Annotated in this window: 39 protein-coding genes and 2 pseudogenes (2 of these 41 only partly in view); 35 read left to right on the top strand and 6 right to left on the bottom strand. The window is 41.6% G+C overall.

The genetic code is table 11. The annotated features are described in order from the left end of the window. The 11 genes from ispG to BQ5364_RS12575 form a co-directional block, all read left to right on the top strand. Nucleotides 1-448, top strand: partial view of a flavodoxin-dependent (E)-4-hydroxy-3-methylbut-2-enyl-diphosphate synthase gene (gene ispG, locus BQ5364_RS12625; protein WP_071144766.1) — the 3' end only. 608 nt of this gene lie to the left of the window's left edge; only the last 448 of its 1,056 coding nucleotides appear in the window; its start codon lies off the left edge, out of view; its stop codon occupies nucleotides 446-448. A gap of 15 nt (nucleotides 449-463) precedes the next feature. Continuing rightward, nucleotides 464-4,939 carry a PolC-type DNA polymerase III gene (locus BQ5364_RS12620; protein WP_071144408.1) on the top strand — a complete coding sequence of 1,492 codons (4,476 nt, stop codon included), beginning with the start codon at nucleotides 464-466 and terminating at the stop codon, nucleotides 4,937-4,939. Between the two features lie 149 nt (nucleotides 4,940-5,088). Further along, nucleotides 5,089-6,399: a phenylacetate--CoA ligase family protein gene (locus BQ5364_RS12615; RefSeq protein ID WP_022251161.1), complete on the top strand. Its 1,311-nt coding sequence runs from the start codon at nucleotides 5,089-5,091 to the stop codon at nucleotides 6,397-6,399. A gap of 10 nt (nucleotides 6,400-6,409) precedes the next feature. Then, nucleotides 6,410-8,158, top strand: a complete 1,749-nt coding sequence (iorA, locus tag BQ5364_RS12610; RefSeq protein ID WP_071144765.1) for an indolepyruvate ferredoxin oxidoreductase subunit alpha — start codon at nucleotides 6,410-6,412, stop codon at nucleotides 8,156-8,158. Further along, nucleotides 8,158-8,727, top strand: a complete 570-nt coding sequence (locus tag BQ5364_RS12605) for an indolepyruvate oxidoreductase subunit beta (RefSeq protein WP_004611026.1) — start codon at nucleotides 8,158-8,160, stop codon at nucleotides 8,725-8,727. The genes iorA and BQ5364_RS12605 overlap by 1 nt, the downstream gene beginning before the upstream one ends. A gap of 10 nt (nucleotides 8,728-8,737) precedes the next feature. Then, entirely contained in the window at nucleotides 8,738-9,157 is a 420-nt protein-coding gene (locus BQ5364_RS12600; protein WP_004611025.1) for an ACT domain-containing protein, read from the top strand. A 15-nt stretch (nucleotides 9,158-9,172) separates the two neighbouring features. After that, nucleotides 9,173-10,489, top strand: coding sequence for a phenylacetate--CoA ligase family protein (locus BQ5364_RS12595; RefSeq protein WP_071144407.1), 1,317 nt, complete (start codon nucleotides 9,173-9,175; stop codon nucleotides 10,487-10,489). A gap of 13 nt (nucleotides 10,490-10,502) precedes the next feature. Then, entirely contained in the window at nucleotides 10,503-10,934 is a 432-nt protein-coding gene (locus tag BQ5364_RS12590; RefSeq protein WP_022251158.1) for an ACT domain-containing protein, read from the top strand. Between the two features lie 196 nt (nucleotides 10,935-11,130). After that, complete coding sequence (locus BQ5364_RS12585; protein WP_071144406.1) at nucleotides 11,131-15,858, top strand: discoidin domain-containing protein; 4,728 nt, start codon at nucleotides 11,131-11,133, stop codon at nucleotides 15,856-15,858. 40 nt (nucleotides 15,859-15,898) lie between these two features. Further along, on the top strand, nucleotides 15,899-22,435 hold the full coding sequence (locus tag BQ5364_RS12580; protein WP_235837168.1) for an endo-alpha-N-acetylgalactosaminidase family protein: 6,537 nt from the start codon (nucleotides 15,899-15,901) through the stop codon (nucleotides 22,433-22,435). A 287-nt stretch (nucleotides 22,436-22,722) separates the two neighbouring features. Beyond that, on the top strand, nucleotides 22,723-29,178 hold the full coding sequence (locus BQ5364_RS12575; protein WP_071144405.1) for a discoidin domain-containing protein: 6,456 nt from the start codon (nucleotides 22,723-22,725) through the stop codon (nucleotides 29,176-29,178). Nucleotides 29,179-29,323: 145 nt separating this feature from the next. On the opposite strand, the gene BQ5364_RS12570 is transcribed toward BQ5364_RS12575, so the two are convergent. After that, the gene (locus BQ5364_RS12570) at nucleotides 29,324-29,524 is read right to left on the bottom strand and encodes a cold-shock protein (protein WP_004611017.1); all 201 of its coding nucleotides are present in this window, start codon (nucleotides 29,522-29,524) and stop codon (nucleotides 29,324-29,326) included. A gap of 165 nt (nucleotides 29,525-29,689) precedes the next feature. Here BQ5364_RS12570 and BQ5364_RS12565 point away from each other — a divergent pair, with 165 nt between their 5' ends. The 12 genes and pseudogenes from BQ5364_RS12565 to BQ5364_RS12510 all read left to right on the top strand — a co-directional run bounded on the left by BQ5364_RS12565 (nucleotide 29,690) and on the right by BQ5364_RS12510 (nucleotide 42,359). After that, on the top strand, nucleotides 29,690-30,118 hold the full coding sequence (locus BQ5364_RS12565; RefSeq protein ID WP_004611016.1) for an RrF2 family transcriptional regulator: 429 nt from the start codon (nucleotides 29,690-29,692) through the stop codon (nucleotides 30,116-30,118). A gap of 56 nt (nucleotides 30,119-30,174) precedes the next feature. After that, nucleotides 30,175-30,609, top strand: a complete 435-nt coding sequence (locus BQ5364_RS12560) for an RrF2 family transcriptional regulator (RefSeq protein ID WP_004611015.1) — start codon at nucleotides 30,175-30,177, stop codon at nucleotides 30,607-30,609. 14 nt (nucleotides 30,610-30,623) lie between these two features. Next, nucleotides 30,624-31,556: a cysteine synthase A gene (cysK, locus tag BQ5364_RS12555; RefSeq protein ID WP_022251155.1), complete on the top strand. Its 933-nt coding sequence runs from the start codon at nucleotides 30,624-30,626 to the stop codon at nucleotides 31,554-31,556. A gap of 175 nt (nucleotides 31,557-31,731) precedes the next feature. After that, on the top strand, nucleotides 31,732-32,484 hold the full coding sequence (locus BQ5364_RS12550; RefSeq protein WP_004611013.1) for a DeoR/GlpR family DNA-binding transcription regulator: 753 nt from the start codon (nucleotides 31,732-31,734) through the stop codon (nucleotides 32,482-32,484). After that, the gene (gene pfkB / locus BQ5364_RS12545; RefSeq protein WP_004611012.1) at nucleotides 32,481-33,401 is read left to right on the top strand and encodes a 1-phosphofructokinase; all 921 of its coding nucleotides are present in this window, start codon (nucleotides 32,481-32,483) and stop codon (nucleotides 33,399-33,401) included. Before BQ5364_RS12550 ends, pfkB begins: the two co-directional genes overlap by 4 nt. Before the next feature lie 12 nt (nucleotides 33,402-33,413). After that, nucleotides 33,414-35,338, top strand: a pseudogene (locus tag BQ5364_RS12540) (PTS fructose transporter subunit IIABC). A gap of 66 nt (nucleotides 35,339-35,404) precedes the next feature. Continuing rightward, entirely contained in the window at nucleotides 35,405-35,662 is a 258-nt protein-coding gene (locus tag BQ5364_RS12535; RefSeq protein WP_004611009.1) for an HPr family phosphocarrier protein, read from the top strand. Between the two features lie 28 nt (nucleotides 35,663-35,690). Beyond that, nucleotides 35,691-37,313 carry a phosphoenolpyruvate--protein phosphotransferase gene (gene ptsP, locus BQ5364_RS12530; RefSeq protein ID WP_022251151.1) on the top strand — a complete coding sequence of 541 codons (1,623 nt, stop codon included), beginning with the start codon at nucleotides 35,691-35,693 and terminating at the stop codon, nucleotides 37,311-37,313. A gap of 159 nt (nucleotides 37,314-37,472) precedes the next feature. Next, entirely contained in the window at nucleotides 37,473-38,864 is a 1,392-nt protein-coding gene (locus tag BQ5364_RS12525; RefSeq protein ID WP_004611007.1) for an NCS2 family permease, read from the top strand. A 98-nt stretch (nucleotides 38,865-38,962) separates the two neighbouring features. Then, nucleotides 38,963-39,880 (top strand): alpha/beta hydrolase, encoded by a 918-nt coding sequence (locus BQ5364_RS12520; protein ID WP_071144404.1) that lies wholly within the window; start codon nucleotides 38,963-38,965, stop codon nucleotides 39,878-39,880. A 3-nt stretch (nucleotides 39,881-39,883) separates the two neighbouring features. Then, nucleotides 39,884-41,689 carry a DUF6320 domain-containing protein gene (locus BQ5364_RS12515; RefSeq protein WP_071144403.1) on the top strand — a complete coding sequence of 602 codons (1,806 nt, stop codon included), beginning with the start codon at nucleotides 39,884-39,886 and terminating at the stop codon, nucleotides 41,687-41,689. Nucleotides 41,690-41,708: 19 nt separating this feature from the next. Next, nucleotides 41,709-42,359, top strand: coding sequence for a hypothetical protein (locus tag BQ5364_RS12510; RefSeq protein ID WP_071144402.1), 651 nt, complete (start codon nucleotides 41,709-41,711; stop codon nucleotides 42,357-42,359). Nucleotides 42,360-42,427: 68 nt separating this feature from the next. Here BQ5364_RS12510 and BQ5364_RS12505 read toward each other — a convergent pair whose 3' ends face one another. Continuing rightward, nucleotides 42,428-43,471 (bottom strand): ABC transporter substrate-binding protein, encoded by a 1,044-nt coding sequence (locus BQ5364_RS12505; protein WP_004611003.1) that lies wholly within the window; start codon nucleotides 43,469-43,471, stop codon nucleotides 42,428-42,430. Nucleotides 43,472-43,554: 83 nt separating this feature from the next. Next, entirely contained in the window at nucleotides 43,555-43,755 is a 201-nt protein-coding gene (locus tag BQ5364_RS12500) for a hypothetical protein (protein WP_071144401.1), read from the bottom strand. 90 nt (nucleotides 43,756-43,845) lie between these two features. Here BQ5364_RS12500 and BQ5364_RS12495 point away from each other — a divergent pair, with 90 nt between their 5' ends. The 3 genes from BQ5364_RS12495 to BQ5364_RS12485 all read left to right on the top strand — a co-directional run bounded on the left by BQ5364_RS12495 (nucleotide 43,846) and on the right by BQ5364_RS12485 (nucleotide 46,055). After that, nucleotides 43,846-44,571, top strand: a complete 726-nt coding sequence (locus tag BQ5364_RS12495; RefSeq protein ID WP_004611001.1) for a phosphatase — start codon at nucleotides 43,846-43,848, stop codon at nucleotides 44,569-44,571. A gap of 61 nt (nucleotides 44,572-44,632) precedes the next feature. Further along, on the top strand, nucleotides 44,633-44,935 hold the full coding sequence (locus BQ5364_RS12490) for a YerC/YecD family TrpR-related protein (RefSeq protein ID WP_004611000.1): 303 nt from the start codon (nucleotides 44,633-44,635) through the stop codon (nucleotides 44,933-44,935). 49 nt (nucleotides 44,936-44,984) lie between these two features. Beyond that, complete coding sequence (locus BQ5364_RS12485) at nucleotides 44,985-46,055, top strand: DUF3810 domain-containing protein (RefSeq protein WP_159431690.1); 1,071 nt, start codon at nucleotides 44,985-44,987, stop codon at nucleotides 46,053-46,055. A 22-nt stretch (nucleotides 46,056-46,077) separates the two neighbouring features. Here BQ5364_RS12485 and BQ5364_RS12480 read toward each other — a convergent pair whose 3' ends face one another. Then, on the bottom strand, nucleotides 46,078-46,695 hold the full coding sequence (locus BQ5364_RS12480) for a DUF1836 domain-containing protein (protein ID WP_004610998.1): 618 nt from the start codon (nucleotides 46,693-46,695) through the stop codon (nucleotides 46,078-46,080). A gap of 220 nt (nucleotides 46,696-46,915) precedes the next feature. Between BQ5364_RS12480 and BQ5364_RS12475 the strand changes: the two genes are divergently transcribed. The 5 genes from BQ5364_RS12475 (at nucleotide 46,916) to BQ5364_RS12455 (ending at nucleotide 52,315) form a co-directional block, all read left to right on the top strand. Further along, nucleotides 46,916-48,088, top strand: a complete 1,173-nt coding sequence (locus BQ5364_RS12475; RefSeq protein WP_004610997.1) for a CD0519/CD1768 family membrane protein — start codon at nucleotides 46,916-46,918, stop codon at nucleotides 48,086-48,088. A 65-nt stretch (nucleotides 48,089-48,153) separates the two neighbouring features. Beyond that, nucleotides 48,154-49,104: a PH domain-containing protein gene (locus BQ5364_RS12470; protein ID WP_071144400.1), complete on the top strand. Its 951-nt coding sequence runs from the start codon at nucleotides 48,154-48,156 to the stop codon at nucleotides 49,102-49,104. Next, entirely contained in the window at nucleotides 49,101-51,326 is a 2,226-nt protein-coding gene (pcrA, locus tag BQ5364_RS12465) for a DNA helicase PcrA (protein ID WP_071144399.1), read from the top strand. The genes BQ5364_RS12470 and pcrA overlap by 4 nt, the downstream gene beginning before the upstream one ends. 110 nt (nucleotides 51,327-51,436) lie before the next feature. Further along, complete coding sequence (locus tag BQ5364_RS12460; RefSeq protein ID WP_022251143.1) at nucleotides 51,437-51,679, top strand: hypothetical protein; 243 nt, start codon at nucleotides 51,437-51,439, stop codon at nucleotides 51,677-51,679. Nucleotides 51,680-51,745: 66 nt separating this feature from the next. Then, nucleotides 51,746-52,315 (top strand): CDP-alcohol phosphatidyltransferase family protein, encoded by a 570-nt coding sequence (locus BQ5364_RS12455; protein WP_004610993.1) that lies wholly within the window; start codon nucleotides 51,746-51,748, stop codon nucleotides 52,313-52,315. A 71-nt stretch (nucleotides 52,316-52,386) separates the two neighbouring features. Here the strand turns inward: BQ5364_RS12455 and BQ5364_RS12450 are convergent, their stop codons facing one another. Next, nucleotides 52,387-52,803: a hypothetical protein gene (locus tag BQ5364_RS12450; protein ID WP_004610992.1), complete on the bottom strand. Its 417-nt coding sequence runs from the start codon at nucleotides 52,801-52,803 to the stop codon at nucleotides 52,387-52,389. Between the two features lie 155 nt (nucleotides 52,804-52,958). On the opposite strand from BQ5364_RS12450, the gene rlmD reads away from it, so the two are divergent. Continuing rightward, nucleotides 52,959-54,638: a 23S rRNA (uracil(1939)-C(5))-methyltransferase RlmD gene (rlmD, locus tag BQ5364_RS12445; RefSeq protein WP_071144398.1), complete on the top strand. Its 1,680-nt coding sequence runs from the start codon at nucleotides 52,959-52,961 to the stop codon at nucleotides 54,636-54,638. A 76-nt stretch (nucleotides 54,639-54,714) separates the two neighbouring features. Here rlmD and BQ5364_RS12440 read toward each other — a convergent pair whose 3' ends face one another. Then, nucleotides 54,715-55,215, bottom strand: coding sequence for a hypothetical protein (locus BQ5364_RS12440; RefSeq protein WP_235837167.1), 501 nt, complete (start codon nucleotides 55,213-55,215; stop codon nucleotides 54,715-54,717). Between the two features lie 639 nt (nucleotides 55,216-55,854). On the opposite strand from BQ5364_RS12440, the pseudogene BQ5364_RS18865 reads away from it, so the two are divergent. The 3 genes and pseudogenes from BQ5364_RS18865 to BQ5364_RS12425 all read left to right on the top strand — a co-directional run. Then, nucleotides 55,855-56,283, top strand: a pseudogene (locus tag BQ5364_RS18865) (sigma-70 family RNA polymerase sigma factor). Between the two features lie 228 nt (nucleotides 56,284-56,511). Then, nucleotides 56,512-57,135, top strand: coding sequence for a TetR/AcrR family transcriptional regulator (locus BQ5364_RS12430; protein ID WP_004611459.1), 624 nt, complete (start codon nucleotides 56,512-56,514; stop codon nucleotides 57,133-57,135). Between the two features lie 110 nt (nucleotides 57,136-57,245). Continuing rightward, a protein-coding gene (locus BQ5364_RS12425) for an ABC transporter ATP-binding protein (RefSeq protein WP_004611458.1) crosses the window boundary here: on the top strand, nucleotides 57,246-57,671 show its 5' end (the start). 1,347 nt of this gene lie beyond the right edge of the window; only the first 426 of its 1,773 coding nucleotides appear in the window; its start codon is at nucleotides 57,246-57,248; its stop codon lies beyond the right edge, outside the window.

The raw sequence follows: 57,671 nt of genomic DNA, 5'->3' as shown, positions 1-57,671 counted from the left end.
ATCCGGAACAATTTTATCTGGAAATATCAAATCCTCAGTCGGGCTTGGCATTATCCTGTATGAAAGAATTGGAGATACGATCCGCGTATCTCTGACAGGAGATCCGCTCGAAGAGATCAAATCAGCAAAACTCATCTTAAAGACACTGGGGCTTCGCAAAGGTGGAATAGAAGTAGTGTCCTGCCCGACTTGCGGAAGAACAAAGATTGACCTTATCGGACTTGCGAATCAGGTGGAGAATATGGTCGCAGATATCCCGCTTGACATCAAGGTAGCGGTGATGGGATGCGTTGTGAACGGACCGGGAGAAGCAAAAGAGGCAGATATCGGAATCGCCGGTGGAATCGGGGAAGGACTTTTGATCAAGAAAGGTGAAATTGTGAAAAAAGTAAAGGAAGAGGAACTTTTAGATACTCTTCGGAATGAATTATTAAACTGGGAAAAATAGAGATGGAGAAATATGATGACAAAGCAATTCTTTGATGTGTTTCCGACTTTAAAAGTAAATAGTGATTGTAAAGTACTGTTTGAAAATGTGGAAGTGACGAAAGTTACGACAAATTCAGACAGAGACTACCTGCACGTCCATTTATTCAGTACGCATCTGCTTGCGAAGAGCTGGATTTATAAGATGGAAACAATGATTAAAGAACAGTTATTTGGGCGAAACCGGATTCGGATCAGGATTTATGAGGATTATCAGTTGTCCGGTCAGTATACACCGGAAAATCTGATGAATGAGTACAGGGAAAGTATTTTGCTGGAATTGAAAGAACGAAGTGTTGTCGAGCACAATATGTTCCTGAATGCGAAGTATCATTTTGAAAACGAAAACCATCTGTATCTTAAGCTGGATGACACAATTGTGGCGCAGGGAAAGCAGGACTCGATTGTAGGTTTGTTGAATGAAGTGTTCGAGGAACGGTGCCATGTTCCGATTCAAATTCATGTGGAATATCAGCAGGCAAAGACAAGCAAGATGCAGGAGCACAATGCCCGTATGCTTCAGCAGGCGATCAATGCGATTGTGGAAGAGAATGCAGCAAAACTTGAGACAAAAGAAACGAAGGAAGAGGTAAAACAAGAAAAGAAAGAACACAAGGAGACAGCGAAAACATCTGCAAAAGCTCCGGCAAAAGAGATGCCAAAGAAGAAAGAGTTTTATCGCCCGCTTAAGAGATCGGACGATCCGAATCTAATCTATGGACGTGATTTTGAGGATGAGACGATTGAACTGTCACAGGTGGTCGGAGAGATGGGAGAGATCACATTCCGCGGACAGGTGACAAGCTTTGATACACGTGAGATTCGAAACGAAAAGACCATTGTCATGTTTGCAGTGACCGATTTTACAGATACGATCATGGTAAAACTGTTTGTGCGAAATGATCAGCTTCCGGAGTTGCTTGGAGAGGTGAAAGCGGGAGCGTTTTTGAAAATCAAAGGTGTCACAACCATCGACAAATTCGACAGTGAACTGACGATTGGTTCTGTTGCCGGAATAAAAAAAATTCCGGATTTTCGAACGACCAAAAAGGATACAAGTGCAGAGAAAAGGGTGGAACTTCACTGCCACACGAAGATGAGTGATATGGATGGTGTCTCTGATGTGAATAAGATTGTAAAACGAGCACACGACTGGGGACATCCTGCGATTGCAATCACGGATCACGGTGTTGTGCAGGCATTCCCGGATGCAAATCATTTTATCGAAGGACTTGATAAAGATGATCCGTTCAAAGTGATTTACGGGGTGGAAGCATATCTGGTAGATGATCTGACAGATATCGCAGTGCATGCAGGAAATCAGACACTCGATGATACATATGTGGTGTTTGATATCGAGACGACCGGATTCAGTGCTGTGGAAGATCACATCATTGAGATTGGCGCGGTGAAGGTGGAGAATGGAAAGATTACGGATAAGTACAGTACATTTGTAAATCCGGAAGTTCCGATTCCGTTCGAGATCACGCAGCTTACAAGTATCGATGACTCTATGGTGATGGATGCCTCGAAGATCGATGTCATTCTGCCGCAGTTTTTGGAATTTGTCGGAGACGCCTCTCTTGTGGCGCACAATGCAGGGTTTGATGTCGGATTTATTGAGCAGAACTGTAAAAATTTGAATATTGAGCAGGAATTTGTGTCGGTGGATACGGTTGCACTTGCGAGAGTGCTTCTTCCAACGCTGTCCAAATATAAATTGAATATCGTGGCGAAAGCATTGAACATTTCACTTGAGAATCATCATCGTGCTGTGGACGATGCCGGGGCGACCGCAGAGATTTTTGTGAAATTTGTCGAGATGTTAAAAGAGCGGGAAATCACGACATTAAAAGGAGTGAATGCATTTGGTGCGACGAATCCGGATGCGGTGAAAAAGATGCCGACGTATCATGCAATCATTTTAGCGAAAAATGATGTGGGAAGGGTAAACCTATACCGATTGATTTCATTGTCGCATTTGACATATTATGCAAGACGACCGCGTATTCCCAAAAGTGAGTTCAACCGCTATCGGGAAGGTTTGCTGATCGGAAGCGCCTGTGAGGCGGGAGAACTTTATCAGGCGGTACTCAATAACAAGTCGGATGAAACAATTGCAAGATTGGTAGAGTTTTATGATTATCTGGAAATCCAGCCGCTCGGCAATAACCAGTTTATGGTGGACAGCCCGAAATACAGCCAGATTCGAAGCGATGAAGACTTAAAAGATATTAACCGCAAAATTGTAAAATTGGGGGAGGAGTTTCACAAACCGGTTGTGGCAACCTGTGATGTGCATTTCTTAGATGCGGAAGATGAGGTTTATCGAAGAATCATCATGACCGGAAAAGGATTCGGCGATGCTGACAGCCAGCCGCCGCTTTATCTTCGCACAACAGAGGAGATGATGGAAGAATTCGCATATCTTGGATCGAAAAAGGCGCATGAGGTGGTCATTGAAAATACGGTGAAGATCTCAGATATGATTGAAAAGATTTCTCCGGTTCGTCCGGATAAATGTCCGCCGGTCATTGAGGATTCGGATCAGATGTTAAGGGATATCTGTTACAGCAAAGCGCACAGCATGTATGGCGATCCCCTGCCGGAGATTGTAGTGGAGCGTCTGGAGAGAGAGTTGAACTCGATTATTTCCAATGGATTTGCCGTGATGTATATCATCGCGCAGAAACTGGTATGGAAATCCGTTGAGGACGGTTACCTCGTAGGATCACGTGGTTCAGTTGGTTCGTCGTTTGCTGCGACGATGGCAGGAATTACGGAAGTAAATCCGTTGAGTCCTCACTATTATTGTCCGAATTGTTTTTACAGTGATTTTGAGTCTGAGGAAGTCCGCGCTTATGCGGGGGGCTGTGGTTACGATATGCCGGATAAGCTTTGTCCGAACTGTGGGAAACCGCTTGTTAAAGATGGGTTCGATATTCCGTTTGAGACCTTCCTTGGATTCAAGGGAAATAAAGAACCTGATATTGACTTGAACTTCTCCGGAGATTATCAGAGTAATGCTCACAAATATACGGAGGTTATTTTCGGGGAAGGTCAGACGTACCGTGCGGGAACGATCGGTACACTGGCAGATAAGACGGCATATGGATTTGTGAAAAATTATTATGAGGAACACGGACAGGGAAAACGAAAATGCGAGATCGAGCGTATTTTACAGGGATGTACCGGAATCCGAAGAAGTACCGGACAGCATCCGGGAGGAATTATCGTTCTCCCACTTGGTCAGGATATCAACTCTTTTACACCTGTGCAGCATCCGGCAAATGATATGACAACAGATATTATCACAACGCATTTTGATTATCACTCCATCGACCACAACCTGCTGAAACTTGATATTCTCGGCCATGATGATCCGACGATCATCAAGATGCTGGAAGAGTTGGTGGAACAACTCACGGGAAAACCGTTTAAGGCAACAGACATTCCGCTTGACGATCAGGGTGTGATGAAACTGTTTCAGGATACAAGCTCTCTTGGGATTACGCCGGATGATATCGGTGGATGTCCGGTGGGGTGTCTCGGAATTCCGGAGTTTGGAACAGACTTTGTTATTCAGATGGTGGTGGATACGAAACCAAAGACACTTTCAGATTTGATTCGTATTTCCGGTCTGTCGCATGGAACGGACGTATGGCTCAACAATGCGCAGGAATTGATCAAAAGCGGTAAGGCGACGATTTCCACCGCAATCTGTACCCGTGATGATATTATGACGTATCTGATCAACAAAGGAATGGACAGTGAGGAGTCGTTTACGATTATGGAGCGTGTCCGTAAAGGTCTTGTGGCAAAAGGGAAGTGTAAAGACTGGCCGGAGTTTAAAAAGGACATGATTGAGCATGGAATCCCGGACTGGTATATCTGGTCATGTGAAAAGATTAAGTACATGTTCCCGAAAGCGCATGCGGCCGCTTATGTCATGATGGCATTTCGCATTGCCTACTGCAAAGTTTACTATCCACTTGCCTACTATGCGGCATATTTCAGTATCCGCGCCAGCGCATTTTCTTATGAGCTGATGTGTCAGGGAAAAGAAAAGCTGGAGTTCTATATGAACGATTACAAACGCCGCAGTGATTCTCTGAGCAAAAAGGAGCAGGATACATTGAAGGATATGAAAATCGTGCAGGAAATGTATGCAAGAGGATTTGAGTTCCTGCCACTTGATATCTATCGAGCAAAGGCAACGAAATTTCAGATTATCGATGGAAAACTTATGCCGCCACTTTCAAGCATTGAGGGTATGGGAGACAAAGCGGCGGATGCGGTTGAGATGGCTGCAGCAGACGGTCCATATCTGTCAAAAGATGACTTCAGGCAGCGGACGAAAGTAAGTAAGACCGTCATTGATTTCATGGCGGATTTAGGGATGTTTGGAGATTTGCCGGAGACGAATCAATTGTCATTGTTTGATTTTTCATAATAGAGAAAGATGCAGGTCGTGAGGATTTGCATCTTTTTTTGAATTTTGCGATGCAATAAATTAATGCTTTAATTTGAAAAAGCATTGTGCTATAATAAAAACATTAAGCGATTTGCTAAAGGAATGCAGTGAAAAAGGAGGATGAGGGAATGATTTGGGCGAAGGAAGAGACACTGCCAAGAGCCGAGATTGAGAAGATTCAGTTAGAGCGATTAAAGGAAAGTGTTGCATATATTTATGAGAGAGTAGCGCCTTATCGTGAAAAAATGGATGCAGCGGGCGTGAAGCCGGAAGATATTCAGACATTAAAGGATTTACAGAAATTGCCATTTACAAATAAATCAGATTTTCGGGAGCATTATCCGATGGGATTGTTTGCGGTAGATAAAAAGGAACTTGTTCGATTTCATGCCAGTTCCGGGACGACTGGGAAACCGACTGTTGTAGGATATACGAAAAAAGACTTGGAAATCTGGCTGAACAATGTAGCGCGAGTGGCGTGTATGGGCGGCGCGACGGAGGATGATGTCTGTCAGATTGCGTTTGGGTATGGAACATTTACAGGAGCGCTCGGATTGCACGGAGGTTTGGAGACACTTGGTGCAGCTGTGATCCCGATGTCCTCGGGAAATACAAATAAACAGATTATGTTTTTACAGGATATGGGTGTGACACTTTTGGTGGCGACACCATCGTATGCATTGCACCTTGGAGAAGAGATTCGAAGAAGAGGACTTGATCCGGCAAAAGATCTGAAAGTTCGGATCGGTTTGTTTGGAGGCGAAGGGATGACCGAGCCGATGAGAGAAGAGATGCGTAAAGTGTGGGGAGACCAATTTGTCTGTACACAAAATTATGGAATGAGTGAGCTGTGTGGACCTGGTGTGTCAGGAGAATGCACGGAGTTGAATGGATTACATATCAATGAAGATTGGTTCATTCCGGAGATCATTGATCCGGAGACCGGGGAAGTGCTGCCGGAGGGTGAACTTGGCGAACTGGTTGTCACTTGTCTTGGGAAGGAAGCGCTTCCGATGATTCGTTATCGCACGAAAGATTTGACGAGATTACATTATGAACCTTGCAAATGTGGAAGAACGACATGCAGGATGGATAACTTATCTGGACGTTCTGATGATATGCTTGTCATTCGTGGTGTCAATGTATTTCCGACACAGATTGAGGAAGTGCTTCTTCAGATTGAGGAGATCGGACCACATTATGAGATTCTTGTGGAGAGAAAGAACAGACTCGATGTGATGACGATTTCCGTGGAATTGATCGATGACAGATTACTTGACAGTTATGCAAAATTGAGTGAGTTGGAGCAGAGAATCAAAAGCAAATTAAAATCTGCGCTTGGTCTTGCATCGAATATCAAGCTGGTAGCACCACATACATTACAGCGTTTTGAAGGGAAAGCAAAGCGTGTGACTGATTTACGAAAGGATGGATTATAAAATGGCAAATATGAATCAAAAAGTAATTATGCTCGGCAATGAGGCAATTGCCCGTGGAGCATATGAGGCGGGCGTAAAAGTGTCTGCTGCGTATCCGGGAACGCCAAGTACAGAGATCAGTGAGAATCTTGTAAAATATAAAGATGATATTTATGCGGAGTGGTCACCGAATGAAAAGGTGGCAACAGAAGTTGCGATTGGAGCAAGTGTGTCAGGGGTACGTTCTATGGCATGTATGAAACATGTGGGACTGAATGTGGCGGCAGATCCGCTCTATACAGTTTCTTACATGGGAGTCAACGGCGGTCTTGTTGTGATTGTGGCAGATGATCCTGGGCTTTACAGTTCTCAAAATGAACAGGATACACGTATGGTCGCAAGAGCAGCTCAGGTGCCGGTGCTGGAGCCATCAGACAGTATGGAAGCAAAAGAGTTTATGAAGTTTGCATATGAGATCAGTGAAAACTTCGACCGTCCGGTTATTTTCCGCACAACGACAAGATTGGCGCATTCGCAGGGGCTGGTGGAATTATGTGACCGCGTGGAGCCGGAGGATAAGCCGTATGAAAAAGATATTCGTAAAAATGTTATGATGCCGGGCAATGCAAAGCTTCGCCATATTGAGATTGAGAAGCGAAATCTGGAGCTTGCAGAGGCGGCAAACACAATGGCGATCAATAAAGTGGAGATGAATGATACAAAAATTGGTGTTATCACAAGTGGAATTCCGTATCAATATGTAAAAGAAGCGATTCCAAATGTGTCTGTGTTAAAACTTGGCATGGTGAATCCACTTCCGAAAAAATTGATTGAGGAGTTTGCACAGAAAGTGGAGACACTCTACATTGTGGAAGAATTGGATCCTGTTATTGAAGAACAGGTGAAATCATGGGGGGTGAAAGCAATCGGGAAAGAAATTTTTACAGTGCAGGGTGAATATAGCGCCAATATGATCCGTGAGGCGATTCTCGGAGAAAAGGCAGATGTGAAAGCACCTGCACAGGTCCCGGGAAGACCTCCGATTTTATGTCCAGGATGTCCACACAGAAGCGTTTACCATGTGCTGAATAAGTTGAAGATCCATGCGGCAGGAGACATCGGCTGCTATACTTTGGGGGCAGTTGCACCACTTAGTGTTGTGGACACAACAATCTGTATGGGAGCAAGTATTTCAAGTCTTCATGGAATGGAAAAGGCAAAAGGAAAAGACTATATCAAGAACTGGGTAGCTGTGATCGGGGATTCTACATTTTTACATACCGGCGTGAATTCACTTATGAATATGATGTACAATAGAGCGACAGGAACCGTGATGATTCTTGATAATTCCACAACCGGAATGACCGGGCATCAGGACCATGCGGCGACCGGCAAGACACTTCTCGGCGAGCCGACATATGCAATCGATATTCCGGCGCTTTGCAGGGCAATTGGTGTGAAAAACGTAGTGGAAGTAAATGCGTTTGATATTGAAAAGTTAGAAAAAGTGGTAAAAGAAGAAGTGGCAAAAGACGAGGTGTCTGTCATCATCACAAAATCACCATGTGTTCTTTTGGATAAATCAAAGAAACCGGTTTATATTGCACATGAAGACAAGTGTAAAAAATGCGGTATGTGTATGAAACCGGGATGTCCGGCAATGACAAGAAATGCGGACGGAACGATTCATATCGACGATACGATGTGCACCGGATGTGGACTTTGTGAGACATTATGTAAATTTGAGGCGATTGAACTAGTGGAGGCAGGTGACAGATAATGACGACAAAAAATATTATGATTGTAGGTGTGGGAGGTCAGGGAACACTTCTCACGAGCAGGATTTTAGGTGGGCTTGCGATTGCGGGCGGATATGATGTGAAGCTTTCTGAGGTGCACGGCATGGCGCAGCGAGGCGGAAGTGTTGTGACATATGTGCGTTATGGAGAGAAAGTTGCGGAGCCGATCGTGGAAGAAGGGCAGGCAGATGTCATTATCGCATTTGAACGATTGGAAGCACTCCGGTATGCACATTTCTTGAAAAAAGACGGTGTGTTGATTGCCAATGATTGGAGAATTGATCCGATGCCTGTTGTGATCGGGGCGGCTCAGTATCCGGAACACATTTTAGAAGATTTGGCGAAAGAACATAAAGTGTATACAGTGAATGCGACAGAGGAAGCAAAAAAGCTTGGCAATCCGAGAGTGTTTAATATGATCGTGCTTGGAATTGCTGCACAGCACATGGATTTTACAAAAGAGCAGTGGTATGACGTGATCGAGCATACGGTGCCGCCAAAGACTGTGGAACTAAACAAGCAGGCATTTGATGTCGGCTATACATTGTAGGAGGTGTCTTATGATTAAGCAGTTATCCGTATTTGTGGAAAACAGGCCGGGAAGCCTTATGGATGTGACGAGTCAGTTGACGGAAGCACATATCAATATCCGGGCGGTGTCTTCGTTTGATGCACCGGAGTTTGGTATTTTGCGTCTCATCGTTGACAAACCGATGGAGGCAAAAGAATATCTGACATCAAAAGGATTTGTTGTCCGTGTCAGTGAAGTGCTTGGCGCAGAGTTGGAAGATAAGAAGGGGACGCTCAACAATATGCTGACGATTCTTGCGGAAGGAAAGATTAACATCAATTATATTTATTCGTTTATTATCCGGGATGGACTGGCGCCTGTCATGGTGTTCCATACAGATGATTTTGACAAAGCGATTGAAAGTCTGAAAAAGGCAAACGTGAAGATTGTAGACGAAAACGAGTTATAGAGGAGATGAAGTGCGATGGAGTGGAAGGAAAGGATCAGAGATCCGAAAGTGGAATGTATGAGCAGGGATGAGATGACGGCTCTGCAAAGTGAACGATTGGTAAAACTGGTGGAACGGGTATATAAAAATGTTACGTTTTACCACGAGAAGATGAAAGCGCTTGGAGTAGAACCGGGAGATATCAAAGGAGTGGAAGATATCGATAAACTTCCATTTACAACGAAAGAGGATTTGAGAGAAAACTATCCGTTTGGACTTTTGGCAGTTCCGAAATCTCAGGTAGCGAGAGTACAGGGAACTTCCGGAACGACGGGAAAACTGACACTTGCATCCTACACACAGAGTGATGTGGATCTCTGGGGAGAGTGTGTGGCAAGATGTCTTACGATGGCAGGACTTACCGAGGAGGATATCATTCATGTCTGTTATGGATATGGTCTCTTTACCGGAGGAATGGGACTTGATTTTGGCACAAGAAAATTAGGTGCGATGGCGATTCCGATGTCTGCTGGAAACACAAAGAGACAGATGATGTGTATGGAAGATTTTGGAGCGACAGCAATCGCATGTACGCCGTCCTATGCACTTCATTTGGCAGAATCACTTCAGGAAGCCGGACTTGTAGAAAAATTGAAATTAAAGGCGGGAATACTTGGAGCCGAGCCATGGACTGTGGAGATGCGTCAAAAGATTGAAAACATACTTGGAATCAATTGCTTTGACATTTATGGACTTTGTGAGATCATGGGACCGGGTGTTGCGTTTGAATGTATCCATCATAACGGATTGCATATTTTTGAAGACCATTTCTATCCGGAAATCCTAGATCCGGCAACGGGAAAAGCATGTGCGGATGGAGAGACAGGGGAGTTGATCTTTACAACTCTCACGAAAGAGGCGATGCCTCTTCTGCGCTACCGGACAAAAGATTTGACGAGCATTGACCACAGCACATGTGCATGTGGAAGAACACTCCCTCGAATTTCAAAATTCAAAGGACGTACAGACGACATGAAAGTCATTCGTGGTGTCAATGTGTTCCCAACTCAGGTGGAAACTGCACTTTTAAGTATGGGTGGAGATGTCGCACCACACTATCTGATGATTGTTGACCGCGAGAACAATATGGATACGCTGACTGTCATGGTGGAAGTAGATGAACGTTTCTTCTCGGATGAGATCCGTGCGTTGGATGGTTTGAAAAATAAAATCGGTGCAGTGTTAAAACAGGCGCTTGGAGTGGCAGTGAAAGTAAAGCTGGTTGAGCCGAAGACAATTGAGCGGAGCGAAGGAAAAGCGAAACGTGTCATTGATAAGAGAAATCTATCTTAAGAGGAGGGAAAATATGAGAATTCAACAATTATCCGTATTTTTGGAGAATCGAGAAGGGCGTCTTGATGAGGTTTTGACAGTATTAGGGAAAAATGATGTCAATATTGTGGCGTTAAGTCTTGCGGACACTGCAGACTATGGGATGCTGCGCATGATTGTATCAGATCCGATGAAAGGAAGAATGGTCTTAAAGGAAGCGGGGATTACAGCGATGCTGACAGATGTGGTTGCAATTCGTGTGCCACATGCGACCGGTTCGCTTAGCAAAGCAATGCATGCATTGGTGGAAGCAAAAGTGAATGTGGAATATATGTATGCATTTGCCAATGGAGCAGACGCCTCGGCGGTGCTGAAATCAGATGAACCGGAAAAAGCAGTTGATGTTTTACGGGAAAATGGATTCGATGTGTGGAGTGCGGATGAAGCGTACAAGGCAAATTGTTAAGAACAAGGAGTGTATCATTGTGATATGCTCCTTATTTTTTGGTGAAAAGACTGAAAAATATACAAAATATACATACTAATAAAGTGAAAACAAAATATACAGGTGAAAGTTTACAATTATAAATGGTTATAACAGAAAAAATATGTTATACTAAACGAAATGGCTTGAGGCGGTCAGGAAAGAGAGGAAAAAGAAATTGAAAAGGAAAAAGGTAATTGCAATCTTATTGGCGGCGGCACTTTCGGCAGGAAATCTTTCGGGTCTTGGTATGTTATCAGTTGCGGCAGAAAATACTCAGACAGAACAGGCGATGGAAAAAGAAAATGAGCAGACGAATATTGCTCTGAATAGAACTGCAAGAGCATCAAACTCATTAGGAGCATCTGCTGAGCATCCTGCAAGAACACCGGAACTGGCGTTTGACGGAAAAGGGGACAACACAACAGACAATATCAACAGCCGCTGGCAGAGCAGTGATGTTCAGGAGTTTCGGGAGGAATGGCTGGAAGTCGACCTCGGAAACTCAGCAAAAATTTCAAAGGTGACTGTGAAATTCTTTGCAAAATTATATGGAAACTTTGTTATTGAGACATCGGACAGTCAGGCGGAAGATGCGAAATGGACGGAAATTAAATCTGTGGAGATGCCATCCGGCAATGATGCGAATATCATAAAAGAAGTAGATGTAACAAAGGATGGGGAACCGGTGGAAGTATCCCGTTATCTGCGTCTGCGTTTCACATCAGGAAACACGCAGGCTGCAAGCCGTGGAATCGGCGTGTATGAGTTTGAGGTGTACGGAGATTTGAGTGAGCCGGACAAGCCGGAAAAACCAGAAAATCCGGATGCAGTTACCGGAAATATTGCGAAAGGAAAACGTGCCACGGCATCCGGAGTGGAAGTTGGAATGGAGTCCTGCACACCGAATTTAGCAGTCGATGGCGATAAAGAGACAAGATGGTCTGCACCTCAGATGAAAACAGGAACAGATGCGAATCAGAAACAGAATATGCAATGGCTGGAATTAAATCTTGGAAATAATGTGACAGATATCACAAGCATTGATATTTCTTTCTCTAAATTAGTATTTTCTACAGACTATACAATTAAGACGAGAGCAAGCGAAACAGATAATTGGAGAGAAGTCGCACATATTACACATGAGCCAAGTGCAGAACAGAATAAGGTAGATTCTATCAAAACAGTAAAAGAATTGGATAAATATGTCCGTTTTGAGTTTAACAAGGTAAACACACAGGCAGGCGGAAACAGTGTCTCTGTGCGTGAAATTGAAATCAACGGAACGCAGGTTCCGATACCGTATGAGCCGGAAAGTGCAAAAGAAGTGCTTGACACGGTGAAAGGTCTGGATACAATTACAACAGACATGACAGAAGTGCCGCTTCCGCAGGTACCGGAAGGATATGAGATTCATGTGATCGGAAGCGAGTATCCTCAAGTCATCACAGATGACGGAAAAATCAGCGCATACAATATGTACGATTACAAGAGTATGGAGATTATGCTTCAAGTTGTGAATAAAGAAGATGAGACGGATGTCGCAAAGAAAGCTTTCCAGGTAGCAGTTCCGAAAAAGACACAGAAACATGTTGATTTATTCCCGGAAGTAGAAAATCAAAATGCGGAGCCAAAAGTGATTCCGAGTATTCAGGAATGGTACGGCTATGATGGAGAATTTAAGCTTACGAAAAATTCACGCATCATTGTGAAAGATGGGGCGAATCTTGGCGCAGACAAAATTGCAAAACAGTTTCAGGAAGATATGAAAGAGATTACCGGAATGGAACTTGCAATTGTAAGCGGACAGGAATCAGATGCAGATGACATTTTGATTGAGTCTGAGGTGGAAGATACATACACACTTGGAGACGAGGGATATCTTCTGCAGGCAGATGACGATGGAATCCACATCATTGGAAATGGATACAACGGATGTCTTTACGGTGCGATGACTTTAGAGCAGGTATTTTATACACAGAAAGATGAATTTAAATTCCCGAAGGGAATTGCCCGTGATTTTTCCAAATATGCAGTCCGTGGAGTGATGATTGATATTGCAAGAACACCATACCGAATGGATGCGTTGGAAGATATTGTGAAAGCGCTGGCGTTCTATAAGATTAATGAAGTACAATTTCATCTGAATGATAACCGACATGTGCCGGGAAATGCAGACCGTGATAAATATGAACATTGGGAAAACGTAGAAGGTATGTTCCGTCTGGAAAGTGATACCTTCCCAAGCCTTAAGACGACGGAGAAAAAGAACGACTATTACAACGAAGTGTTTGGCGGCTCGCCGCAATATACAAAAGAAGAATACAAGAATTTACAGAATTTGGCGATGGATTACGGAATTAATCCGATTTCAGAGATTGATGCTCCGGGACATTCGCTTCTGTTTACAAAATATGTGAGAAATCATTTGGATGAGGCACAGAAGGCGGTTCCGGAAATTAAGGGAAATATCAATGCAGATAAAGACTGGGAATTGCTTGCGATGACCGGGGAGAAAAAAGATTCTGCGTTTGCGTTTATGGATGCATTGTTTGATGAGTATCTGGAAGAGGATGTATTTTTAGGTGACACGGTCAACATCGGAGCAGACGAGTACTGGAATATCAATGATCAGGAACGACCGGGTGTACAGGAGTATATCCGTAAAATGGCAGACAATGTAAAGGATCACGACAAAAAGGTTCGTATGTGGGGATCGACAAGCCAGTTTTTCAAAAATCAAGATCAGGCAAAAGCATATAACGATATTGAAATTGATTTCTGGTCAAATTCATGGGAAAATGCAGCGAATAGAATTGAACAGGGATATAAAGTAGTCAATGTAGATTCGTTCCATCTGTATGGAAATCCTGGGCGCGACAAACGAGATGTTGTCAATGTGGAGCATGTGTTCAATAACTGGGATCCGACAGTGATGACAGGAAGCAAAGTAAGCAAGTCAGAGCCGAATCTTCTTGGAGCAAAGACGGCGCTTTGGGCAGACATTGCAGATATGGGTGTGACAGAAAGAGATAATTTTGAACGTATCATGCGTCAGGCAGCAGTGTTGAGTGAAAAGACATGGGGCGGAACAGATGAGACACAGACATTTGAAGAGTACAGTTTCAAGTATGACAGATTACAGCAGGGACCGGGCGTGTCTTTGGGGGCAGATGTAGACAGTGAGACCGGGCTTGTGCTGGATTATGATTTTGCAAATGTTAAGGAGGGAAAAGTATATGATGCCAGCGGAAATGGATATAACGGAAATATTTCGGATGCAAAGATAAAAGAAGAAGCTGGGACAGCGTGGCTTCAGCTGAACGGAGATACAGAGGTGCAAACGGAGCTTCGATCTATGGATTATCCATACACGGTACAATTTGAACTTCGACTTGCAAAAGAGGGCAATGGTGATGGAGAGACATATATTTTTGACGGACGCGATGGAAGATTGTCAATCAATGACAAAGGGAACTTGCAGATTAATCGTTCTTACTTTACACAGGACTTTGGTTACCAGATTCCAACAGACAAACCGGTGCAGATGACAATTGTCGGGACGCAGCAGGTGACAAAGTTGTACATTGATGGAAAATTAGAAAAGACACTTTTGCGAACTACGAATTCAGAGACGGATTATGAGCATCTGTTATCGACATTTGTATTTCCGCTTTCTTCTATAGGAAAAGGGATAGAGGGTGAACTTGCAAATTTGAAAGTATATAACAAAGCATTGTCACCGGAAAAAATCAAAGAAGTTTCAGAGAAAAAAGAAGTGACAGAAGTCAATGTGTCTCAGGGGACAGCAGCAGCAGGGACAGCGCAGCGAAAAGGTGACGGCAATCAGGATGTGGACTGGAAAAAACTTCGTGTCGGCTGGAAAGCAATTGATGGTGACGGCAATGCTCTGGATGGAAAGCATGGCACAGATGTGAGTGAAAAAGATTCGTATTTTGAGGGTGCATATGCGGACAGCGCATTTGCGGTAGATATGCTGGAAGAGCAAGATATCAGTAAGCTGGTACTGCAATGGGATCGAGCGCCAAAAAGTTTTAAGATTCAGATTTCAGAAGATGGAAGTGTGTGGAAAGATTTACAGACTGTAGATGGAGAAAGTGTCAATACAATCACGTTTGCACAACCGATTCACACACGTTACATTAAAATGCAGGGAGTAAGTCTGAATGGAAACAATACGTTCAAATTGAGGGAATTCGAAGCGTATGAGGCAGTGGACAAGACAGCGCTGAAAGAGCAAGTGAAAGCAGCGGAAGAAAAATGCGAAGAGTTCGGTCTGACATTTGCAGATGCAAAGGGATATGATGCTTTTATGGATGCATATATGAAAGCAGAGGCAATGTACGAAAACACACTGGCAGAACAAAATGATGTGGATCTTGCAACGAAGACATTGGAAGAAACGCTGAAAGACCTTCCAGAGAATCCGGAGCCAGGGGAAGTAGAAGTGGAATCAGTCAAAGTGACTGTAAATAAGACGGAATTGAAAGTCGGAGAGACGACAACGGCAAAAGCAGTGATTACACCGGATAATGCAACAGATCAGACAGTCTCATGGACAACTTCTGATGAGTCAGTGATAACAGTGGATAAAGACGGACAGATCACAGCAAAGAAGATCGGAAAGGCAAATGTGATTGCAACTGCATCCAATGGAAAAACTGACAAAGTAGAAATTACGGTTGTTGAAGAGAAAACGGATCCAAAACCGGATAATGGAGACGATGGAAAAGATAATCAGAATCAGACTCAGAATACGAAGCCGGAAGAGGATAAAAAGAAAGATCCTGTCAAGACGGGAGACCCACAGTCTATCGCACTGTGCCTTGGGGCAATGGCGGCAGCCGGAGTAACTGTCATTGGAAGAAAAAAGAAAAGAGATTAATTAAAAAGTAAAATTAAAAGAGCAAAAATCGGAGGCAGAAATGAAGAAAACAGTCAAAAAAGGTATGGTAGTGACATTATCAGCATGTATGCTTGCAAATTCAGTTCCATTATCGAATTTTACAGTACAGGCAGCGTTAAAGCAGGAATTTGTTGAATTTACAAATGAACAAAACAGAGGTGGATGGTCAAAGGCGAGTGGAAACGGGAAAATCGAGTTTACAGACGGAGAGAACGAAAAAGGATATATGGTGTTAAGCTCAGATGATAATACGATTTTTTCGGAAAACCAGTCAGAAAAACGTGCAGACGGTTATGTGGAGATGGATATGACTCTGACGAAAGCAGACAATGGTGGCCGCATGGGAATTATTTTTCGGTATAACAATGAAAACGACTGGCAGGGAATCGGTATTGACAGTGGAAGCTGGAATTGGTTCAACGGAGCAGGTGAGTGGGGAAGCGTAACATCTGCGGCTAAAAGTTTTACAAAAGTAGGAGAAACTCATAGAATTCGAGTGGAATACCGCGGAAACAACGTGAAAGTTCTGCAGGATGGTGTGGAGATCATAAATCAGGAAATCGACAAGTTCAGCAACGAAAAAGCGGGGAATGTCGGTATGCGCCTCTGGGGAAAGGTGTCTGAAAACTATGATTGTGCTTTTAAAATCGACAATGTAAAGACAGGGGAAATCGCAAAAGAAGTTGTTCTTACACCGGATCATTTTACAGTTGATTATGAGGAAGCCGGAAAAGAAGATTTCAAAGTAACAATTGCTGAGGAGTCTTTGCAACTGACAGAAATTAAAAGTGGGAATGTGGCATTAGAAAAGGACAAAGATTACACATTTCATGCCAATACAGTTACGATAAAAAAAGAATATATTGCACAGATCAAAGATGCGGCATCCACAAATTTGACATTTGTATTTGAAGATGGACAACAGAAAACGTGCAGTATACAAATCAAAAAGGAAGAAGAACAAGTTTCTTATAATCGTGATTTCACAAAAGGGACAGAGGGGTTTGAAAAAGTTTCTGGAGACAGCGGAGTGCTGGAAGCAGGGAAAGATGGTGTGACTGTTCAGAAAGATGGTGTGTTCATTGATCAAAATTCTAAGGAGCTTAAGAATCAAGAAGTGGAATTTACATATGATCCGCTAAATAATAGCTGTAATTATGGCGTGGTACTGCGCTATACATCTCCGACAGACTATATTTATGTGGGACCTTCTGCTCAAAATAACCAACATTATACAAAATGGGGGATTTATAATCAGAACGGAAGACTTGCAGAGATTGAGGACAGCGGTTTTGTACTTTCCGGACGTGACGTTCCGTATAAAGTAAAAGTAAGAGTTGTTGAAAATGTAGTGACAATCTTTTTGGATAACGAAGAGATTTACAATGGAGAGATAGGTGGACTTACAACGAATGCCGGAAAAGTTGGTTTTCGAACAACAGAAAGTACAGGCATGACAATTCAAGGATTTACACAGGAGACAGCAAGTGCGCCAGAAGTGGTGGAAAACACGTCGGAAGCTGAGATTGCTTCTGAGCAAATGACAGTGACGCTGGATGCAAATTTCCCAAGAGTGGTCGAGTATACCTTGAAAGAGGGAGGGCAGACTGTCAAGGGGCAAGAACTTGCATTACATCAGGTGGAATTGAATAATAAACTGTACACACCGAAGGTTACATCAGATATTTCCGGTGCGAAGGCGACCTATCATGTTTCGGAAGAATCAACAGGGATTTCGTTTGATGTCATCATGGAAGTAAAAGAAAATGTACTGTCTATGCATGTGAAAAATATCAAAGATGATAAGACAAAGCTATATACTTTGAATTTCCCAGAACACAGTCTGATCTCTATGTCGAGCAAGGATGCAGGCGGCATGCTCACGGTAAATGATTATCGTTCGGAATCAAAGGTAGAACTTTCAAAAGCAAATGTCGCAAATGCTTACAGTGAGACAACGCTTGCCGTGCTGAGTAATCAGAATGTGGCGGCAACTCTGACAGGAGAATCCTATAAGAATCGGCATGAGGTGGCGTATCAGACATTTGATGCGGGGGATCACACTTCCACGGGACTTTGGGTGAATGAGTTTACATACAGAGGTCTGGATGGAGAAGTAATGTATGAGCCGGCTGTGAAAGTGGCTATTACAGCGGATCGCAACAAAGACGGTAAGGTGGATTATCAAGATGGTGCAATTGCACTGCGTGATGACTGTATGACCAGAAAAACAGGCGCAGATGTTGTGACAGATACATGGACGATGGTTGCAATGAATGTGGGGTCTGAGGCACAGTATCCGTTTCTTCGTATTTTAGACAATGTAAAGAAGATGTCACTTGCGATGGATGGATTTGGTCAGAATATAATTATCAAAGGATATCAAAGTGAAGGGCACGACTCATCACATCCGGATTTTGCAAATTACAATAAACGTGCCGGAGGTTTGGAAGATTTTCAGACATTACTTGAAAACTCTGAAAAATATAATGCCAAGATAGGAATCCATGTCAATCATACGGATATTTATCCGGAATCGCCGCAGTTTGGAAGATTGTTCACAGATCAGGCAGCGTGGAGCTGGTATGATTCTTCAAAACAGATTATACGTGAAAATGATGATTTGGATAAGAGTGAAAATGGTCTGGATGGACGGTTCGGACAGTTGTATGACAAAGATACCAATGGACAAATAGATTCGACCTATGTGGATGTATTCTTTGGTACAAGATGGCCGATGTATAAATTGATTGAAAATATTGCGGGTCGTGACATCGTTCTTGGAACGGAATATGCGGATGAGATGGCATCGCACAGTGTGTTCGCACATGGAATTCAGGTGGAGCCAGTGGCATCGAATCTGAAAGCGGCAGGAAATCTGGTTCGTTTTGTGGAAAATAATCAGTCTGATATTTTTCAGCAGCATGATCTGTTCCGTGGTGTGAAGGATCGTAACTCAGATACAGCTGGGATCAATGGATGGCAGACGGCGAAAAATATGAACAATGCACTGCAGATTTTTTATGAGCAGATACTTCCGAACAAGTTCCTTGCACAGTATCCGGTTATGCAGTATACAAGCAATGAGCAGGCGGTGCTTGGTGAAAATAATGAAGTTGTGACAAAGATGGAAAATGGTGTCAATGTCATCACGAAAGACGGAAAAGAAGTTGCAAGAGGAAATAAAATATTTATTCCGTGGGGAAAAGACGATGATACAGAAGGAAAGATTTATCATTACAATGGCGATGGGGGAGAGAGTACATGGTCACTTCCGAATTCGTGGAAAGATGCATCGCAGGTTACGGTATACAAGCTTTCTGAAAATGGAAAAAGCGATAAACAAACAGTGTCTGTGACAGATGGAAAAGTGACGTTAAAAGCAGATGCAAAAACAGGATATGTGCTTTACAAAGAAGAAGCGAAAAAGATTGAAACATCGGATACGATGGAATGGTCAACAGGCTCTCCGGTAAAAGATATGGGATTTGATTCTTATAATTTTGATGAGTGGAAGCAATCTTCTTCGGCAAAAAGTGTGGAACATATTACGATTGAAGATAATTCGCTTGGAAATGCGCATCTTTACATTAAAGGGAAAAAAGATGGGCAAGTGGAGCAGGTTCTGACAGGACTTGAGAAAGGACAAACCTATTCGGCATCGGTATGGTGTATTACAGATGATGACAGAAAAGCATCTATCAAAGTCGAGAATGGGGACGAAGTTGTAGCGAATTATATGGACAGCAGCAATGTAAAATATGGTGTTCATCACAATGACAAATACCAGACATATGCACAACGTATGCAGGTTCGTTTTACGGCAACATCTGACAAGGCGGTGTTGACTTTGGCTGCGGAGGAAGGAAAGACAGATGAATCGGTAGTGGATTTTGATGATGTACGTGTCATGAAAGTAAATCCGTCGACAAATCCTGAACCTGCAAAATACACATATTGGGAAGATTTTGAAAATGTAGACCAGGGATATGGTGTGTTTGTGTCAACGGAGTCTGACCAGTCGCATTTGTCACAGAAGAATGCAGTAGATCCGCAATATACGCCGGATGTAATCGATGGCAACTATTCATTGAAGGTACGTGCGGGAGATTACATGAGAACGATTCCTTCGACAGTAAGACTGGAGCCAAATACAGAGTATACAGTAGGAATCGATTATAAATCTCCGTCTTCGAATGCGTTTACATTCGCAGTGAAATCAGACAAAGCAAGTAAGGAAAATGATGCGCAACATGCTGTGGTTGCGAGTGAAGTGGTAAAAGATCAAGAAGGAAAGCTGGTATTGAAGTTTACAACCGGAGATTATGATGATTACTATGTAGATATTACAAAAAATGCAGCGACAGAATATTATGTAGACAATTTCTATGTGGAACAGGCTCGCGCTATGAACCAGGAAACACTGGAGGCGCTGATTGAAGAGGCGAAGGCGTTAGATGAAAAGGCATATACAAAAGAGTCTTTTGAAAACATGCAGGCTGCGTTGAAAGAAGCTGAGAAAGTGCATAAAAATCAAAATGCTTCGAAAGAAGAGATAGAAAAGGCGTATACAGATTTAGAGACTGCGATGGAAAATCTGGATGCCTATGCAACAGCTGAGGATAAGGAACAGCTCTCGAAAGTAATTCGTGAGATGAAGAGTATTCTTGCGAGCGACTACAAGCAGGATGAAAAGTGGCTGGCGTTCCAATCTGCGCTCAAAGAAGCGGAGTCTTTATATGATTCAGACAAGGCGACCCAGAAAGAGGTTGCTTGGATGATTCGCGATTTGCGGGAAGCAAAAGAAAGGTTGAATCCATTAGTAGACAGAACAGCATTAAAGGCAATCATGGCAAAAGCAGAGAGAGTAGATAATAATTCTGTTGTAGATGGAAAAGAATTACAGACATTCTTAAGCGCTTACAGTGAAGCAAAAACAACTGACTTAAAACCGGGAGTGACAGAAACGGAGATTTTGCAGGCGACGCAGAAATTAACAGATGCATATAATGCAATTGTTTTAAAAGAAGATTCTAAAAATCAACTTGTAAGCACAGCGCTTGAAAAGGCGGATGAAGATGTAAACTATTTTCTGGAAAAGGACTGGAAGGAAATTCAGGAGGCAAAAGCGGCGCTTGAAAAGATGAAAAATCAGACAGGTGTTTTGGTAAAAGATTACTTTGAAGTATTAGATCGTCTGGAGGCTGCGCTGGAACATAAATTGAGCAGACCGGTGGTGCCGTCTGCGGTGGAAATTGATTCAAAGAACTTCAAGATTTCAGCAAACACAGAACAGGCAGATAATACGGCTCATAATGAAGGGCCTGTCAAATATGCATTTGACAAAAATCCAAATACGATCTGGCACAGCAGTTATAATCCGATGTTTACGGTATCGGCAGACAATCCGGCAGAGATTACAATTGATATGGGAAAATCATATACGATTAATCAGTTTTCATATTTGCAGCGCCCTGCTGGAGGAAATAATGGAAAAGTACAGAAATACAATCTGTATGTCAAGTCGAATCAGGCAGATAAATGGAAGAAAATTGTAACGGATGGAACATTTGCGGATAAACAAGAACTTCAAAAAGTGACATTTGATGAAGTGGAAGCACAGTATGTCAAATTTGAAGTGACGCAGGGATTTGGTAACTTTGCGACAGCAGCAGAACTTGCGGTTTATCAGAAAGCTTCTGATTTTTCAAAATTGCAGGAAGCGATGGATGAAGCGGAGAAGTTGGAGCGTACAAAATATTTAGAAGTATATTACTCCAACATCGATCAGTTATGCGAAGAGGCAGAAGAGTTGCTGAAAGATTTTATGACGGAACAGGCAAAAATTGATGCGCTCACAGAACAATTGCAAAAGGCTTTGGATGCACTTGAGGCGCTGGCTGCAAAATCAGATATTAAATTGTTGGAAGAAGCGGTAGAGGCTGCACGAAATATTGATTTAGATCAGTACAAAAACACAAAAGAATTTGAAAAAGCACTGTCTGCTTCTGAGAAACTGCTGGCAGAATACAAAAAAGAAGAAAGAATATTACAAAAAGATGTGACAGAAGCAATTTTGAAATTGACTGAGGAACAAGGAAAGCTGGAAGAAAAAGATCCGGTAAAACCAGAAAAGCCAGAGGTAGATATGGTTGTGGTGAAAGCGGAACAAACCACATTGAAAGTTGGAGCCGCCACAAAGGTATCTGCGACAATCATGCCGGAAGATGCCAAAGATAAGGCTGTGACATGGTCTGTATCAGATGAGAATATTTTGTCTGTGAGTCCAGATGGAACGGTGACTGCGAAAAAAGAAGGAAAAGCATATGTAATTGCAACTTCTTCGAATGGAAAAACCGGACGAGTAGAAATTACAGTTGTTTCAAAGGATACTGTTTCGAATCCGGAATCATCAAAAGATGAAGGAAAAGAAAATAAGAAAGAGCCTGTGAAAACAGGGGATACGCAGTCGACAGCGTGGTATATCGGCTTGATGGCGGCAGTTGGTGCAGTTGTATTTGGCACGAAAAAGAAGAAAGAAAAGGATGAAATGTAGTTAAGCAATAAAAGGTTCTGGATTTGGTGAAAACCAAATTTGGAACCTTTTTTAAACAAAATTATTAAAAATAACTAAAAATATAAAATTAGAGAATTTAAAACAGTTGTTTTTGACATGAGAAATATACAAAATGATGAAAAATTTATATATTATACCTATAAATATGAAATTGTGCTAAACTAAAAGAGTGCATGATTGCTACAAAACAAACAATCCTGCAAATTTATCTAATCTGCCAAAAGACTTGGAAAGGAGTTTGAATTGCAGAGGAAAAGGAGAAGGTTATGAAAAGAAAACTTTTAAGTTCCATGCTCGCGGCGGCAGTAGTCGTGACGAGTACGTTCTCCACAACATCAGTCTCTGAGGCGAAGGAACCAGATGCCTCAAATGGCAAAGTTGAGGTTACGATGAAAGATAATTCCGTAACAATTGGAAACGATGCCATTGAAAGAACATTTTCAACAGCAGATTCAAAGTTATCTACTACTGAAATTGTGAACAAGAGAACGGATGGTGGAGAGACTAACTTTACACCGGAAGAAGGTAGTGAAGAATTTATTGTCAAGACGACAAAAGAAAAGAAAGACCCGATTAGTTTGGAGCCGATTGACAGAAAAGGATGGACAGCAGAGGCGGACAGTTATCAGAATGGCGCGGCAGGCGCTTCTGATGGACCGGCATCAAATCTGTTAGATGGGAAGATTGATACAATTTGGCACAGTAATTATGGTGGTGGAACAAATGGTGCGGGCGATCAGGATTACCCACACAATGTTGTGATCAAATTTGATGATTCTGAGACGTTTCAGTCATTTTCATATACGCCTAGAAAAGAAAGTGAGACGACAAACGGAAACATCAAAGGCTATAAATTGTATGCATCTACAGAGGCGGAAAAACTTGATTTTAATTCAGATAAATGGGGAGAACCGATTGCGGAAGGCGAATTTGAGTATGATGGCACCAACCCGATCTATGTGAACTTAAAGGAAACATGTACAGCAACACAGATTAAGTTTGTGGCAACATCGTCAAATAACGGCGAGAAGTTTGCGGGTGGCGCAGAATTTAATTTACATAAAGATAAAGTGCCGGTTGTTGCGGACGACAGAGCGTTTAAGACAAGTGACTTACAACTGGAAGATGGCAAGGATGCCGTGAAGGTTGAAGATACAACAGCAACTATCAACGGGGAGAAGAAGACAGGTAAGAAGGTGACGTTTTCCTTTGAACCGTATACACATAAAGGTGTAGAGTATACAATCGACGAAGTAGTTGTTATGTATGAAGGGGATCACTTCATGCGTAAATATTTGGAAATTGAAGTTCCGGATGAAGATATGGGAAAAGCGGAAATTGACTATATCGATCTGGAATCTCTGAAAGTAGAAGAGTCTGATAAACAGTGGACAATTCCGAGAGGAAAAGGTGGAATTGTTCAGATGGAAGAGTTTAAGGCGAATCTTGGACAGCCAATCTATATTCAGGGCATGTTTTTCGGATGTGAATTCCCGGCGGCAGATACGGAGATTGTAGACGAGACAGGATATATGCGTTACTATACCGGAAAAACATTCGAAAGAATGAAAGAGGATAATCAACTGACAACAGATGGAAAATATGTGACATGGCAGACAGTTGCCGGCGCTGCAAGAAGTACGGAAAACGAAGTTATTCAGGCAGATTTCTATGATTACATTGATTCGATTGCAACTCCATCAGAATTTCGAATTCAATATAATTCATGGTTCGACAACATGATGAAGATTGACGATGAAAATATTTTGGAATCTTTCATTGAAATTGATCGTGAGTTGAACAATGCGGAAGTACGTCCGCTGGATTCTTACGTTGTGGATGATGGGTGGAATGCTTACAACGATGGAACGCTAGGGGCTGGCTCTTATCCGCAATCGGGATCAGAGATTAATAAAGAAGGGTTCTGGACATTCAATGAAAAATTCCCAGATGAACTGACACCATCCAGCGAGTTAGTGCAGAAGTTTGGAAGTAATTTCGGTGTGTGGGTTGGACCAAGAGGTGGCTATAACTTCTATGGAACATTGGCAAATATCATAGAAAAAGCTGGAAATGGAAGCAAAGCCGGCGGTTCCATTGATGTTGCAGACCGGGTGTACGTAGAAAAATTTAAAGATATGGCAATTGACTGGCAGAAGCGATTCAAGGTAAATTACTGGAAATGGGATGGATTTGCGGATACAGGACAGTATAATCACTTTAATAATTCAGGTGGTGCGGACGGTGTTCCGGTATATAGCGAGACGAATCACCATATGACGGGTGGTTACCATCAGATGTACCATGTGACGGATTTGTGGGAAGCATGGATTGATCTTATGGAAGCAGTACGCCAAAGTGAAAAAGAGGATGGCATTAATAATCTGTGGATTTCATTGACATGCTATGTAAACCCAAGTCCTTGGTATTTACAATGGGCAAACTCTGTATGGATTCAATGTACACATGACCAAAAGGATGCTGGTTTTGGTACAACAAAAATGAACAAGCAGATCACTTACCGTGATGCATGTTACTATGATTTCCTGAAGAATCATGAGTTCCAGTTCCCATTGCAGAACATTTACAACCATGATCCGGTATATGGAAAAGAAGGAACCGGAATGAATGTGAATACGGCTACAGATGAAGATTTCCAGAACTACTTATATATGCTTTCTACACGTGGAACAGCTTTCTGGGAACTATACTATTCTGACAGTATCATGACAGATGGCAAGTATGAGATTACCGGAGAATTTTTAGAGTGGGCGGAAGAAAATTATCATATGCTGAAGAATTCTAAAATGATTGGTGGACGACCGGACAATACAACTTTGGGAAGTGCTTCTTCAAGTGAAGCATCAGCAGAAGCGTACGGATTTTCATGCTTTGATGGAAAAGAAGGAATCATTTCACTTCGTAACCCATCTGCTTCCGCTGATAAAGAAATTAAATTTACATTTGACCGAACTATAGGTGTTGCTGAAGGTGCAGGCACATTAGATTATTATTTGGAGCATAGTTATAAGCTTTCCGACGAGTCTGCTCAGACGGGAACATTGACATACGGACAAGAATATACAGTGAATTTGAAACCAAATGAAGTACGTATTTTACGAGTTTCTGCACAAAAAGATACAAAAGCACCTGAGATTGACCGGATTATGACAGACGGTAATTGTGAAGTTACGGTAAAATTCAATGAAAAAGTATCTGGAAATCTCTTTGCAGTGGATGGTTCCGGAATTGCTTCAATTGAAAAGAGCGCGGACGACACAACATATCATATCACTTTGACAAAAGCGCCGGAAGACGGAAAGACAATCACGGTGACGCCAAAAGATATCAAGGATATGTCAGGAAATGCGACGACAGCATCTGCATCAGTTGTATATCACAAGGGCAATGTAGTTGTCGAGAATAAGGAAATTGCAGAAGCCGGAGAAATTGCAGCGGCAGATAAGTCATTGAATTCTAATAACGGATTTAGTGTGGCTGCATCTGTAAATACAACAGGCAAGGATCAGACACTTGTAAAACAAAATGATCAGTATGAATTAAAAGTTACAGCAGACGGAAAAGCTTCCTTTACACTGAATGGTGCGACAGCAGTTTCCGGTAAAACGATCAACGATGGCAAACAACATGTAGTTGTCGGTGTGAAAGAAAATAACGGTATGCTGAAGCTTTATGTGGATGGCAGTCTGGAAGGTTCGGATTACAAGGAAGGCAACAGATACCATAAGGTAGAAAAAGCTGCAATTACAGTTGGAAATGATGTTTCAAAAGCCGGCGTATATGATACCGCATATGGCTATGATAAAGTAGATGAAATCTTCCAAGAAGGGTTCTCAAAATTAGAATTGACAAATGAGATGATCACAGTGTCAGGAACAGAAGAAGGCGATAAGAATACGGTGTTAGATAAGAATAATACAACGTTTTGGACAAGTCAAAAAGTTTCAGAGGGTACTGTGAACAATGAAAATGCTTGGCTGAAAGTGGATTTGGGTGCAACATACAAGTTGGATCAAGTTGACTATACACCACGTTTTGACAATGTGCAGAACAATTATTGGGAATGTACCGGTAATATCAAAAACCTGATTGTGGAGACAAGCGTGGATGGAGAGACATGGACAGCAGTAACAGAAGATGGTGGTCGTGATCTTTCGAAAAAAATAGTGAAAGAGAATAACAGCTCATTCTTCCCGGAAGAGATTACATTTGAAGCAAAAGAGGCAAGATATGTACGTATCAGCGGTACAAAATCACATCATTGGCAAACTCAGAATGTAGATAAGCAGATTACTGTTGCAGATCTTGCAATCTACGGAGAAAAGGCAGGAGTAGAAAACATTGCAACAGATAGCTCGGTGAAAGTAGAAGCTAAATGGACAAAAGATGACACAGATGCAGCCAAAGGCGGAGACAGACCGATGTCTATGGTTGTGGATGGCAACAAGGCAGATACTAACGGAAACTACGGTGAATTTGGTGCGGATGACAAAGCAGAATCTTCTTATATGCAGATTGATTTAGGAGAAGTGTGCGATGTAGATACATTGAATTTATATCGTTACTGGAATCAGAATCGTGTTTATGATCCATCTGTCATTTTAGTTGCAGAGAAAGAAGCTGATTTTAAAGACGGAACAGCGACAGTTGTATACAATGCAGATAAAGAGAAAATTCATGGATTGAATGACAAATATTATACAGAAGTTAAAGATGAAACATATGAAGAAACTGCACAAGGTAAGTCGTGGAACTTACCGGAAAACACAAAGGCAAGATTTGTGCGTGTGTATATGCATGGTGTGAAAAATGGCGGAGACACAAACCATATCGTAGAGATGGAAGTGATCGGAACAAGACCTGACAAAGAAGAAGTGCCAGCAGTTGATCTTACAAAATTGATTGAGAGATTAACTGTGTTAGCAGCAGTGGATACGTCAAATGCAACAACAGACAGTGCGGCGGCATTTAAAGCACTTGTAAAAGAAGGATATGATCTTGTTGCATCTGGAGCAAAGACACAGGGCGAAGTAGACGCTATGTTGAAGAAACTGGAAGGCGCAGAAAACAAACTGGTAGATACAAACGCGCTGAAAAAAGCAATTGCAGATGCAGAAAAGAAAGTGGCAGAAAGTACAAAGACAAGTGCAGCAGCGACATTAGCAAAAATCGAAGAGGCAAAAGCACTTTTGAAAAATGGTACAACAGAAACGATGAATCAGATGATCAAGGCTTTGGAAGATGCCATGAAGACACTTGTTGCAAGAGGTGATGTGAAAGAACTGAAAGCATTGATCGACACATATGAAAAAGAAGAATTGAAAGAGGCAGATTATACAACTTCTACATGGAGTGCTTATGAGACAGCCTTGAACACGGCAAATGCTATTGTTAAAGACAACAGTGACAGTGACCAGACACAGGTAGATGCAGCGAAGAAAGCGTTGGAGGATGCACATAAAGCATTGGAAAAACGCGGAGATACAGATGCATTGAAAGCGTTGGTTGAAAAGTACAAGGATTTAAAAGAAGCAGATTATACACATGACACATGGGTAGTATTTAAAGAAGCGTTTGATGCGGCAAAAGCAATTGTGGCAGACAACAGCGACAGCACCCAGGCGCAGGTGGATGCGGCAAAAGAGGCGTTGGAAAATGCTTATAATGCATTGAAGGAGGCTCCGGAGAATCCAAAGCTTGACACAAGCAGACTGGAAAAAGCAATTGCAGATGCAAAGGCGGTTGTCAAAGAGTCTTATACAACAGATTCTTACAATGCAATGAAAGCGGTTCTTGATGAGGCGGAAGACTTGTTGAAAGAAGAAGCTCAGGATCAGGATACAATTGATGCCAAGACAGAAGCGTTGAATGCGGCAATTGAAGCGTTGGTAAAACGAGGCGATGTAAAAGAACTTTCAGAATTGGTGAAAGCATACGAAGAAGAGAAACTGAATGAAGGAGTATATACAACTTCTACATGGAGTGTTTACCAGACAGCATTTGATGCAGCGAAAGCGATCATAAAAGATAACAGCAATAGCGACCAAGAAAAGGTAGATGCAGCAAAAACAGCTTTAGAAGTGGCAAAAGAAGCGTTGGAAGAACGAGGCAATACAGACAGCCTTAAAGAGCTTGTAACAGTATGTGAGGAACTGAAGGAAGAAGACTTTACAGCGGATACATGGAAAGTGTTTGAGAATGCGCTTGATGCAGCAAAAGCAATTGTTGCAGATAACAGTGACAGCAATCAGACACAAGTAGATGCAGCTAAAGAAGCGTTGCAGAAAGCAAAAGACGATCTGAAAGAAGCAGAAAAACCTGTTAACAGGAGCAAGTTGGAAGAAGCATATAACAAGTATAAAGATCTGAAAAATGATGGTTATACAGAAAACAGCTGGAAAACATTTAAGAATGCGCTTGATGCAGCGAAAGCAGTTTTAGAGTATGAAGATGCGACGGCAGAGCAGGTAGATGCAGCACTTGCACAATTAGAAAAAGCAGTCAGTGGATTGAAAAAAGCACCAATTGATGGAAGTGGAAACAATCAAGGTGCACAAAATAACAATCAGAAACCATCTACAGGTGGTTCAGGCTCAAACGGAAGTGTAAAAACAGGAGATTCTTCAGATGTAATGCTGTGGGGAATCTTTGCAGCAGCAGCTCTTATGGCTGGCGTAGTCGTAAAAAAGAAAAAAGCTTAGTGTAAAATCAAAAAGAGCAGAGGCGGGAAAACCGCTTCTGCTCCTTTTCTAATCATTTCGCATAAGAATTGCTTTTTAAATATTAATTAAATATATATTATATACATAAACATAAATAAAAGGCACATCTACATTTTGATTCTGATTAAAGTTTTACGACATTGACTGCCTGAGGTCCTTTTGCACCTTCAGTTACTTCGAATTCTACTTCCTGACCTTCTTCTAAAGATTTGAAACCTTCCATGTTAAGTCCAGAATAGTGAACGAATACATCGTTTCCTGCTTCGTCGGAAATGAATCCGTAACCTTTTTGGTTGTTAAACCATTTTACTGTACCTTTGTTCATGTTGATACCTCCATAAAAATAAATAATAAAGTTGTATTACTTGCGTAATATTGAATTAGATTAGCATAATTCTATATAAATGTCAATGTTTTTGAAAAAATATAATGAAAAATGCACAAATATAGGTTACAATAAGACGTAACAATGAAAATAAGGAGATAGAATATGAGAATTTCGACAAAAGGGACATATGCATTGGAAATAATTGTGGATCTTGCAATGCATTCTTCGGAAGAGCATTTAGAGCGGCTGAAAAATATTGCAGCACGGAGAGGTCTGTCTGAAAAGTATTTAGAGAGGATTGTCAAAGCAATGAAGAATGAGAATCTGATTTTGAGTACAAGAGGAGCAATGGGAGGATATCGTCTTGCGAGAAGACCGGAAGATATTACTGTTTTGGACGTGCTTCGCTCTGTGGAAGGAGAGCTTGCACCGGTGGAGTGTCTGACAAAAGAGACGAATTGCGGGATTGCGTGTGAGGATTGCTTGACACGAGGAGTCTGGGCAGATATGTGGAGAGAAATCTTGGGTGTTACGGAGAATGTCTCAGTGGCAGATATTACAAAAGAGGTAGTTGACAGAGCAGGAGAATAGGTGTATAACATAAAACATGTAATACTTAGCAAAGTGGTAGGAAAAGGAAAATTCTTATGAAAATATCGACAAAAGGAAGATATGGACTGCGGGCGCTGGTAGACTTGGCAGGTCATGACAATGGAGAGCCAATTGCGTTGGCAAGTATTGCACAAAGGCAAAAACTGTCATTGAATTATTTGGAACAGGTTTTTAGTGTGCTTAGGAAGGCTGGAATTGTAAAAAGCCTGAAAGGGGTGAACGGAGGGTACCGTTTGGCAAAAAAGGCTGATGATATCACGGTGAAAGAAGTTTTGGAAGTACTGGAAGGAAAGTTCTCGATTGTAGATGAATATGCACAAGAGAAGGGGACAGATGACGTGCAAGAAGCGATTAAAACTTTAGTCTGGGATCAGATTAATACACGGGTGAACCAGTTGCTGGAGGAGAAGACATTGAAGCAGTTGATGGCATCATTTGCCGATGAAAACAGAAAGCAGAAGTCTATTTGAAGGAGGAATTACTTATGGGAAAAGTATATCAAAATGTAACGGAATTAATTGGGCATACACCTCTTTTAGAAGTGCAGAATATCGAATCAGAGCTTGGGTTAAAAGCAAAGATCCTGGTGAAATTAGAGCTGTTTAATCCGGCGGGAAGTGTAAAAGACCGTGTTGCGAAAAATATGGTGGAGGAGGCTGAACGCCAGGGAATCCTTAAGCGTGGAGGGACAATCATCGAACCTACAAGTGGAAATACCGGAATTGGACTTGCGTCCATTGCGGCATCAAAGGGGTATCGTGCAATCTTTACAATGCCTGAGACGATGAGTGTAGAACGGCGGAAACTTCTTCAAGGTTATGGCGCAGAGATTGTTCTGACAGACGGGAAAAAAGGAATGGCTGGAGCGATTGCGAAAGCTGGAGAACTTGCAGAAGAGATTGATGGGGCAGTTGTTCTTGGTCAGTTTATAAACAAAGCGAATCCGGCTGCGCATACCGCTTCTACCGGACCGGAGATATGGGAAGATACCGAAGGTAAGGTGGATATCTTCGTTGCGGGAGTCGGTACCGGTGGAACAATTACAGGAACCGGGGAGTATTTAAAAGAGAAAAATCCGGCGCTGAAAGTAATTGCAGTGGAGCCGGCGGCATCACCGGTGTTATCAGGAGGGAAACCAGGACCTCATGGTCTGCAGGGGATTGGAGCAGGTTTCATTCCGGAGATTTTGAATACGGAGATTTATGATGAGATTGTGCAGGTGGAAAATGACGAGGCATATGCAGCTTCCAGAATGCTTGCCCACAAAGAAGGGGTACTGATAGGAATTACATCCGGCGCAGCGCTTCACACGGCGATAGAGCTTGCAAAAAGAGAAGAGAATGCAGGAAAAACAATTGTGGCAATATTGCCGGATACGGGAGAACGATATTTGTCGACACCATTATTTGAGGTATAATTTTCAAGAAAAAAGTCATTGTAAAGTATGATACTTTGCAATGGCTTTTTTACGGCAATAAAGATTTTGCAGTATGCATAAAAAATAAAGGGAAAAATTGCGAACTATTTTGAATGAAATTGATTGACTTTGAACGAAAATGAATTTAAAATAGATTTAGAAGAGAGGTGTAAATATGCTGGCGGAAGAACGGTTTAACCGGATATTAAATATTGTAGAAGAAAAGAAAAGTGTCACAGTGACAGAATTGACAGAGCTTTTGGATACTTCCGAGTCTACGATACGAAGGGATCTGACAACGCTGGATAAGCGAAAAAAACTGATTAAGGTGCATGGCGGCGCGACGGCAGTCGATATGGAATATATGACAAAAGACTCTTCGGTTTCTGTGAGACAGGATTTGAACAGAGAAGAGAAGATAAAGATTGGAAAGTACGCAGCCGGATTGATCAGAAAAGATGATTTTGTCTATATCGATGCAGGAACAAGTACAGAATATCTCGTGGAGCAGATTTTAGAAAAGGAAGCAGTTTATGTGACGAATGGCATTTCTCATGCAAGAAAATTGCTGCATAAGGGATGCAGAGTATTTTTGCTCGGCGGAGAGCTGAAGAAAGAGACAGAGGCTTTGATCGGAGCGGAAGCACTGGAAAGCCTGGAAAAATATAATTTCACAAAAGGATTTTTTGGTGCGAACGGGATTCACAATGAATATGGAATCACCACGCCGGATCTCAATGAAGCTGCTGTGAAAGAAAGAGCGTTCAGACAATGCAGGAAAAAATATATTCTTGCAGATTCTTCTAAAATCGGACAGATTTCGCTTATTAAATTTGCGGAGCTGAAAGAGGCGGAGGTAATCACAACTAAGCTGAAGCAGGGAACCTATCAAAAGTACAAAAACATTGTGGAGGTGGATGAAGCATGATTTACACGGTAACATTTAACCCGTCTTTGGACTATGTGATTCAGGTGGATGACCTGACACTTGGGAGAGTCAACAGAACAACCAAAGAGGCGATATTTCCTGGAGGAAAAGGTGTGAATGTGTCGGTTATTCTCTCAAATCTGGGAATTAAGAGCAAAGCACTTGGGTTTATCGCAGGGTTTACCGGAAAGCAGTTGGAAAAGATGTTGACAGACTTTGGGTGTTACACAGATTTTATTGAGCTGAAGGAAGGGCTGACCCGCATTAATGTGAAGGTGAACTCGAACGAGGAAAGCGAGATCAATGGTCAGGGACCAAACATCGGTGACAGGGCGATTACAGAATTATTTGAAAAGCTGGATTGCCTGCAAAATGGGGATATCTTAGTACTTGCGGGAAGTATTCCGAACACATTGCCGGAGGATATCTATGAGAGCATCATGGAAAGACTACAGACAAAAGGGGTTCGTATCGTGGTGGATGCGACAAAGGATTTGCTGTTGAATGTTCTGAAGTACCATCCGTTTTTGATCAAGCCGAATAATCATGAGCTTGGAGAGATGTTCGGTGTCACATTAAAGACAGATGAGGAGATTATCACCTACGCGAAGAAGCTTCAGGAAAAAGGAGCGGGAAATGTGCTGATTTCCATGGCGGGCGACGGAGCAATTCTAATCACTGAGGATGGGGAGATTCATAAAGGACTTCCACCAAAAGGAGAAGTGGTGAATTCGGTCGGAGCAGGAGATTCGATGGTTGCAGGATTTTTGACAGGATATCTGAATACAGGAGACTATGAAAAGGCATTTAAACTGGGAATTGCAACCGGAAGTGCGACTGCATTTCTGGCATGGCTTGCAGAAAAAGAGGATGTTGTGAAGTTGTTAGACGAAGCAAAAGAGAACTTTGGATTGTAGGAGGGAAGTAACGTGAGAATCACAGATTTATTGAAAAAAGAAAGTATTGATTTAAACGGTGTCGTAACTACGAAAAAAGAGACGATTGAAAAGATGACGTTGCTGATGGAAAAGGCGGGAATGTCAAAGACCTCGAAAAATACAGAGCCGGCGTATTCGCAAGAGAAGAAGAAGGAACGACCGGAATCGGGGAAGGAATCGCTATTCCACATGCAAAGACAGATGCGGTGAGTGGTCCTGGACTGGCGGCGATGATTATTCGTGACGGAGTGGATTATGATTCGCTGGACGGTGAGCCGGTACACATGGTGTTCTTGATTGCGGCGCCGAATACAGAAGACAATATTCATCTGGAGGTATTGAGTCGTCTTTCGATGCTGTTGATGGATGATAACTTCCGGGCAAACCTGATGAAAGCGTCTACAGTAGAAGAATTTTTAGGATATATCGATCAGGCGGAAAAAGAAAAGTTTGAAGAGGAGACGGAGGAAAAACAGGAGAAAGAAGAGAAAAAGGGATATCAGATTCTTGCAGTTACGGCCTGTCCTACCGGAATCGCACATACTTATATGGCGGCGGAAAGTCTTGAAAACACGGCAAAAGAGATGGGATATACGATCAAGGTGGAGACAAACGGCTCCGGCGGAGACAAAAATGTATTGACGGCAGAGGATATCGCAAATTGTGACTGTATCATTGTGGCAGCCGATAAAGATGTAAAAATGGCGAGATTTGATGGAAAACCAGTCATTGTCACGAAGGTTGCCAATGGAATTCACAAAGCGAAAGAGTTGATTGAAGAAGCAGAGAGCGGAAAGGTTGAAATCTATCACAGCAATGAAAAAGGAGAGGCGACCGGATTTCAGGAAGAGCAGGAAAGTATCGGAAGAAAGATCTATAAAAGTCTGATGAACGGTGTGTCTCATATGCTGCCGTTTGTAATCGGAGGAGGAATCCTGATTGCACTGTCATTTTTGTTTGACGGCGCAAACGCAGGAACTGATGTTTTCGGTACCGGAAATCCACTTTCCAAATTCTTGAATTTGGTGGGAAATGTATCGTTTGGCATGATGTTCCCGATCCTCTCAGGATATATTGCGATGAGCATCGCAGAACGTCCGGCATTGATGCCTGGTATCGTTGGTGGTCTGCTTGCGAAAGCAGGAACATCTGTGTTTGCGGCTGAGGCGGATTGGATCCCATCCGGATTTTTTGGAGCGCTGCTCGCCGGATTTATTGCAGGATACCTGATGCTTCTTATCGAAAAAGCATTTGCAAAGCTCCCAAGGGCATTGGAGGGAACAAAACCGGTGCTGATTTATCCGTTCTTTGGAATTGTATTGATCGGTGCGATCATGGTATTTATCATCAATCCACCTGTCGGAGCATTCAATCAATGGTTGTATGACGGACTTGCAAGTATGGGTGAGGGAAGCAAAGTGCTGCTTGGAGCTGTTCTCGGCGGTATGATGGCAATCGACTTTGGAGGACCGTTTAACAAGGCTGCGTATGTATTTGGAACAGCAGCAATCGCAAGCGGACAGTTTGATATTATGGCGGCGGTTATGGCTGGTGGAATGGTTCCTCCAATCGGAATCGCACTTGCCACGACATTTGCAAAAAACAGATTTACAGAGAGTGAAAAACAGACGACTGTTACCAACTATATTATGGGACTGTCATTTATTACAGAGGGAGCAATCCCATTTGCGGCATCTGATCCTCTGCGCATTATTCCACCGTCAATCGTTGGTTCGGCAGTGGCCGGAGCGGTCTCAATGGCGTTTGGATGTGGTTCAAGAGCACCGCATGGAGGTATCTTTGTAGTTGGTATTATGGACAATGCACCGATGTTCCTCGCAGCAATAGCGATAGGTGCTGTCGTGACGATGTTTGGAATTATTCTGTTAAAAAAACCAATTACTATTGAAAAATAGTGAAAAATATTAGATAATAGGGAAAGGTAAATCCTAATATTTACAGAAAAGAAAAGGAGATTAATCATGAAAGAATTTAGTTATGTAATTACAGATAGTGAAGGAATCCACGCAAGACCAGCAGGATTATTAGTAAAAGAAGCTGCAAAATTCCAATCAGATATTAAACTGAAAAAGGGAGAAAAAGAAGCAGATGCAAAAAGAATCTTTGGTGTAATGGGATTGGCTGTAAAATGCGGTGAAGAGATCGTAATGACAGCAGAGGGTGCTGACGAAGCAGAAGCAATCGCAGCAATCGAGACATTTTTAAAAGAAAACTTATAAGAAAAATAATGTTGAGGAAGGTTAAGCTATGATTACATTAACTGGCAAAAGTGTATTTGGCGGTGTATCAATCGGTAAGATTGCCTTTTATAAAAGAAATGAACAGCAGATCAAAAGATGGCATGTGGATGATACAGAAAGCGAAGTAAAACGTTTTGAAGATGCAAAGGCAAAGGCGGTTGCAGAACTTCAGGAATTGTATCAGAAGGCGATGTCAGACGTCGGTGAGACGAATGCGATGATCTTTGAGATTCATCAGATGATGCTGGAAGATTTGGATTACATTGAATCTATTATCAATATTATCACTGCACAACAGGTGAATGCAGAATATGCGGTGGGAACGACAGCTGACAATTTCGCAGCGATGTTTTCCGCAATGGATGATGCATATATGCAGGGACGTGCTGCGGATGTAAAAGACGTTTCTGAGCGTATTTTGAACATTTTGTCCGGAGCAGAAAAAGTTGCATTTGCGACAGATGAACCTGTCATTGTTGCGGCAGATGATCTTGTTCCAAGTGAGACAGTCCAGCTTGATAAAGAAAAAGTATTGGGCTTTGCTACGATGTATGGTTCTTCGAACTCACATACAGCAATTTTGGCAAGAACAATGAATATCCCGGCAATCATCGGTTTGGGCGAAGAGTTGAAACCGGAATATGATGGTAAATTTGCTGTCATCGACGGGTTTGACGGAAAGATTTATATCGATCCAGATGAAGAGACACTCGCTGCGATGAAGAAAAAGCAGGCTGAGGATATAGAAAGAAAGAAACTGTTGGAACAGTTAAAAGGCAAAGAGAATGTCACATTGAGCGGTCAGCACATCAATATCTATGCCAACATCGGCAATAGCTCAGATGTGGGAGCTGTTTTGAAAAATGATGCAGGCGGAATCGGCCTTTTCAGAAGCGAATTCCTGTATTTGGAGAATGAGACATTCCCGACAGAAGAGCAGCAGTTCGCTGTCTATAAGACAGTTGCTGAGAATATGGCTGGAAAGAAAGTTATCATCCGTACACTTGATATTGGTGCGGACAAGCAGGCAGATTATTTCAATTTAGATAAAGAAGAGAATCCGGCACTTGGATATCGTGCAATCCGTATTTGTCTGACTAAGCCTGAGATTTTTAAAACTCAGCTGCGTGCACTGTATCGTGCATCGGCATTTGGTCAGATTGCGATCATGTTCCCGATGATTACAGCAGTGTGGGAAGTGAAGAAAATTAAAGAGATTGTAGAAGAAGTAAAGGAAGAACTTCGCAAAGAAGGAATCGCATTCCGTGAGGATATGGAACTTGGAATTATGATCGAGACACCTGCGGCTGTTATGGTGAGCCGTGAACTTGCAAAAGAAGTTGATTTCTTCAGCGTAGGTACCAATGACCTCACACAGTATACACTGGCGATTGACAGGCAGAATCCAAAGCTTGACACATTCTATGATCCACATCATCCGGCAGTGCTTGCGATGATCCAGATGGCGGCAGACAATGCACATGCAGAAGGAAAATGGATTGGAATCTGTGGAGAATTAGGAGCAGATTTGGAATTGACAGAGACATTCCTGAAGATGGGAATTGATGAACTTTCTGTATCACCATCTATGATTCTTCCGGTTCGAAAAAAAGTCAGAGAGACAGAATAGTATAGAAAGAAAGTGTGTTCTTGAGATGGAATGCACTTTCTTTTTTATTGTGCTAATAAATGTTTATAAAAATAAGTAATGAATACTTTCATTTACTTTCCAGTAGTTGTCTGATAAACTTGTGAAGTAAAAAAAGGAAATGAGAGGCAGGAAAATTTTATGCTGGAAAAATTGTTTAAGTTAAAAGAAAACAAAACAGATGTCAGGACGGAAGTGGTGGCAGGTATTACGACATTTATGACAATGGCGTATATACTGGCGGTAAATCCAAGCGTGCTGTCGGCAGCCGGAATGGATCATGGAGCAGTGTTTACGGCGACGGCGATTGCGGCATGTATTGGTACTTTGCTCATGGCTCTGTTTGCAAACTATCCGTTTGCACTTGCACCGGGAATGGGACTGAATGCATACTTTGCATATACGGTTGTACTGAACATGGGATACACATGGCAGGTGGCGCTTGCGGCTGTATTTGTGGAAGGAATTATTTTTATTCTGTTATCAGTTACGAATGTGCGTGAAGCAATCTTTAATGCAATCCCGATGAATTTGAAATCTGCAGTAAGTGTCGGAATTGGTCTTTTTATCGCGTTTATCGGTCTGCAGAATGCAAAAATTGTTATCAGTGGTTCTACATTAGTGCAGTTATTCTCGCTGGAAGGTTACAACAGTACTTTGGCAGAAGGCGCTGCAAAGGCGACGATGAATGATGTTGGAATTACGGTATTACTTGCGGTGATCGGCGTGATTATTACAGCGATTCTTGTAGTAAAGAACATTAAAGGTAATATTCTTTGGGGAATTTTAATTACATGGATTCTTGGAATTATCTGTCAGCTGACCGGATTGTATGTGCCAAATGCAGAACTTGGAATGTACAGCTTACTTCCGGACTTCAGCAACGGTATTTCGATTCCGAGTCTTAGTCCGATCTTTGGAAAACTGAGTTTTTCAGGAATCCATATCGGAGAGTTTATGGTTGTAGTGTTTGCGTTTTTGTTTGTGGATATCTTTGATACACTCGGCACATTGATCGGTGTTTCCACAAAAGCAAATATGTTAGATGAAAACGGAAAACTTCCAGGAATTAAAGGTGCTCTGATGGCAGATGCGGTTGCTACAACGGCAGGCGCAGTGCTTGGAACATCTACAGTTACAACATTTGTTGAGAGCGCTTCGGGTGTGACGGAAGGAGGACGAACAGGTCTTACAGCAGTCACAACAGCGATTTTGTTTGGATTGTCGTTGTTGTTGTCACCAATCTTTTTGGCGATTCCATCTTTTGCGACGGCGCCGGCATTGATTGTTGTAGGGTTCTATATGCTGACAAATGTAGTGAGTATTGATTTCAGTGATTTTGGGGAAGCGATTCCTTGCTATATCTGTATTGCAGCAATGCCATTTTTCTACAGTATTTCAGAAGGAATTGCAATGGGTGTGATCTCTTATGTTGCAATTAATCTGTTTACAGGAAAAGCAAAGGAAAAAAAGATCAGCGTATTGATGTTTGTGTTAGCACTTTTGTTTATCGGAAAATATATCTTATTATAAAATATAGTTTTTTAGGGAAAGATGAGAGTCTTTCCCTTTTTTTAGAGCTAAAAACATGGTATTATAATTCATACAAAAGCAGCAGATAGGAGAAAAGAATGGCAATTAATAAGGCAATGCGAAAAGTATTGAAAGCACTTTCGTTTGATGGAATTGAGGTGGAGGCGTCCAGGCATTTGGCAAATTTAAAGGCGTTGGATCCGATGCGAATTTTTCATAAGACGATTGATTATAAAATATATAATGGAACACATGAGATTCCTGTGAGAATTTATCTGCCTGGCGAAGAGATTGAACACAAATATCCGGTTCTTTTATTCTTTCACGGCGGGGGATGGGTCACAGAGAGCATAGATAATTATGAGAGGATCTGTGCAAGGATGGCATCGGCGACCAATCATATTGTTGTGTCGGTAGAATACAGGCTCGCTCCCGAGTATCCGTTCCCGACAGGATTGGAGGATTGCTACGCCGCAGCGAAGGCGGTCTATACGAATGAATTTATTTTAAATGTGCATCCGGACGATATCACGATCATCGGAGACAGTGCCGGCGGTAATCTGGCGGCTGCAGTCTCTCTTCTTGCAAAAGAGAGGGGAGAGTTTATGCCAAGACAGCAGATTTTGATCTATCCGGCGGTGAATAACGACTATACGGAGACTTCTAGATTTCCGTCCGTCCATGAAAATGGAAAAGATTTCCTGTTGACGGCTGGAAAGATGCAGGATTATATTGATTTATATGCGAGAGATGAATCGGACAAACAGAGTCCGTATTTTGCTCCGATTTTGCAGAAAGATCTCACAGGACAGCCGAGGACACTGATTATCACCGCGGAATTTGACCCGCTTCGAGATGAAGGAGAGGCTTATGGTAAGGCGCTTGAGGAAGCCGGAAATGAAGTGGAGGTTCATCGTATCAAAGATGCGCTGCATGGATTTTTTGCACTGGGGATCAAATATTTTCATGTGCAGGAGAGTTTTGAAATTATGAATCATTTTTTAGGGGAGGTGTAAGAGATGTTTCATTCGAAAAGGTCATATTGGAGAAAGCTTGACAATGCCGCAAAATTATTTCCGGCGACAAGTAACAAAAAGGACACTCGAGTCTTTCGTTTTTATTGTATTATGAAAGAAGATGTAAAAGAAGAGATTTTGCAGCAGGCAGTGGAAAAAGCGCTTGAAAAATATCCGCTTTTTTTGTCGGTCATGCGAAAAGGCTTGTTCTGGCATTATTTGGAAAAGAGTAATTTAAAACCGGTTGTCACAGAGGAATTTAAAGAGCCTTGCAGCAATCTGTATGTGCGTGACAAGAAAAGCCTGTTATTCGAAGTCACGTACTATAAAAGGCGGATTAATTTTGAAGTATTTCATGTGCTGACGGACGGAACAGGTGCGACATGTTTTTTAAAGGAGATTGTCAAACACTATATTGTGCTGGCATATGGTGAAGCCGATATTCCACTTGATAAGGAGCATATCACAATTCAGGATCAGGAATCAGACAGTTTTCGAAAATATTATTCTGATTTACGGCGAGAGAAGAAGGAAAAGGTAAAAGCATATCAGATTAAGACTCTTCGGAAGGCGAGAGGACCGCTGCAGGTGACAGAAGCGGTGCTGTCGGTAAAAGAAGTGCTGGCAAAGGCGCGGGAATATCAGGTGTCGATGACTGTTTTTTTGACGGCAGTATTCCTTTGTGCGATCCACAGGGAGATGCCGAAAAGACAGGAAAAGCATCCGGTTGTTCTGATGGTCCCGGTGAATCTTCGCAATTTTTTTCCTTCAGATTCGATGCTGAATTTCTTCGGATATATTGAACCTGGGTATCGTTTTCGAGAAGGGGACACTTTTGAGCAGGTACTTGCACAGGTGAAAACATATTTTCAGGAGGAGCTTACGAAGGAAAGACTTTCGATGCGCATGAATGAGCTGATCGCGCTGGAGATGAACCCAATTCTGCGGGTGGCGCCGTTGGAGTTGAAAAATTTGGGGATTTTGGCGGGAGCAAAGATGGCGGCAAGTGATGTGACTGCAATTTTCTCTAATATGAGCGTTGTAAAAATGCCGGAAGCGTATGTCCCGTATATAGAGCGGTTTGGCGTGTATACAAGTACACCGAAGACGGAACTTTGTATGTGCTCATTTGAAGACAAACTTTCCCTTGGGTTTACATCGAGGTATGACAGCATGAATATTAAGAGGAATTTTTTTCAGATATTGTCAGAGCTTGGAATACATTCGAAAGTGGAAGAACCAGACTATCCGGAGGAGAGACTTGCGAGTGCGGCGGCTGTAAAATTTTTCGAGTGGTTCTCATTTGTCTGTATTGCTTTTGCGGTGATTGCGGCAGTGGTGAATATTACACTGACACCGGGAAAATATTGGGCGCTCATCGTATCAGGCGGAATCTTAAGTATGTGGACAGCGTTGGCAATCGGGTTTGTAAAGAGATATAATCTTTTGAAAAATGCAATGTGGCAGTTGATTCTGATCACGGTTGGATGTCTCATCTGGGATCTTGGAACCGGATGGCATAAATGGTCAATTGATTTTGTTTTTCCGGGAATTAGTGTTATAATAATGATATCCATGCTGATGATTACAAAGCTGCAGAGATTGGCTGCGAATGAATACATGATTTATTTTGTGATGGCGGCGGGATATGGATTTGTGATACCATTGGTTTTATTATTGACGGGAGTGCTTGGAGTTACATTTCCATCGGTTATCTGTGTGGGATTTAGTTTCCTGTTCTTTATGGCGCAGGTCATTTTTAGAAGACGGGAATTAGGGGAGGAATTAAATAAAAAGTTTCACATTTGATTAGTAAGGAGGAAGCAGTATGAAATGTACAAGATGCGGTAAAGAGATGACGATTAAGCCGGTGCAGTCCGGTACGGACGAAAGTGGGGAGCCTGTTTTTACACGATATGCATTTTGCTATGACTGCAAGATAAAGGTGAATCTGGACAAGCAAAAAGAAAGAGACACGCAGAAAAAAGCGACGGCAGAAGATGTGGTAGAGACAAAAACAAAGAGAAAGAAAAAGAGAGGGAAAAAGCTTCCTTCTGTTTCGTTTCCGAAAAGACGAGGCGGAAGAGGAAAGACGAAAACGAGGAAAGAAAGACGAGGCGGCGGATTGCTCAAGTTCTTACTCTTTCTGATCGTTGTTGCGGTACTTGGATTTGCAGCATATACCTATCGGCATCCAATTGCAAAATTCGCACAGCAGATGTATGACAAGTATATGAATCAAACAGAAGAAAATCAACCGGAAGATTCAAAGAATGAGGATTTGAACATAGATTCCGGTGATAATAATAATACTGCCACGCCTGATTCAGACACAACGGATGAACCGCAGAATCAAACTGAGCCGGTAGATCAAACACAAGGGGACAATGGAAGCAGTACACCGGAAAGCAGTGATGATAAGACACAGGATACTCAAGCGACACCTTCTGACGGGACAGCGACGGAGCCGACATCATAGTGTATATAGAATAACAGAAGATGGAACATGTAATGTGTGAACGGGGAAGATTCCCCGTTCACGCATTTTTATTTTGCAGCCTTTTTGGCAAAATCAGTTGTTACAAGTTCTTCGTAAGGTGCCCGCTTAGTGAGTTCGTCAGCAGATTCCAAAATATTTTGCAAAAGTTCAAAGCTTTCTTTTTCAAAAATTAGATTTTCTTTCCAAGTCTCCTGCTCATAGTAACGGGTCACAATCGTTGTGATAGTGGCTAAGTCTGTCTCTTTGAACTGTGGTGCAATGATTTTTGCAATTTCTTCCGGAGTATGTGTCTGCACGTAGTCCATTCCTTTTTGCAGCGCATCCGTGAATCCCTGAATGACGTCTTTATTTTTTTCAATATAACTTTTCTTTGCAGAAAATGCGGTGTAAGGGACATATCCACTATCCTCGCCGAGAGAAGCGACAACATATCCCTTTCCGCCTTTTTCCAAAGTGGTAGCTCCCGGCTCAAATTCAACTGTAAAATCCGCCTGACCTTCTGAAAAAGCGGCGGCAGTAGAGCCAAAGTCAATATTTTGGTTGATTGTCAGATCTTTTTCGATGTCGATTCCCTTTTGTTTTAAGATATACTCAAATACCATTTCAGGCATGCCGCCTTTTCGTCCGCCGAGCACTGTTTTCCCTTTTAGATCCGTCCATGAAAAATCAGGCATTTCTTCTCGCGCTACAAGAAAATTACCGGCACGTTGTGTAAGCTGGGCAAAATTTACAACATAGTCGTTTGCACCTTCATTATAGGTATAAATAGATGCTTCTGACCCCATGAATCCGATATCTGCCTCGCCGGAGAGCACGGCGGTCATTGTTTTGTCGGCTCCAAATCCAGTGACGAGTTCGAGATTAATGCCCTCGTCTTCAAAGTATCCTTCTTCGATGGCTACATACATTGGTGCATAAAAGATGGAGTGAGCTACTTCGTTGAGAACAACTTTAGTAGAGTCCGGAAGAATTTCTGTTGATTTTTCTTTTTGTGGTTTGGCAGGTTTGCTTTCTTCTTTTGAAGAGCATGCAAGCAGAGAAGTGACAGATATTGCTGTCACTAATGCGAGAGTAAGAAAACGCTTTTTCATAATATCCTCCTGATGATCAAATCTGATTCTTCTATAAATATATGAGAAAAATCAGAATGTGTACCATTAGCAGAGAACAATGACTATTTTGGTGGCTGTTCGGAATCCGGTGTCTTTACTTTTACCTTTGGCGGTTCGTAGTGATAGATATCCTCATAGGATTCCAACTCAGCTCTACTTGTCGGAGCTGCGGGAATAAGACCGGTACAGTCCTGTGTAGAAGCGGCGTTTGCCAGATAGTCGTAAGAATCAATGATTTTTTGATTTTTTTTATTATCAGCCATAATAAGTCTCCTTTTTATAAAAAATGTGGTAAGATATAAGCTTAGGATATGTAAATACAAAGATTCTATGCAGAAAGAAGGAAGATTGAGATGAATATAAAAGTAGATACACATTCCCATACACTTGTAAGTGGACATGCATATAGCACAATACAAGAGATGGCGAAGATGGCGAGAGAACATGGGATGGAAGCGATTGCATTTACGGAGCATGCGCCAAAGATGCCGGGAACTTGCGGAATATTTTATTTTGAAAATTTGAAAATTGTGCCAAGAGAGCGTTACGGGATCAAAATGCTTTTTGGAACAGAGCTCAATATTATGGACAGCGAGGGAACAGTAGATATGCGCGATGGGCTTTTAAAACATCTTGATATTGTCATTGCGAGTATTCATACGCCATGCTTTTGTGGAGAAAGAACAAAAGAAGCGGTGACGAGAGCCTATGTAAATGTGATGAAAAATCCGTATATCAATATTATCGGTCATCCGGATGATTCTCGTTTTCCGATTGACTATGAAGTGCTTGTCAAGACTGCAAAGGAGACAGGGACACTTCTAGAGGTCAATAATTCCTCGCTGCGGGAAGATAATAAAAGAGAAAATGCGGATGAGAATATCCGAGTTATGTTGGAGTATTGTAAAAAATATGAGGTTCCAATCACAACAGGAAGTGATTCGCATTTGGATCTGGATGCGGGAAAACTGAATTTAGCAGAACAAATTTTGACGGAATGTCATTTTCCGGAAGAATTGATCGTCACAACATCATTAGAAAAATTGAAACCATATGTGAATCGATACAAAAAAAACTAGACTTTAAGAGTTTACTGTGCTAAAATATAAAAATAGTACAACACTATAAAGGAGACTTAAAATGAGTAAAAAAATTAGAACAGAAGCAGTCGATTATCTGTTTGAAGCAATTTTGAGCTTAAAAGATAAGGAAGAATGTTATACTTTTTTTGAAGATATATGTACCATCAATGAGCTGTTGTCGTTGTCACAGCGGTTTGAGGTTGCCAAAATGCTCAGAGAACAGAAGACATATTTGGAGATTGCAGAAAAGACAGGGGCATCGACAGCCACAATCAGCCGTGTGAATCGTTCTTTAAACTATGGAAATGACGGATATGATATGGTATTTGAACGAATCAGTCTGGATGAAGATGAAGAATAAGAGAAGTAAGAAAAAGTGCATCAGGTCAAGTGATGCACTTTTTTCCACAGTGGAAAGGTTAAAAGCAGGGCTGTTATTGCTTATACTTGCAGTATTCTTTCAGTTTTTGGCAAGAAATGTGAATGGATTTGCGCAGTGGTATGCGACTTCAATATACAGAATACTTGTAACAATTATCAGCAGAGTCTGCTCTGTGTTTCCGTTTTCGATTGTTGAGATTTTGCTTTATGTGCTGCTCGTAGTTCTGGCGGCTGGGGTGATGAGGGGAATCTACAGAATCTGCAGAAAAACAGAAAAGGCATCCACGATTGCTTTGAAAGGGAGTTCGTGGGTATGCTTGTTAGTAGGAGGATTGTTTTTTATCTACACAATGACCTGTGGGATCAATTATCACAGAACATCTTTTGCTGAGGAGGCGGGCATAACGGATGCGGAATACTCACAGGAAGAATTGGTTCAGTTGGCTGAGTATCTTACGGAAGAAGTCAATGAATTGGCAGATACGGTTCCGCGGACGAAAGAGGGAATCTTTGTGTTGAAAGGGAACACGAAAAAAGAAGCGGTAAGGTCGATGGAACATCTTGCAGAGACCTATTCGGTGTTGGAAGGATATTATCCAAATCCCAAACCTGTCTGGATATCGGAAATTTTGTCATATCAGCATCTGACAGGAGTGTATTCACCATTTACAATTGAGGCAAATTATAATGCGGATATGACAGACTATAATATCCCGTTTACGATGTGTCATGAATTGTCTCATCTGAGAGGGTTTATGTCAGAGGATGAGGCGAACTTTATTGCATATTTAAGTTGTATCAAATCGGAGTCAGAAGAGTTCAGATATAGTGGATTTTTGTCAGGATGGCTGTATGTGATAAACGCCCTTTACGGGGAAAATACAGAAAAATATGAGGAACTGTGTGAACGCCTGAATATAAATGCGCTGAAAGATTTACAGGCGAATAATTCATTTTGGGATAAGTACGATGGCATAACAGCAGAAGTGGCTGACAGAGTAAATGACATTTACTTAAAGGCAAACAGACAAATTGACGGCGTAAAAAGCTATGGGAAAGTAGTAGATCTGATGCTTGGATATCAAAGAATTATGCAGTAAAAAAAGTAGAAGTGTGAAGCTTCTACTTTTTTTTCTCATAATAGTTAGGAAATTTTTCAGGAAGAGAATCAATGAGTTTTTCAATAATTTGTTTCTTGACATACACATCGAAACTGAGTGTGCAAATGAAAGAAAACAATTGTAAAAATTCACGATCCTGTTCGTTCTCTTCTGAAAATGTCTCAGAAGAGGAAGCATACATTGCCTTGAGCTCTTCTTTTAAAGTATCAATGCGATCTTTTTCAAATGAACAGACCTCATCGTAAATATGCGTCAGGTTCAGCTTGCTGTCGGTATGGAAGTACCGATCGGTAACCGGTCTCAAAAGCATCTCGATATCTTTGATAGATAAGAAACTTTTAAAATAATAGATAAAAGTAAGAACGAGAAGATGTTCTTTTGTATACTTTTTCTTTTCCGGAGAAGGAAGCAGATTGTTCTTGGCATAATTGTTGATCATTGTCTTAGTAAGAACCTTGTCATCCTCATAGCGCTTGGAAGAAGCCATCTGCTTATCCATAAAAGTGGTAACCTGATCCATATATAAATCGATATTAGGAATATCAATAGATTTTACATAATCAATTCTGGAAATACTTTCCAAAATACTGTTTAATAAATCATTCGTATCAATTGTCATTTTATCACCTCGATAATTGCATTATATAGTAATAGAAACTATATGACAAGTATTTTGAAAAAACTTTTGGCAAAAAAGGAGAAAAAAGGAAGGATTGATATTTTTTTGACAAAACGTATTGTTCCTGTTGACTATAGATAACCTCTATGTTATTATAGGGTTACATCTATAGTAAGGGAGAAAACTATAGAAAAAATAATATAATAAGAGAGGATAAAATATGAGTAAAGCGACAAAAACGAAAAAGGCAGTAAGCCTTGAAGTCTTTATCTTTCTTGCAGTGATTATTGCATTCTTTGGATTGATAGGGGCGAAAATGGGCGGTGTAAACATGATGCAGACGATGATGAACACAGCCTATCAGTTACTTCTTGAAACAGTATTTTATATCATGGCGATTGCGGTTATAGCAGGAGCCGTATCTGGGTTATTTTCAGAATTTGGTTTGATTGCATTAATCAATAAAATAATTTCTCCCCTAATGAAACCAGTGTATGATTTACCTGGAGCAGCTTCAATGGGAGTCTTGACTACGTACTTGTCAGATAACCCGGCAATTTTAGGACTTGCAGAGGACACAAACTTTAAAAAATATTTCAAAAAATATCAATTACCGGCACTGACAAATTTAGGTACAGCATTCGGTATGGGTCTTATTGTTACAACATCAATGATCGGTATTACATCTCCAACAGGTGAGAATCTTGGATTTGCAGCTCTGATCGGTAATATCGGTGCAATTATCGGTAGTGTTGTCAGTGTAAGAATGATGATTTGGTTTACGAAGAAAGAATATGGTACGACAGAATATTGTATTCCGCTTGAAGAAGGAAGTGAAAAAGATGTCTTTGAGCAGAGAGAAATAAGAGATGGCGGAATTGGAGCGAGAGCATTGGAAGCACTGTTGGACGGCGGTAAGAATGGTGTGGATGTAGGTCTTGCAATTATTCCTGGTGTACTTGCGATTTGTACAGTTGTAATGATGCTTACAAATGGACCTTCCGCAGACGGTGTTTACACAGGTGCTGCTTATGAGGGAGTTGCATTGTTGCCATGGATTGGAGAAAAATTGCAGTTTATCTTATCTCCATTATTTGGTTTCTCTTCACCATCAGCAATCTCTGTTCCAATCACAGCATTAGGAGCGGCCGGAGCAGCTGTTGGATTGATACCTAAGATGGTAGCAGACGGTGTAGCACATGCGAATGACGTTGCAGTATTTACAGCAATGTGTATGTGCTGGAGCGGATACTTAAGTACTCATGTTGCGATGATGTCAAGTTTGAAGTGCAGCAAACTTACAGGAAAAGCAATCATCAGCCATACAATCGGTGGTATTGTGGCAGGTATCGCAGCAAACTGGTTATTCCAGTTAGCATCTTTCATAATGTAATTTGAATAATGTTTAAAATGGAATGTGCGAGAGTACATTCCATTTTTGGCAGGAGGGAAGAACGTATGAGCGAAAAAATGAAAATATTTCAAAAGATTCAATATGTGACGGTGGGAATTGCATTTGCATCAATTGTTTTGCCATTGATATTTTGGAAGAAAATTCCGGAAAAAATTCCACAACATTACAATGAAGTGGGAAACGTGGATATTTGGTCAGACAAGACATCTCTGATTTTATTGTTCTTTGTTATATTGTTTTTGCTCGGTATGATGAGCATTGTTACTTATTTTGTCCGTACAAGCGGAATTTCAAAGAATGCCAGTGAAAGTGAGAAGAGAACTTATGGAAGACTTTACCCGGTTATTGTATTGATGAATCTATTTTTAATGTTAATGTTTGCCTATATGGTGTTTTGCTCGGTGACATGCAGAGCTCTTGGAAAATGGTTCCTGCCAGTGTCTTTGATTCTGACATTTTCACCTTTTATCTGGTATATTTACAAGAGCCGGAAAGAGACAACACCAAAAAAAGAGCTGAAAAAGGCATATGCAAAACAGGAAAAGGAGCAGGCAGAAGAGGCGGTATCCTATCGGACTAGAATCGATCTTTGGCTGGCGGTATTGATTCTGATACCGGTAGCGATAGAGGTAAAAATAGGAATAGACAGTGTGATGGAAGGGAAGCCAAACTGGCTGGTCATCGGAACTTTGAGTTTGATATTGCTTATATTTATTCCTCTTGTTTTTATGCGGTATACCCTCTATAATGATTACATACTTGTGCAGTGCTATATTTTTGGAACGGAACGGATTCCATATGAGAGCATTACCAATATAAAGAAGACGTGGAATCCATTGTCTTCGGCAGCAATGTCACTTCGCAGGATTCAGATTGATTACACGGTAAACGGACGGCATGAAATCATGTTGATTTCGCCGGTAAAAAGAGATGAATTTTTAAGAGAAGTGGAAAAAAGAATGGGAATTCAGAACATAAAGAAGGAGAGTTTATGAGCATTTACGATACATTGAATAAAGAACAACGTGAAGCGGTCTATCATACAGAGGGGCCGCTTCTCATTCTCGCGGGAGCAGGTTCGGGAAAGACAAGAGTGCTGACACACCGCATCGCATATTTGATTGATGAAAAGGGAGTCAATCCATGGAACATTTTGGCGATTACATTTACGAACAAAGCGGCAGGGGAGATGCGTGAGCGTGTAGATCAGATTGTCGGATTCGGCTCGGAGAGCATCTGGGTGAGCACGTTTCATTCGACCTGCGTGCGGATATTGAGAAGACATATTGACTTACTTGGATATGATACTAGCTTTACGATTTATGATGCGGATGATCAAAAGACGCTTATGAAAGATGTCTGCAAATATTTACAGATTGATACAAAAGTCTATAAGGAGCGGAACCTTTTGGCGGCGATTTCTTCGGCGAAGGATGAGCTGATCACGCCGGAAGAATATGAACTGAATGCGGCGGGGGACTTCGGAAAGCAGAAGATCGCAAAGGTATATAAAGAATATGAAAAACAACTGCGGGCAAACAATGCACTGGATTTTGATGATCTTCTCGTGAAGACAGTACAACTGTTTCAGACACAGCCGGAGGTACTCGATTATTATCAGGAGCGGTTCCGCTATATTATGGTAGATGAGTATCAGGATACGAATACGGTGCAGTTTGAGCTGATTCGGATTTTGGCAAAGAAATATAGAAATCTCTGCGTGGTAGGAGATGATGACCAGTCTATTTACAAATTCCGCGGGGCAAATATCAAAAATATTTTGAATTTTGAGCATGTGTTTGAAGATGCAAAAGTGATCAAACTGGAGCAGAATTATCGTTCTACAGGTAATATTTTGAATGCGGCGAATGCGGTGATCAAGAATAATTTTGGACGTAAGGAGAAATCACTCTGGACAGAAAATGGTGAGGGGGATAAGATTGCATTTAGTCAGTTCGACAGTGGATATGATGAGGCAGAATACATTGTGGGAGATATCAAAGAGCATGTGAATAACGGAATACGCACATACAATGATCATGCTGTTTTGTATCGCACCAATGCGCAGTCACGTATGTTTGAAGAAAAATTTGTAACAGCCAACATTCCGTATAAAATTGTGGGCGGCATTAATTTCTATGCAAGAAAAGAGATCAAAGATTTACTTGCATATTTGAAAACAATCGACAATGGGAAAGATGATTTGGCGGTCCGAAGAATTATCAATGTGCCAAAACGTGGCATTGGGCTTACGACAATCAACCGAGTGCAGGAAAATGCACTGGAGCGCGGAGTAAGTTTTTACGAGACACTCCGAGCAGCGGATCTGATTCCAAATATTGGGAGAAGTGTGAGTAAATTAGAGTCATTTGTGGCGTTGATTGAACATTTTAAAAGTGAGGCAAAAAACATGTCTATCTGCGATCTTATGCAGAAAATTCTGGATATGACAGGATATATCGAAGATCTGAAATCGGAGGGCGATATTGAAGCGGAGACAAGAATCGAAAATATCGATGAATTGATGAATAAAATCGCAGCTTATGAGGAATCCTGTGAAGATGAAATGCCGACATTGAGCGGATTTTTAGAGGAAGTTGCACTTGTCGCAGATATCGACAGTTTGGATGAAGACAGTGATTATGTGGTCCTGATGACACTGCACAGTGCAAAAGGTCTTGAATTTCCGGAAGTGTATCTTGCAGGAATGGAAGATGGTCTTTTCCCAAGCTATATGACAATCACATCCGATGATCCGACTGAGGTGGAGGAAGAGCGAAGACTCTGTTATGTTGGAATTACAAGAGCAAGAGAAAATCTGACGCTGACTTGTGCGAGAAGAAGAATGGTGCGCGGAGAGACGCAGTACAATAAGATGTCTCGATTTTTAAAGGAGATTCCGGTGAATCTTTTAAGCACAGGCAATCTCATCGAAAAAGATGAGAAAGAAGTTCCAAAGCAGAATGCATATATGCAGGCAAAACAAGCATTCCGCACACAGGCATTTGCTATGCAGAAACCGAAGCAGCAGTTTACAGTTACGCAAGGGGAAGGTCTGTCTTATGATGTGGGGGACAGGGTCAGACATATGAAGTTCGGAGAAGGACTGGTGACTGGAATTACAGAAGGCGGACGTGACTATGAAGTCACGGTACAGTTTGATACAGCCGGTGTGAAAAAGATGTTTGCTACATTTGCAAAATTACAAAAAGTATAAGGATTTGCATAAAATGATAGAATCTACATATGGTAATATCAGTATGTAAGTGTTATAATGTGAAAAAGAGAACAGTGACTTCTGAGGAAAGTCGGAAAGGACGTGGACATATGAATAAATTAGAAGATATGATTGCAGCATCAAAATTAAATGAGTTACTGCACAAAAAAGATGATGAAAAAGCGAAAAACACATTGCTTTGGGTTTTGGCGATTGTAGGTGCAGTGGCAGCAATTGCAGGAATCGCTTACGCAGTATATAAGTTCTTTACACCAGACTATTTGGAAGACTTCGAAGAGGACTTTGAAGACGATTTCGACGACGATTTTTTCAGTGATGATGATGAAGTTTAATTAGTTGAGGGCGGTGGTAATGTGACAATTACTGCCGTCCTCAATTCAATAAGGGGGAGGATACATATGATAACAAGTGATATGCCGCTTAGAAAGCAGATTTTTTCTATCCCGAATATACTTGGATATTTTCGGATATTGTTACTTCCGCTGATCGTATGGAGATATGTGACAGCAGATTCGATTGCAGAGTTCCATATGGCGGCAGTTATTATTGGAATTTCAGGAATTACCGATTTTTTAGATGGATTTATTGCAAGAAAATTCAATATGATTACTAACCTGGGAAAGATTGTTGACCCGGTTGCAGATAAATTAACACAGGCAGCGATTGTATTTTCTTTGTCGTTCCGTTTCCAATGGCTGATTCCGGTTGTGGTGCTGTTTGTCATCAAAGAAGGGGTTATGGGAATTATGGGCGTGATTCTTCTGAAAAAAGGGAAAATGTTAAACGGTGCGAAGTGGTTCGGAAAAGTATCGACAGCAGTGCTTTATGTTGTGATGTTTATTTTGATTCTGGCGCCGAATATTCAGGAGCAAATTGCGAATATGTTGATTGTATTGAGCGGTTTTCTGCTTTTGATGTCATTTATACTGTATATTCCGGTGTACAAAAAAATATTGAGCGAAGCATAATTTCATGTAAAAAAGAGTTCGGTATGCGAAAGCAAATCGAACTCTTTTTTTCATGTGATCTGCAGTGCTTATTAGAGCCGATCAATGATGTCAGATGCGTGCAATGCCTTTTGGATAATATGCAGAATATCAGGCTGCACTTTTTGCGGATCGTCAAGCTGAAATGGCATATCGTCTAAAAACGCATTTGAAAGCCGGTAAATATATGCCTCTTCTTCAGGTTGTTCTGCAATCAGAACATCCCCCTGAGTACGCATCTCATCTGTATTTTTTTCATGCTCAAGACTCATCTCAGTCAGCATCGAGAGCATAATGCAGAAATGCTCTTCATCCCAGGCGGACAGATACATACATTTACAGAGCCCTTTGGTGAAAAATGGATAATCGGCGAAACAGTCTAAAAGCTCTTTGAAACGTGTCCGGTGGCTTGAGTTCTCGAATAGATGTTCTTTGTCTAAAGCGGCAATCCATTGTTCTTTCCAATTCATGAAATCCCTCCTCAATCTGTATTACTAAAATTATAGATGGAAAAAGGCAAGAACTCAATACATTTTGGAAAGATTGTTCACTTTTGGTTGGCAAAAAAGTTGGAAACTGATAGAATAAAACAATAAATGAAAAGTATAGAGAGGATTTTATATAGATGAAAAAGAGAGAAGTATATGAAGGCATTATTCAAAAAGTAGCATTTCCGAACAAAGGACTGGTGACTGTCGAGGGCGAGGAAAAATCAGTGATTGTAAAAAATGGTATTCCAGGTCAGAAGGTAAAATTCTGTGTAAACAAAATACGAAAAGGGAAAGCGGAAGGAAGGCTTTTGGAAGTTCTTGAAAAATCACCTTTGGAGACAAGAGAACCTGTGTGCAGCATTTTCCCTGCCTGTGGAGGCTGTATGTACCAGACGATGTCTTACGAGGAACAGATGAAAATGAAAGGTGATCAGGTAAAAGAAATATTGGATGCCGCCATTTTGGAAGATTATGAATTTGAGGGGGTAAAAGCAAGCCCAAAAGAGTTCGCTTACCGTAATAAGATGGAATTTTCCTTTGGAGATGAATACAAAGACGGTCCGCTGTCACTTGGGCTGCACAAAAAGGGAAGCACATATGATGTGCTGACAGCAGCTGATTGTAAATTAGTGCACGAAGATATGACAAAGATTCTCTTGTGTGTATTGGAATATTTTAAAGAGAAAAATGTGGCATATTATAAAAAAATGCAACATGTGGGTTATCTTCGCCACCTGCTTTTACGCCGTGGTGATCAGACCGGAGAAATTCTCGTAAACCTTGTGACAACAACACAGGAAGAACACGATTTATCTTTGCTTGTGGACGCACTTTTGGCATTGCAGCTGGAAGGAAAAATCGTTGGAATTCTTCATATTTTAAATGATTCCTTATCTGATGTAGTACAGAGTGATGAAACTCGAATTTTATACGGACAGGACTTTTTCTACGAGAAATTGCTTGATATGGACTTCAAAATCACACCGTTTTCATTCTTCCAGCCAAATACAAAGGGTGCGGAGATTCTCTATAAAACCGTGAGGGATTATATCGGGGATATCCACAACATGACGGTCTTTGATTTGTTCAGTGGAACAGGAACGATCGCACAAGTTTTAGCTCCGGTTGCAAAACAGGTAATCGGCGTGGAGATTGTCGAGGAGGCTGTGGAGGCTGCGAAAGAAAACGCAGAGCACAACGGACTTTCCAACTGTAGATTTATTGCAGGTGATGTGTTCAAGGTGCTGGATGAAATTGAAGAAAAACCGGATGTGATCGTGCTGGACCCTCCGAGAGATGGGATACACCCAAAAGCACTGCCGAAGATATTGGACTATGGGGTGGATAAGATTGTGTATATTTCCTGCAAAGTGACAAGTCTTGCGAGGGATCTGGAGATGATACAGGCAAGAGGATATCGGGTGGAGAAGTGCACGGCGGTGGATCAATTTTGTCAGACCGTGCATGTGGAGACGGTAGTACTGCTTTCCCACAAAAAGCCAGACGGACATATCAACGTAAAAGTTGAGTTTGGTGAGGGTGAGGGAAAAGTACCGCTGGATAATATCGTAAAGAGAGCCGAAGCGTACAAGCCGAAAGAGCGAGTTACATACAAAAAGATAAAGGAATACATAGAAGCTAAATATGGTTTCAAGGTACATACTGCTTATATAGCAGAGGTAAAGAGAAGTCTGGGCTTGCCGATGTATGACGCTCCTAATGCGGTAGAAGAATTGAAACAACCGAGGAAACATCCGACAGCGGAGAAAGTGGAAGCTATCAAAGATGCATTGAAGTGTTTTGAGGTTATCTAAAATCATAAGCGTATCATTAGAAATAGTGATGCGCTTATTTTTACAAACAAAATTCCACATTTGAGCTGTTTGTCACTTATACATATAATGAAGGTGAAGAAACGGAGGTGCATCGCTTCTCGCACAGGTCGAAAAGAGCATTCAGATGAATCTGATTAAATCCCCGATCAGTTGGTTGAGACTGAAAATAAGTGCCTGCATCGTTTGGATTACGGGCAATGTTCAAATCTGAGCCATCACAAGCTAATAGTTGATAATCCTTATACTTTTTTTCGAATGAGAAACAAGAATTAAATTCATAAAACAAAAACTGGAATGCCTCCAGAAGTAGTTTGTTTCTCTGTTGACAGAACGCTGAAGCAGACGGGGTATCGACAGAGCACTGGAAATAATCCAGCAATTCTTTTTTTAAGCTTCCACTTTCCATAGAAAGAAGAAATTGAATTGTAGATACAAAATCAAGTTTTCTGTTCCGTGAAAAATCAACTTCTGGATTTTTTGAAAACAACCATGGGGCGGTCGCCATTTCATGGATGAAAGATGACAATTTGTTTTTTACATGTTCCGCAAATATCATAGGCGTTACCTCCAAAATGTAATACATTCAAGTGGCTTCGTCGCAAATTTTTCTATATTTGTCAAGGATTTTTTACAAAAAAAGAGCAGGGTATATATTTTTATATACCTTGCTCTGCAAGAGGCTGCCGACTCAATGTCTTAACTAAATGACATTGGTTGAAAAAGGCCGCCTTTAGAAATCAGGAAAGCGAGATTTCTGCCCTGTCAAAAGCGATAAAGGATAAGCCCACCGAATAAAAAAACGGTGTTTCGGTGGGCGGCTTCATCATGCCTGATTACACATCTTCCCTCTGAACCCGTTTTGGGTTTGGAGGGATTTTTTATGTGCTGGTCTGCTTCAGCCGCCCCGCTGCTTATCCAAAGCAGCAACTACCTACATAATTTCATACAGGAATGAGGATAGCCTCTCAAAAAAATCTTCTGCTGTTGGTGGTACTCTCACGCCCCTAATGTAGAAGTTTTAGCTCTACAGCATAGTTCTCATTTTTCTTACTGCCGCAAAGGTTTAACAGCCTTTGCGGTTTTTTGTTTGTCGATATTTGTCGGAAAAAAGGACAAGCCTTCTTCCGGTATCGGCTGCCGTTCTCCGCCCTTTCCAATCTGAGTTTTCAAACAAATCAGATTGGAGGTAAGGAAAATGGCATATAACCATGGAAGAGCAGAGCGCAAATGGAAGCTCTGGAAAGAGAAAGAAGAAAAGATTTTAAGAGACAGCGGTGCTTCTGAAGATATGATTGAAGCAATCCGTCTCTATGACCGTCAGGCATTTAATACAGACAGACGCTATTATGAGCGTGTGCAGGAAACAGGTACATACCTTGATACTGTTGCAGCATCCACAGATCAGGCAGAACCAAAAACAGTACAGGACTTCCTGGATCGTATTGAAAATCAGGAATTGTAACATGTGCTGATCACCGTGGACAGGCTTACCCTTCAGATCGTTCTGATGAAGATCCAGGGGTATAGCACTCATGAAATAGCCAGGTATCTGAAGATTACCGAAAAGGCGGTTTACAGGCATATGGACAGGCTGAAAGAAAAAGTGAAGAAGATCTTCGAGTAGTTCATGATAATCACAAAGCAGGGTGTGAGAACAAACTCCACCCTGCTTATCATTTATTAGAAAAAATGAAACTTTTGTCAAAACCAGTATTTAAAAATTTTATCAGTAATAAAGTACAGAATGCTGTTTGGATTGCTATTTTTATGCAACTATTTCTTGTTGCTCTTGACAAAATAATTTTTAGAGACTAAAATTATAACAGTGTTATATATCACTGTTATATAGGAGGTGTGCAAAATAAACGGAAATGGAACGACTTTAGAAAATATCCACCGGGCAGCGAAAGCAGAATTTTTAGAAAAAGGATATAAAGACGCTTCCCTGCGGAATATTGTGAAATCCGTGGGAATGACTACCGGAGCCTTTTACGGATATTATAAAAGTAAAGAAGAACTTTTTGAAGCCATCGTTGGTGAGCATTACGAATATATTCTCAAACGTTTTATAAAGGCACAGCAGGAGTTCGCCGAACTACCAGCTGCCCAGCAGCCGGAAGTCATGAGTGACATTTCGGGGCTTTGTATGTACGATATGCTCCATTATGCGTACGAACATTTAGAGGAATGTAAACTGATCCTCTGCTGTTCGGAAGGAACAAAATTTGCCGGGCTAATTGATGAAATGGTGGAGATTGAAGTGGAAGGGACTCATGCCTATCAGGAGGTTTTAAGGAAGCTTGGAAGGCCCTCTCCGCATATCGATCCTTCGCTGGAGCATATTCTGATCACCGGAATGTTTCATACCTTTTTTGAATTGATCATCCACGAAATGCCGCTCAAAGATGCCGAAAACTACGTCAGAGAAATGCGCGCCTTTTATACAGCGGGATGGATGAAAATTATGGGGCAGTAATGCCTTATAATTTTTGCTTGATAGTTAGCTGAAACTAATCTAAATTCGGATATTGTAAGAACATAGACGTGTTCTCTTTATCATAAACACAAAGAAAAGGAGGAATTTTTTTGAAAAAGCAATCCAATTTATCACGCCTGCTGGAAATTGCAGGCAGCCATAAGTACCTGACCTATGCTTCCTGGGTGCTTTCTGCGATCAGTGCCCTGATTGCTCTGGTACCATTCTATTACATCTGGAAAATGATCAAGGAAGTATTGGAGGTGGCACCGAATTTTGACCAGGCACAGAACCTGACCGGTAATGGCTGGATGGCAGTATTGTTTGCGGTTATAGCGGTGCTTGTCTACATAGCAGGGCTGATGTGTTCCCATTTGGGAGCATTTCGTATTGCCACAAACCTGCGTATCCAGACCATGGAGCATATTGTTAAGTTGCCTCTTGGGTTTGCCGAGAGTTTTGGCAGCGGAAAACTGCGCAAGATTGTCAACGAATCCAGCGCAGCCACCGAAACCTATCTCGCCCATCAGCTTCCC

The organism is Coprococcus phoceensis, assembly GCF_900104635.1.
Taxonomy (GTDB): domain Bacteria; phylum Bacillota; class Clostridia; order Lachnospirales; family Lachnospiraceae; genus Faecalimonas; species Faecalimonas phoceensis.
The sequence above is the reverse complement of the archived record's forward strand: the minus strand, read 5'-3'. Positions and strand labels throughout refer to the sequence as shown.

Bases quoted from the DNA above. Each gene is read 5' to 3' on its own strand.
- BQ5364_RS12620 (WP_071144408.1), top strand. From the start codon at position 464: ATGACAAAGCAATTCTTTGATGTGTTTCCGACTTTAAAAGTAAATAGT.
- BQ5364_RS12615 (WP_022251161.1), top strand. From the start codon at position 5,089: ATGATTTGGGCGAAGGAAGAGACACTGCCAAGAGCCGAGATTGAGAAG.
- iorA (WP_071144765.1), top strand. From the start codon at position 6,410: ATGAATCAAAAAGTAATTATGCTCGGCAATGAGGCAATTGCCCGTGGA.
- BQ5364_RS12605 (WP_004611026.1), top strand. From the start codon at position 8,158: ATGACGACAAAAAATATTATGATTGTAGGTGTGGGAGGTCAGGGAACA.
- BQ5364_RS12600 (WP_004611025.1), top strand. From the start codon at position 8,738: ATGATTAAGCAGTTATCCGTATTTGTGGAAAACAGGCCGGGAAGCCTT.
- BQ5364_RS12595 (WP_071144407.1), top strand. From the start codon at position 9,173: ATGGAGTGGAAGGAAAGGATCAGAGATCCGAAAGTGGAATGTATGAGC.
- BQ5364_RS12590 (WP_022251158.1), top strand. From the start codon at position 10,503: ATGAGAATTCAACAATTATCCGTATTTTTGGAGAATCGAGAAGGGCGT.
- BQ5364_RS12580 (WP_235837168.1), top strand. From the start codon at position 15,899: ATGAAGAAAACAGTCAAAAAAGGTATGGTAGTGACATTATCAGCATGT.
- BQ5364_RS12575 (WP_071144405.1), top strand. From the start codon at position 22,723: ATGAAAAGAAAACTTTTAAGTTCCATGCTCGCGGCGGCAGTAGTCGTG.
- BQ5364_RS12570 (WP_004611017.1), bottom strand. From the start codon at position 29,524: ATGAACAAAGGTACAGTAAAATGGTTTAACAACCAAAAAGGTTACGGA.
- BQ5364_RS12565 (WP_004611016.1), top strand. From the start codon at position 29,690: ATGAGAATTTCGACAAAAGGGACATATGCATTGGAAATAATTGTGGAT.
- BQ5364_RS12560 (WP_004611015.1), top strand. From the start codon at position 30,175: ATGAAAATATCGACAAAAGGAAGATATGGACTGCGGGCGCTGGTAGAC.
- cysK (WP_022251155.1), top strand. From the start codon at position 30,624: ATGGGAAAAGTATATCAAAATGTAACGGAATTAATTGGGCATACACCT.
- BQ5364_RS12550 (WP_004611013.1), top strand. From the start codon at position 31,732: ATGCTGGCGGAAGAACGGTTTAACCGGATATTAAATATTGTAGAAGAA.
- pfkB (WP_004611012.1), top strand. From the start codon at position 32,481: ATGATTTACACGGTAACATTTAACCCGTCTTTGGACTATGTGATTCAG.
- BQ5364_RS12535 (WP_004611009.1), top strand. From the start codon at position 35,405: ATGAAAGAATTTAGTTATGTAATTACAGATAGTGAAGGAATCCACGCA.
- ptsP (WP_022251151.1), top strand. From the start codon at position 35,691: ATGATTACATTAACTGGCAAAAGTGTATTTGGCGGTGTATCAATCGGT.
- BQ5364_RS12525 (WP_004611007.1), top strand. From the start codon at position 37,473: ATGCTGGAAAAATTGTTTAAGTTAAAAGAAAACAAAACAGATGTCAGG.
- BQ5364_RS12520 (WP_071144404.1), top strand. From the start codon at position 38,963: ATGGCAATTAATAAGGCAATGCGAAAAGTATTGAAAGCACTTTCGTTT.
- BQ5364_RS12515 (WP_071144403.1), top strand. From the start codon at position 39,884: ATGTTTCATTCGAAAAGGTCATATTGGAGAAAGCTTGACAATGCCGCA.
- BQ5364_RS12510 (WP_071144402.1), top strand. From the start codon at position 41,709: ATGAAATGTACAAGATGCGGTAAAGAGATGACGATTAAGCCGGTGCAG.
- BQ5364_RS12505 (WP_004611003.1), bottom strand. From the start codon at position 43,471: ATGAAAAAGCGTTTTCTTACTCTCGCATTAGTGACAGCAATATCTGTC.
- BQ5364_RS12500 (WP_071144401.1), bottom strand. From the start codon at position 43,755: ATGGCTGATAATAAAAAAAATCAAAAAATCATTGATTCTTACGACTAT.
- BQ5364_RS12495 (WP_004611001.1), top strand. From the start codon at position 43,846: ATGAATATAAAAGTAGATACACATTCCCATACACTTGTAAGTGGACAT.
- BQ5364_RS12490 (WP_004611000.1), top strand. From the start codon at position 44,633: ATGAGTAAAAAAATTAGAACAGAAGCAGTCGATTATCTGTTTGAAGCA.
- BQ5364_RS12480 (WP_004610998.1), bottom strand. From the start codon at position 46,695: ATGACAATTGATACGAATGATTTATTAAACAGTATTTTGGAAAGTATT.
- BQ5364_RS12475 (WP_004610997.1), top strand. From the start codon at position 46,916: ATGAGTAAAGCGACAAAAACGAAAAAGGCAGTAAGCCTTGAAGTCTTT.
- BQ5364_RS12470 (WP_071144400.1), top strand. From the start codon at position 48,154: ATGAGCGAAAAAATGAAAATATTTCAAAAGATTCAATATGTGACGGTG.
- pcrA (WP_071144399.1), top strand. From the start codon at position 49,101: ATGAGCATTTACGATACATTGAATAAAGAACAACGTGAAGCGGTCTAT.
- BQ5364_RS12460 (WP_022251143.1), top strand. From the start codon at position 51,437: ATGAATAAATTAGAAGATATGATTGCAGCATCAAAATTAAATGAGTTA.
- BQ5364_RS12455 (WP_004610993.1), top strand. From the start codon at position 51,746: ATGATAACAAGTGATATGCCGCTTAGAAAGCAGATTTTTTCTATCCCG.
- BQ5364_RS12450 (WP_004610992.1), bottom strand. From the start codon at position 52,803: ATGAATTGGAAAGAACAATGGATTGCCGCTTTAGACAAAGAACATCTA.
- rlmD (WP_071144398.1), top strand. From the start codon at position 52,959: ATGAAAAAGAGAGAAGTATATGAAGGCATTATTCAAAAAGTAGCATTT.
- BQ5364_RS12440 (WP_235837167.1), bottom strand. From the start codon at position 55,215: ATGATATTTGCGGAACATGTAAAAAACAAATTGTCATCTTTCATCCAT.